Genomic DNA, 57,671 nt, shown 5'->3' with positions numbered 1-57,671 from the left:
TGGCGCCCATAATAAAGGTTTGGGCTAGGTTTGGCATTAAAATAAAACGATGCTTCTGCTCGGTTATTAGTATCAACCGTTAAGTACCATTTTCCATCTTGTTTCTTTTTAGATACGCCAACAAATTTACCTGCAAATTCACTGCTAGGCTCACCGTTATCTAACGGAGGATGAAAGCGAATTAGGTAGTAACCCACATCTGTGGCACTGCGACCGATGATATTTCGCTCAATGACTCTAAAGTCCACTTCAATTTTGGCATTTTTGTGCTTAATTTTGCCAAAAAAGGTTTCGTACAAAGCAACGATTTTATCGCGGCCGATAGTGATCTCTTCGCCTTGGTTTTCAGGAATGTAACAAGCATCTTCTGAATAAATAGATTTCATTCTATTGGCGTCTAAATCATTAAAAGCCTGACTAAACTGATTATATACCGCATTGAGAGCTTCATTATCATCTGCAACAGCGACTTGTAGTGCGCTGAAATAGAGCAAACTGAATAATGTAAACGCGGTTGAAACTTTTTTAAGCATGTAATAGGAGACACTAAGAATATAATGATTAACACTATAATAGATGGCTTGGGTGAACTAAAGTATTAGATCTTTACAAGATGTGTTACCGCATGTTTTAGGTAAGTACGTTTAGGGAGCTTAAGCTGTGATAACGTTTAAAAGTGGCACTAAGTGGAGACATTATGGGTGATGATGAAATGAGCCTTTTTCTAGAGGAAATGGCTGGCGTACAACCACTTAAGAGTAACACCACAACAACGGTTAGTGAAAAAGCGGTTTCTACAGAGGCGCAAGATGCTCGTAGAAAGCAACTGCAAATGAGCGAGCAATTGGCGCGGCTTACGTTAGAGCCACATCTTGTTACGGCAAGTGAGCCCGATGCGATGGTAGAGTTTAAGCGTGATGGGGTGCAAGATGAGGTTTTCCATCGTTTAAGTTTAGGCGGCTATCCGTGTAAATTTGAAGTTGACTTACATATGCTTAAACCTCAACAGGCTAGAGAAGCGTTGTACCAGCAGATCCAGATTGGCCGCGAGCGTGGTGAGCGCAATATAATGGTTATTCATGGCAAAGGTGTTAAAAGTAAGCCTTTCCCCGCATTGATGAAATCCTTTGTTATTAATTGGCTTGAACAGATAGACGAAGTGTTGGCATTTCATTCTGCGCAGCGAAGACACGGTGGCACTGGCGCGCTCTATGTGATGTTGGCAAAGTCAGAGCAAAAGCGTATCGAAGCCAAAGAGACCAACCATAAAGGCGTAAATGTTCGCTAATGTTTATTGTTAACTAAAAAAGCCATTTTACTTTAATAGTAAAACGGCTTTTTAGTATGGAGTCTTACTGATATCAATGGCCATTAAGTATCGAGTGAGCTTCGCTGTAAATCAACCTAGCTGATCAGCTGCTAATAAGGCTAGCTATTAATATACACTCAAGATTATTACCAACCACACTGACGGTTAGCTACGCTGTTTTGCTCATCTAACCAAGTTTGCAGTGGTGCAAAGTAATCAAGTACTGCTTTGGCATCCATCTCTTTAGTGCCCGTAACTGCAGCTAACGCTTCAGGCCATGGCTGGCTTTGACCCATTTCTAACATGGTATTGAGCTTAGCGCCGGCTTCTTTATTACCATAGATACTACATCTATGCACAGGCCCCGTATCGCCAGCGATCTCACATAACGATTTGTGGAACTGGAACTGCAGGATGTGTGCTAAGAAATAACGGGTATAAGGAACATTGCCCGGTACGTGATATTTAGCCCCTGGATCAAAATCGGCTTCGCTACGTGCGATTGGCGCCTTAACCCCTTGGTATTGCTCTCGCAGTTCCCACCATGCTTGGTTATATTGTTCAGGAGTAATTTCACCGCTAAATACTTTCCAGCGCCATTGGTCAATCATTAAACCAAATGGCATAAAGGCCACCTTGTCTAACGCTTGTTTTAGTAATAAACCAATATCTTTTGAAGCATCGGGTACTTCATCCAACAGGCCTATTTGTTTTAAATAGTTAGGTGTAATTGAAAGTGCAACTGTGTCACCAATTGCCTCATGAAAACCGTCGTTAGCACTGTTTTTAAAGATAAAAGGCTGATTTTTGTAGGCGCGTTGATAAAAATTGTGCCCCAATTCGTGATGAATAACGGTAAAGTCCTCTGCCGTTTTTTGAATACACATTTTAATACGAATATCGTCGAGGTTATCGAGATCCCAAGCTGATGCGTGGCAAACTACATCTCTATCTTCAGGCTGGACAAACAAAGAGCGCTGCCAAAAAGTGTCTGGTAATGGCTCAAACCCTAGTGAGGTAAAGAAGCTTTCTGCTTGCTCTACCATCTTAATTTCATCGTAATTATGTTTAGCTAAAAGCTCTGTTACATCATATCCTGGATCGGCATCTTGCGGTGCAACTTGATTATAGATATTGCCCCAGCTCTGGGCCCACATATTACCCAGTAAGTGGGCAGGAATAGGCCCATCTGCCGGTGCAACCTCGTCACCGTATTGTTCATTTAGTTCGCCACGAACATAGCAATGAAGTGAGTCATACAATGGCTTAACCTGGCCCCATAAGCGATCGAGTTCAGTTGAAAACTCATCGGTTTTCATATCGTAGTTGCTGCGCCAAAGTTCAGATAAATTGGCATAGCCAAGATCTTTAGCGCCTTCATTAGCTAGCACTACTTCTCTTTCAAATAGCGGCCGCATAGGTTTAGCTATTGCACGCCAACCTTGCCAAACCTCAAGTAATTCATCAGGATTTTTTGAATTAGCCATAATCGCTGAAAGCTCAGGCTGAGTTAGACAGCGGCCATCTTCAAAACAGTACTTACCTTTACCGTATAAACCGTTTAATTCAGAAGTGATCCCTGCAAGTTCAGCATTTTTAGCGGGATCTAAAGGAGCGGGTAATACGATAGAGCTGCGTAGAATGTTTAGTTTACGCTTATCTGTTTTACTAAGTCTAAGGTCAGCGTATTGTGCTGATTGAGTGGCTAGTTCAACCGATTTAGCGGTGTATTTCTCTGCCACACTGGCTGAAAGTGCAGCAGTATCTTCAGTTATAAAATTGCTGTAAATCCATTCAGAACGATTAATTTCAATTGATAGCTCAGCCATCGTTGATTCAGCATCTTGAATAAACTGTTTAGCTTCCGCAGTTTTATCTACTTTTACACTACTCGTTTCAGCTTCTGTTTTATTACAGGCTGAGGTACTTAGCGCTATGGCAATCAGTGCCGAAAGTTTTGACACAGTGGCCACCTTGGCGAGGCTGTTATTCATTCTTTAATCCCTTTGTTGTTTTTGTGTTGCTTATTTTACTTACTTTGTTACTAATTCATAGTTTTGCTGTAGGCTGCTCTCTCTGCTTTTGCGTTTAGCTAGTAAGGTGTTTGTTTACGGATAATCGGTAACAAGCATGTTCTGTGTGAAGAATTTTCAGATAACGGATACGTTAATTTCAGGTCGTTTGAAGGAAATTTGATAGGAGGCGGATCGCTAATTGATAGCAAGCCAATTTTACTCTAGCGAAAAATATTGTTTTAATTGCGGATATTAGGCAAGGCAACTTCAATAATGGATATTAAGTAAGGCTACATAGGGAATAAGGGAGCAATATTAGTAATGCGTGAGTGTTTAAGAAGTAAAATGATAGAGGTTTGTACTAAGAAGATTAGCCAAAAAGGGGATAATGTAGGCGTTTCATTTTATGCGTTTTTTGCTAACAAAAATGATAATCCACAATTACTAATGGAAGCGGCAACATGGTGGATTGAAACTCATCAACTCGATCATTTCGAAAAGGCTCACAAGATCATAACTATGGTTAAACAAGGGTTATAAAATTCTTTATCAAACTGCTGCAACCTTTGATAGTTAATGACAAAACTAGAGCGCCACTAAAGAGAATAACTATGCGTAAAAGCAAAGTGATGATGTTGACCTTACTAATCGTTTCTAACCTGTTCTGGTTTCTGAACTACTTCCATACCAAAGTTGACCATGCTGTAACGCTTACTTATCACAACGCTAGTTACGAAACGATCACTAAAATGCTCGAGCAGGCGCTAATAGTCGCTAATAAGAACCTGATAGGTGAGCCTTTGGCAACGGCCGAAAATACGTTAGTCGAAGACGTTTACGGTTTGAAACCATTTAAGAAAGAAGGTTGTTTGTATGCTGGTGGCTTGTGTTTAAAGCTTGATGAAACTGAAACGGTAATTTCAGTTTCAATGGAGTCGCTCTAACCCTATAAATGAGTTCATTTCTGCTAGGTAACATTTGAGTCTTTTGCTTAGCGTTTTGCAAAAGATTGTGCATGGGTCAATGCCAAAGCTTGTTAATTGCTTTGTCGAAGATCTGCTAGGTGTTCAATCACAAACAAAATCTTTCTTGTTGTTATTCCGAGTGAGTCTAATTAGTTATCTCATAAGTCAGTTTATTCTTATATAAAAGGTATTTAATTTGACAAGCACAAAGCGAATGTTTAATTTAAACGAGTGTTTAAAATAGATATAAAGGCAACGGAATGGCAAATCGCTCCGATACAAAAACAAGAATACTGGACGCTGCGGAAAAATTATTTGCAGAAAGAGGCTTTTCAGAAACCTCACTAAGACTAATTACAAGTAAAGCTGAAGTGAACCTTGCTTCTGTAAACTACCATTTTGGCTCGAAAAAAGAGCTGATTAGAGCGGTGTTAGCCCGTTACCTTGATGTATTTATGCCTGCTGCTGCAAATGCAATAGTGGCAGTTAGACAAGAAAATGCAGATGCTTCATTAGATGCCATTTTTTCTACCTTGGTTGCTCCTTTGCTGGATCTAAATCAACTACGCGCTGAAGGCACAACAACCTTTTTGCAGTTATTAGGTCGCGGTTATATCGAAAGCCAAGGTCATCTTCGCTGGTTTATTACCACTCACTATGGTGAATATTTAGGTTTGTTCGTTAATGCTGTGGCAGAAAGTGCGCCACATATTCCACCTGCTGAAATGTTTTGGCGATTACACTTTACCTTAGGTACGGTTGTATTCACCATGGCATCAGCTGATGCACTCACAGAGATTGCAGAAGCTGATTTTGGCGAGCACAATGATATTGAAGCGGTTATTAGGAAAGTAATTCCGTATTTATCTGCGGGCGTGTCAGTCCCACTTACTAAGGATGTAATCTAAAAATTATGGCTACGACATTATTGATACTGTTGCTTATCGCAATAGTCGTTGTATTCAGTGTTAAAAATATCAGGATGCAGTTAATCACGCGTCCTGTTTTTAGTTTTTTTAAAAAGGTATTACCACCACTATCGAACACTGAAAAAGAGGCGATGGAAGCGGGTGATGTTTGGTGGGAAGCTGAACTATTTAAAGGTAAGCCAAACTGGCAAGTACTGCATAGTTATGGCAAGCCGACTCTCACTTCTGAAGAGCAAGACTTTATTGATAATCAAGTCATGACTGCATTAACAATGATTGACGACTACGACATTGTTAATGAAAGAAAAGATTTACCACCAGAGCTATGGGAATACTTTAAGAAAGAAGGCTTTTTTGCGCTTATCATTCCGAAAAAGTATGGCGGTAAAGCATTTTCTGCTTACGCAAACTCGACTATTGTCAGCAAAATCGCCAGTCGCAGCGTTAGCGCTGCAGTGACAGTTATGGTGCCTAACTCTTTAGGCCCAGGTGAATTACTGACTCACTATGGTACTACAGAGCAAAAAGATCATTGGCTGCCATTACTTGCCGATGGACGAGCGGTGCCTTGTTTTGCGTTAACTGGCCCTGAAGCCGGCAGTGATGCAGGCGCGATCCCTGATACCGGTGTTGTGTGCCGTCAGGAATTTAATGGTGAAGAAACCCTTGGACTAAAGCTTAACTGGAATAAGCGTTATATCACGCTTGCACCAGTCGCAGATGTACTTGGTCTTGCGTTTCAAATGTCAGATCCCGATGGGCTACTAGGTGATATAAAAGATATTGGCATTACCTGCGCCTTAATCCCAACTGATCACCAAGGGGTTAAAATTGGCCGTCGTCATAACCCGCTAAATCTAGCGTTCATGAATGGTACAACTCAAGGTGAAGATGTGTTTATTCCACTTGATTGGATCATTGGGGGCCCACAATATGCTGGCCGCGGCTGGCGTATGTTAGTTGAATGCTTATCTGCAGGTCGCGGGATCTCGTTGCCTGCGTTGTCAACAGCATCAGGCCATATGGCCACAAAAACAACAACCGCTTACAGTGTGGTTCGCCAGCAATTTGGCTTGCCAATCGGCCAGTTTGAAGGTGTGCAAGAGGCGCTTGCTCGTGTTATCGCCAATACTTATCAGCTAGAGGCTGCAAGACGTTTAACTACCACAGGTATTGACTTAAAAGTTAAGCCATCAGTAGTGACAGCTATCGCCAAGTACCATATGACAGAGCTTGGTCGCAAAGTAGTTGACGATGCGATGGATATTCAGTCGGGTAAAGGTATTCAGCTGGGGCCTAAAAACTATCTTGGTCATGGTTATATGGCGCTACCCATTTCAATTACTGTTGAAGGCGCAAACATCCTTACTCGAAGTCTGATGATTTTTGGTCAAGGTGCAACTCGTTGTCATCCATACGTTTTGGCTGAAATGGAAGCTGCGGCAATGGAAGATACCGCAGCGGCAATTGAACGCTTTGATGCGTTGCTGTTAGGCCATATCGGATACGCCACTCGAAATGCTTTTAGTGCATTTGGTAATGCATTAACCGGGAGCCGCTTTAGCCAATCGCCAGTCAGTGGTGAAACAAAGCAATATTATAAAGATATGACACGCCTTTCTGCAGGCCTTGCCTTTATGACTGACGTTTCTATGCTTATTTTAGGTGGCGACTTAAAGCGAAAAGAGATGCTGAGCGCGCGTTTAGGCGATGTATTAAGCCAACTATACCTAGGCTCTGCAACCCTAAAGCTATTTGAAGATAATGGTCGTCAGTTTGATGATTTACCAGCGGTGCGCCATGCCATGGCAACTCGATTACATTTAGCAGCTAAAGCGTTAGATGAAGCAATCCGTAACTTCCCTAATCGCGGCGTAGCTTTATTACTGCGGGTATTAATCTTCCCGTTTGGTAATCGCTTTAAAGATGCTACTGACAAGCAGTCTATTGATTTAGTTGAAGCAATGAGTAAGCCATCACCCGCTCGTGATAGATTGACTCACCTGTGTCCAGACTTTGCCGACGACACCAGTGGCATTGCCGATGTTGAAAATGCATTTATTGCTAAACATGCCTGCAAAGGGCTTTATCAAAAGCTTAAACAAGCACAAAAAGAGGGGACACTCGCTAAGTTGCCTCCTTTAGCCTTGTTTGATGCGGCGCTTGAGATTGCGGTTATTACCACAGAGGAACATCAACAATTGGTTGCTGCAGATGCGCTAAGACTTGCTGCGATTAATGTCGATGATTTTGAGAAGCTTTAATATCGTCTAAAGTAAAGACGACTCAATAAATATAAAAAAGGTACGCAATTGCGTACCTTTTTTATCAATGCTTTTTGTCAAACGCTTACTGCAGACAAGCTGTCATTGCTTAGCCAACTACAACCACTTTACTGGTGTTTGTGCCGCCAACAGTTTCCATAGCATCGCCTTTTGTCATCATCGCCATATCACCTTTTTGTAGGTAACCTGCTTGAGATAAAGTCTCTAATGCTTTTTGAGCTACGGCTTCTGGAGCGTGAGCGGTAGAGTCGAAGTATACAGGCTTAACACCACGGTATAGTGCCATTTTTGCCAATGTAGACTCATGACGAGACAGTGCAAAAATAGGTAGGGCAGAGCTAATACGAGACATCAATTGCGGTGTCGCGCCTGACTCTGTTAAAGCGATAATTGCTTTAATGCCTTCTAAATGGTTTGCTGCGTACATAGTCGACAGTGCAACAGTTTCTTCAATCGTTGTAAACTGCTGATCAAGTCTGTGCTTGGACACTTGCACACTTGGGTGAGATTCAGCGCCAAGGCAAACTTCTGCCATTGCTTTTACGGTTTCTTCAGGGAAGTCACCGGCAGCGGTTTCTGCACTTAGCATCACAGCATCAGTACCGTCTAAAACTGCGTTTGCAACGTCCATCACTTCTGCGCGAGTTGGCATTGGGCTAGAGATCATTGACTCCATCATTTGAGTCGCTGTGATCACAGGCTTATTCAATTGGCGTGAGCGGCTAATTAGGCGCTTTTGTACTGCAACAAGGGCTGGGTCGCCAATTTCAACACCTAAGTCGCCACGGGCAACCATTACAGCGTCAGATGCAATAATCACATCATCCATTGCTTCGTCAGTTGCTACTGCTTCTGCACGTTCTACTTTAGAAACGATCAGTGCGTTACTACCAGCTTGACGGGCTAAATCACGAGCGTAGTTAAGATCTGCGCCACTTCTTGGGAAAGATACAGCCAAGTAGTCAACACCAATCTGTGCAGCAGTGATAATGTCGGCTTTGTCTTTTTCAGTCAGCGCTGCAGCAGATAATCCGCCGCCTTGTTTGTTGATACCTTTATTGTTTGATAAAGGACCTGCAACCGTTACTGTGGTGTGAACTTTGTTACCGTCAACGCTTTCAACTCGTAATTGCACACGACCGTCATCTAGCATCAAGATATCACCAAGACTGACGTCTTGTGGCAATTCTTTATAGTCGATACCAACTTGAGTTTCATCGCCTTCGCCTTTGGCTAGATCAGCATCAAGGGTATACGCTTGTCCAAGCGTTAACATGACCTTTTTGTTGTCTTTGAAAGTTGAAATACGGATTTTAGGGCCTTGTAGATCGCCTAAAACAGCTACATGTAGACCAAGCTCTTTTGCAATTGCTCTAGTGTCGTCTGCGCGTTTTTTATGATCTTCTGGTGCACCGTGAGAGAAGTTTAAACGAACAACGTTAGCACCGGCTGCGATAATGCGGCGTAAGTTGTCATCACGGTCAGTGGCTGGACCCAAAGTTGTTACAATTTTGGTTCTGCGGAACATGAGATACTCCGTTAAGTTTTAAAAAATTCTAACCCTATATTATCAGACAATAACCAATTATGTAGTAAAATTACGAATAAATTGTTCTGTCTCAAGTTTTTAATTTTGTGACGTATTCCCACATTATTCGTTAAAAGGGCAATTTGGTGAGCGCCAAATTGCCGCAAATGAAGCAGAAAGTCAGTTACATAATTGGATCTTTGTCGATTCTAGACTCTTTCAGCACTTCTTTAACACGCTTGAGGTTTTCACGGAAACGCGGACCGCGTCTTAACGTAAATCCTGTGGCGAGCACATCAATTATAACTAATTGTGCTAAACGTGATGCCATTGGTAAATACATATCAGTATCTTCTGGCACTTCCATTGTTACAGGAAGTGTACACACTGTTGAAAGTGGTGAGTTTCGCGCGGTAATACCAATGACTGCAGCACCATTTTCACGAGCCAGTTTAGCTATATCAATCAGTGACTTTGTGCGGCCAGTGTGGGAGATAAGCACCACAACATCACCTTCGTTACTATTGATACAACTCATGCGCTGCATAAGAACATCGTCGAAACTGATGACAGGAACATTAAAGCGGAAAAATTTATTTTGCGCGTCGTGAGCAACAGAGGCTGAAGCACCAAGACCAAAGAATGAGATTTTTTTAGCTTGGGTCAATATATCAACCGCTTTGTTTACTGCCGCAGTGTCGATACTTTGCCTAGCGGTATCAAGTGATGCCATAGAAGATTCAAAGATCTTAGTGGTATAAGAATCTGGGCTATCATCTTCTTCAACGTGGCGGCTTACATAAGGCGTACCATTGGCTAGGCTTTGTGCCAAGTGAAGTTTAAAGTCAGGGAAGCCCTTTGTATCTAGACGACGACAAAAGCGGTTTACGGTAGGCTCACTCACATCAGCCATCTTAGCTAAGGTGGCAATACTTGAGTGAATGGCTGTCTGAGGCGAAGATAAAATAACTTCTGCAACTTTGCGTTCAGACTTACTAAAATGGGTAAGGCTTTTTTGCACCTTTTCGAGGGTATTCATATGCGTACGTCCACTCAGTATTAATGTAGATTATTATATTTTGATCACAGCTTTTTTGTTGTCGTCAAAGGCCTATTATTTCCGCAGCGTTGACGCCAACATTAATTTATAATGACAACAGGTACAAACACGATAAATTTTAGTAATTTTATCACAAAAGCATATCAGATTATGGCGTAACATAGCTAATACGCTAACTTGAAGTTTATTATAAAATTTAGATGCAATTACTAAATTGTGTTGTTATATTACAACAAATGTGTGAATTCTCGTCAAAAATGATGAGGCACAGTGTCAAAAGGAGATTTTGAAGCTATGGGCATAACAACACCAGAAGCCAAAGCTTGTGATTTTGTTCTATTTGGGACTAAAGGGGACCTTGCGAAACGTAAGTTACTACCTTCTTTATACCAACTTGATAAAGCAAATTTACTGAATGTCGATACGAAAATCCTCGGCGTTGCAAAAGATGACTTTAGCCAAGAAGAATATCGCGAGTTGGTTACCACCGCATTAGAGACATTTGTAAAAGATGGCCTCTGCGAAGAGACCAAGAATCGCTTCTTGGACCGTTGCCATTATATTGGCACCAACTTCACTGTTTCTGATGGCTATCAAGCGTTCCATGATATTTTAGAGCCAGAAAAGCGGGTTATGGTGAGTTACTTCGCTACTCCGCCAGCTATTTTTGGTGACATTTGTCGTTGCCTGCATGAACAAAATCTTATCTATCCTGACTCTCGTGTCGTTCTCGAAAAGCCAATCGGCTCTGATCTCGCTACTTCTCGCATTATTAACGACCAAGTTTCTGCTTACTTCGAAGAAAATCAAGTCTACCGAATCGACCATTATTTAGGTAAAGAGACGGTTCAAAATCTTCTAGCTCTGCGTTTTGCCAACTCTTTATTTGCATCTAAGTGGGATAACCGCACCATTGATCACGTGCAGCTAACTGTTGCTGAAGAAGTTGGTATTGAAGGCCGTTGGGGTTACTTCGATAAAGCCGGTCAGATGCGCGATATGATCCAAAACCACTTGTTACAAGTTTTGACATTGGTTGCAATGGATCCACCGGTAAACTTAGATGCTGACAATATTCGTGATGAAAAAGTAAAAGTCCTTAAATCACTGCGTCCTATTAACGCTGACAATATTTACGAGAACACTGTTCGTGGTCAATACAGCTCAGGTTTCTTAAAAGGTGCGCCTGTTCCTGGTTACCTAGAAGAAGAGGGCGCAAACGTTCAGTCGAATGCTGAAACTTTTGTTGCACTGCGTGTTGATATCGATAACTGGCGTTGGGCTGGTGTACCTTTCTACTTGCGTAGTGGTAAGCGCATGCCGTTTAAGAGCTCTGAAATTGTGGTGTACTTTAAAAACCCACCGCACAACCTTTACAGCTCAAACTACCGTAACCTGCCACCAAACAAGTTGACTATTCGCCTGCAGCCTCATGAAGGTGTTGAGATCCAGATGCTAAATAAAGTACCTGGTTTGGGTGAAAAGCAACGCTTGCAAACCACGAAACTGGATTTAAGTTTCTCAGAGACGTTTAAAAATGAACGTATTGCAGATGCTTATGAACGTCTACTGCTTGAAGCAATGTTAGGTAACCAAGCATTGTTTGTACGCCGTGACGAAGTTGAGCAAGCTTGGAGCTGGGTCGATGGCATCATTCAAGCATGGGAAGAAACTGACGAAAAACCAAAACCTTATCCTGCAGGTACTTGGGGCCCAGTTGCTTCAGTAGCGCTAATCACTAAAGACGGTCGTTCTTGGGACGAGTAGGGGAAAGCATGATTAAAGAAACGGTTTTTAAATCATTCGATAATAAAGATGCACTTGAAGCTCAACTTGCTGAACGTATCGCTAACCAACTACAAGAAGCGGTTGATGCGCGTGGTAAGGCAAGCCTGATCGTTTCCGGTGGCTCGACGCCACTGAAGCTATTTGAATTGTTAAGCAAGAAAGCGATTGATTGGAGTGATGTGTATATCACTCTTGCTGATGAGCGTTGGGTGAGCGCTGAACATAGCGACTCAAATGAGCGTTTAGTTAGAAACAATTTACTGAAAAATCGAGCTGCAAGCGCAAAGTTTCGTGGCTTGAAAAATATGTATTCTACACCACAAGAAGGTTGCGACATGGCAATCGAGCAACTTGGTAGTTTTCCAAAGCCGTTTGATGTTGTGGTATTGGGTATGGGGAACGACGGTCATACATGTTCTTGGTTCCCTTGCGCAGAAGCTGCGGAACTTGAGCATGCGTTTACAACCAGCGATCTATGTGCATCTGTTCAACCAGGTAATGCACCACATGCTCGGATCACGCTTTCTAAATCTGCGATTTTAGCAAGTCGTCAAATCTATTTACATATCGTTGGTGAGCAGAAGTTAGATGTTTACCGACAAGCACTAGCAAACGAAGACAGCCGTGAAATGCCTATCCGTGCAGTATTGGATCAGCGCAAAACACCTGTTGATGTTTACTGGAGCGCTTAAGGAGTAATTATGCACAGCGTTGTACAATCTGTTACAGACAGAATTATTGAACGAAGCAAAGATTCTCGCGCTAAATACCTAGCGGCGCTCGATGATGCTAAAAATAAAGGTGTTCACCGTAGCGCACTAAGTTGCGGTAACTTAGCCCATGGCTTTGCCGCTTGTAACCCAAGCGATAAGAATGCGATTAAGCAATTAACCAAAGCAAACATAGGTATTATTACATCGTTTAACGACATGTTATCTGCTCACCAGCCATATGGTGAATACCCAGATATGTTAAAGCAAGCGTGTAATGAAATCGGCAGTGTTGCTCAGGTCGCGGGTGGCGTTCCTGCTATGTGTGATGGTGTGACTCAAGGTCAGCCAGGCATGGAACTTAGCTTATTGAGCCGTGAAGTGATTGCAATGGGCACTGCGGTTGGTTTATCGCACAATATGTTTGACGGCGCATTGCTGTTAGGTATTTGCGACAAAATCGTACCGGGCCTACTCATTGGCGCGTTAAGCTTTGGTCATTTACCTATGTTATTTGTGCCTGCTGGCCCAATGAAATCAGGTATACCAAACAAAGAAAAAGCCCGTATTCGTCAGCAATATGCACAAGGTGAAGTCGATAGAGCAGCGTTGTTAGATGCTGAATCTAAGTCTTACCACAGTGCTGGTACCTGTACTTTCTATGGCACAGCAAACAGTAACCAATTAATGCTTGAGGTTATGGGGCTGCAGTTACCGGGTTCTTCTTTTGTAAACCCTGACGACCCATTACGCGATGTATTGAGCAAAACCGCTGCTAAGCAGGTTTGTCGCTTAACTGAAATGGGCACTCAGTACACACCAATTGGCCAAATCGTGTCTGAAAAATCAGTTGTTAACGGCATCGTTGCGTTACTAGCAACAGGTGGTTCAACTAACCTAACTATGCATATTGTTGCTGCTGCTCGCGCGGCAGGCATTATTGTTAACTGGGATGATTTCTCTGAGCTTTCAGATGCTGTACCACTTCTTGCACGCGTATACCCTAACGGTCACGCTGATATTAACCATTTCCACGCAGCTGGTGGTATGGCGTTCTTAATCAAAGAATTGCTAGATGGTGGGTTACTGCATGAAGATGTTGATACGGTGGCAGGCTTTGGTCTTAAGCGTTATACCCAAGAGCCGCAGATCCGTAATGGTGAACTAACTTGGGTTGACGGTCCGCAAACAAGTTTAGATCCTGAAGTGCTGACAGCCCTTGATAAGCCATTCCAAAACAATGGTGGCTTAAAATTACTTAAAGGTAATTTAGGTCGCGCGGTGATTAAAGTCTCTGCAGTGCAAGAGCAGCATCGCATTGTAGAAGCGCCAGCGGTTGTTATTGATGATCAAAATAAACTTGAAGCAATCTTTAAAGCCGGTGAGCTAGATAAAGACTGTGTTGTAGTCGTCAAAGGTCAAGGCCCTAAAGCGGTTGGTATGCCAGAGCTGCATAAACTAACGCCGATTTTGGGTACTTTGCAGGATCGCGGTTTTAGAGTTGCACTGCTAACAGATGGGCGTATGTCTGGCGCATCAGGTAAGGTACCTGCAGCCATTCACTTAACCCCTGAAGCCCTTGATGGTGGTTTAATCGCCAAGATCCACAATGGCGACCTTGTTCGTGTAAACGCTACAACAGGTGAATTATCACTACTTGTAGATGAAGCAGAGTTAAATGCACGTGTTGCTGAAAAAGTAGACCTGCACAAAACTAGCTACGGCATGGGTAGAGAGTTGTTTGGCGCTCTACGTTCAAGCCTAAGCAGCCCAGAAACGGGCGCTCGTAGCACAAGTGCTATCGATGAAATTTATTAATCTTTAAGGAAGAGTAACGCAATGCTTGAGAATAACTGGTCATTACAACCACAAGATATTTTTAAACGCAGCCCTATTGTTCCTGTAATGGTGATCAATAAAATCGAACATGCTGTACCATTGGCTAAAGCACTGGTTGCTGGCGGTATTTCAGTACTAGAAGTGACACTTCGTACCGATTGTGCCTTAGAAGCTATTACGAAGATTGCTCAAGAAGTACCTGAAGCTTTAGTTGGCGCAGGCACTATCTTGAACAAAGCACAGCTAGAGCAAGCAGTTAATGCTGGCGCACAGTTTGTGATCACGCCTGGCGCTACAACTGAGTTGTTAGAAGCTGCGATGGCGGGCAATACTCCGCTAATTCCTGGTGTGGCAAGTATTTCTGAAGTAATGAAAGGCATGGCGCTCGGTTACACCAACTTCAAGTTTTTCCCTGCTGAAGCATCTGGTGGCGTGAATGCGCTTAAAGCATTCTCTGGCCCATTAGCTGATATTCGTTTTTGCCCAACAGGTGGTATTACACCAAGTAGCTATAAAGATTATTTAGCACTTAAGAATGTTGATTGCATCGGTGGCAGCTGGATCGCACCAACAGATGCAATGGAGCAGGGCGACTGGGAACGCATTACAGCATTATGTAAAGAAGCGATTGGCGCACTAAAATAAGTGCTTAAATAAGTATTTTGGTATAAAAACTTAAGTTTAAGCCAATAACTTGTTAATAATCGAGTTCGCTACATTTTAGCTGGTAATTGCTTTTATTTAAAAGCAACCCAGTGCAAAGCAAAATTTAAATCCGAATGCCGTTGGTATTCGGATTTTTTATATCTAGCGAATACTAAACTTTTTCTAATATTGAGCCTTTATAATGCTGATAGTTAGCCAGCTTTGACTTTTAAAGCGCTATTTCTGATTTTATAAGTTGAGCATAGCTCCCGCTGCACTTTTTCTTTTAGCGAGCTTAATAGTGACTGCCCACAACAAATAAATCCTCAAACCTCAATGTTTGCCTCTTGCTCCTAAGCTTCAAGCTTTTTATCTACTCGGGTCTTTTATGGATTACCTCTATAGGGCAGTTTTGAGTCAGGCGTGAGCTCCTTAGACAAAAGCACTTGTTAAACTCTTCAAATTAATTGATTGGTTTAACCATTATTTATATGTCGCTTAGCTAAAATTAGCCAAAAAATACCGCTCATAATGAGCGGTATTGATTTCAAATCTTATAAGGTTGGTCTGATATAAATAGACGCCCTTTAAAGGTTTGCTTAACCTTCGAAGTTTGCGTTAACAAATTCCCAGTTAACCAGTTCCCAGAAGTGAGCTAGGTAGTCAGGGCGAACGTTACGGTAATCGATGTAGTATGCATGTTCCCATACGTCTACAGTCATGATTGGTGTAACACCTTCGTCAGTTAGTGGTGTTGCTGCATTGCTAGTGTTAACAATTGCTACAGTACCGTCGGCATTCTTTACTAGCCATGTCCAAGCGCTACCAAAGTTGTTCACTGCAGAATCAGTGAACTGTGCTTTAAATGCTTCAAATGAACCGAAAGCTGCATTGATTGCATCAGCAACTGGACCTGTAGCTTCACCGCCACCATTTGGAGATAGGCAGTTCCAGTAGAAAGTGTGGTTCCAGATTTGAGCTGCGTTATTAAAGATACCACCAGTAGAGGTTTTAATGATCTCTTCTAGGCTCTTTTGCTCAAGGTCAGTACCTTCAACTAAACCGTTAAGCTTAACAACGTAAGTGTTGTGGTGCTTACCGTAGTGGTAGTTAATGGTCTCTTCTGAGATATGTGGCTCAAGTGCGTTCTTTGCGTATGGTAATGCTGGTAATTCAAAAGCCATTAGTTTTCTCCGTAAACTTCTAGTTTGTTATTTTGTGCGTTCTTGCTCACTGCGGAACATTTTACCTAATAAACTTGTGAAGTGTATCATTGTTTCTTGCAATTGAGCGATTAACTTAATCGTTTATTTCTATTATACCAATTGCATTAATAATCTGTTCATTCAGCGGGAATTCAAAGCACTGAAGGCAAGTCGGGAACTTGAAGCTAATAGTTATTCTATATCGAGAGTTTCTGGCGCAGCATGCAGTGCTTTGAAGCCCACCCAGAGGGAAGCGCTCAAGCATTCCACTTCTGCTTTGCATGGTCTCACAAGGGAATAACCATTCTGTCGTCCATGCGCCTTGAATTGAAAAGCTTGAGCGCTTCTGAATTGATTAAATTACTAATGCTATTGGTATTGATATTATCCCTGTAAAAAGTAGGTTTTTGTTCTGCTGAATACTGGCGTACAATGAACCTCTGTAATGAAGTTTTAATCAGGAAAGAAAAATGGAAACAGTAGAAAAGATCAAGCAGCAAATTGCCGAAAATCCAATTATCGTATATATGAAGGGTTCACCAAAGTTACCAAGCTGCGGTTTTTCTTCTCAAGTTGCTCAAATCATGATTAATTGCGAAGAGCAATTTGCATTTGTTGACATCCTCCAGCATCCAGATATCCGCGCTGAACTACCAAAATACGCTAACTGGCCGACTTTCCCACAGCTTTGGGTTGAAGGTGAGCTAATTGGCGGTTGTGATATTTTGACCGAAATGTACCAAAAAGGTGAGCTGCAAACTCTTATCAAAGAAACTGCAGCTAAATACAAAACAGAAGACGACCAAGCATAAGCTTAAGTGTTAGCTGTAAAAAAGCCCCTAATGGCGTCAACCATTAGGGGCTTTTTGTTGGGCTATGATTTAGTGCTTAATATCGACTCTCTATAAACAGAATTGTTAATATTAAGCGCTTTGTTACAGCGCCTAAATAAAGCATGAAGAATTAAGACGGTGGATTTAATTCATCGCTAACAATTTTTGCATGTGATGCAGCGTTGTCTGGCAAAATTAAATTCATTGCAATGGCTACGATACCACAAAGGCTAATACCGGTTAGGCTGAAAGAACCGATGCCAAACGCCATACCGCCAATACCAAATACTAAGGTTACACCCACAATACTCAAGTTACGTGGCTCATTCATATCCACGTGATTTTTGATCAATGAGTTCAAACCTACCGCAGCAATTGAACCGAATAGTAGGCACATAATACCGCCCATGACAGGGACTGGAATGGTTTGTAATAGTGCACCAAGCTTGCCAACAAACGAGAATAGAATGGCGGTAATAGCGGTCCAAGTCATCACTGCTGGGTTAAAGTTTTTAGTTAGCGTTACAGCGCCTGTTACTTCTGAGTACGTTGTATTTGGTGGTCCACCAAATGCAGATGCTGCGATTGTTGCTACACCATCACCGGTCAGAGTGCGGTGCAGACCTGGCTTTTTAAGGTAGTCTTTACCCGTTACGTTAGAAATTGCCAGAATATCGCCAATGTGTTCAACTGCAGGGGCAATAGCTACTGGGATCATAAATAAAATAGCTTGCCAGTTAAATTCAGGAGCAACGAAGTTTGGTAAAGCAATCCAAGCCGCTTCTCTTACTGGAGTAAAGTCCACAATACCAAAAGCTAAACTCAAGCTATAACCGACACTGATACCAGCAAGGATTGGCATAAGTTTTAGCAGGCCTTTAGCAAATATGGCGACAGCAATGGTAGTAAAGAGTGATGCTAGAGAGATGATTAATGCCGTATTTTGTTCAACAAGCGCGATACTACCATCAGCTGTTTTACCAATGGCCATGTTTACAGCAACAGGGGCTAAGCCTAAACCAATAACAATAATTACCGGACCAACAACAACTGGTGGTAATAAGCGTTTAATAAAGCCACCACCTTTGACTTTGATGATAGCGCCTAGAATTACGTAGACCAAACCCGCAGCCATAAGGCCACCCATGGTTGATGGGATCCCCCAAGTTTGTACGCCGTACATAATAGGGGCGATGAATGCAAAAGAAGATGCGAGGAAGATAGGGATTTGACGCTTGGTGACCAACTGGAACAATAATGTACCAATACCAGCAGTAAATAGTGCAACGTTTGTATCTAAGCCTGTTAGCAAGGGCATTAATACCAATGAGCCAAAGGCGACGAACAGCATTTGCGCTCCTTGCAAAGGCATGGTCAGATTTTTCATTTTTTCTCTCTTATTTTAAGTAAACCTATCAATATTAACTGGTATTTTTAAACTTGGCTGTGAACTAGTGCAAATAACTTGTCCAAGCTATTAATCTGAACTAGCGGTTTTACCAATAATTATTGGCAGAATATGTGGTACAATTTTATTAACTGAGCCGTCTATGAAAAGAAAACATGTTGAAACTCATATTACGTATTTGTGTTATTTTTTGCTCTCTTAACGGCTTCACGGCAACTGCTTTAGCAGCAGAAGTGAAGCAATTGGATGAAGGCATTGTACCGATAGAATCGCGTTCAACAACGCTAAGAGCCCAAGGAATTAAACAGGCTTTTGAAAACGTTATCCTGAAAAACTCTGGCACTCAAAGTGCGTTGATTAATGAGCGAATTAAGCAGCAGTTAGGTAGTGCTAGTTCGTTAATGACTCAATATGGTTATTTTGAAGAAGATGGCGAACTATTTCTTAAGGTCAATTTTGATCATAAACGCATCATTGCATTACTGCGTGAAGCGGGGTTACCGGTTTGGGGCAAACAACGACCATTGACTATTGTGTGGTTGGTTGCTGGTGAAAATGGTGAACGAGAAATTTTAAATGACGCGTCAGATACCGTCAGCCGGACAACTTTCAATCAAGAATCAGATGCTAAAGGTGTCCCTTTACTGTTCCCACTAATGGACTTAGATGATGCCATGCGTGTTGGCGTCAATGATATTCGCGGCCGCTTTGCAGATAACGTTGCCAGTGCATCACTAAGATACCAAGCAAACTATTCACTTCTAGCAACGATTGAACAGCAAGGAGCAGTGTATCGTTATCAAATGGATCTTTATCCAAGAGAAAAAGCGCCACAAGCACTACAGATGACATCATTAGTAAGCCAAAGCGGTGAAGCACCTTCGATGGAAGAGGCCGTAAAGGCGATAGTCGCTGCAACGAGTGAATATTATGTCGGTCAATACGCTGTTGCTGACTCAGGTCAAAAAAATAGCACTACTATTATGTTTACTGATGTCGCTGAAATGCAGCAATTGGTATCGATAGAGCGCTACTTAAGTCAGTTAAGTGCGATAAAATCTGCGCGGGTTGCGAACATTCGAGGGCAAAGTGTTGAGTTCAATATAGACCTATTTGGTGATGAGGCTGATCTTCACAGACTCATGGCGTTGGATCCAAGAATTGATGTAATAAACTCGCTAAGTGAACAAAATAGCAATTATTCGTCTTTTGACCCGGTAGAACAGCCTCAGAAAGAGACCCAGATCTATTATTGGAAAGGTCAATAACTCCCATTCAAGTGGCACACATGCTAACATGTGTGCCTTAAATAGAAATGTTGCGCCCTGTGAGAAGTCCCTGAGTGAAGTTAAACTCTCCATTACAATTATCACTACCAGTTCATCTGCCTGATGATGAAACCTTTAATAGTTATTATCCTGCTGCAGGTAATGATGAACTGATTAAAAGCTTACAAGATTGTGCGGAAGGCCAGTCTGATGGTGCCGTTTTTTTATGGGGGCCAGAGAAGTCCGGTCGAACCCACCTAATGCATGCAGCTTGTGCCCATGCTAATGATCTTGGTCGTAGCAGTTTTTATATTCCATTAGGGATCCATGCCAGTATTTCTACCGCGCTTTTAGAAGGTTTAGAAAAACTTGACCTAGTGTGTATCGACGATGTTGATGCGATTGCCGGCCATCCTTTATGGGAAGAAGCAATATTTGATCTTTATAATCGCATTTCAGAGCAAAAAACCTGTTCATTAATCGTGAGCGCGAGTGTTTCACCAAGTGATAGTGGTTTTTCTTTGCCTGATTTAGTATCGCGGATGCAATGGGGGCTTAATTACCAATTGCAGCCGATGGCTGATGAAGAGAAGCTAGCGGCATTGCAACGTCGTGCTGCGATGAGAGGCTTACAGTTACCTGAAGATGTTGGTCGCTTTTTATTAAATCGTTTAGCGCGCGACCTAAGAACATTGTTTGATGTGTTAGATAGGCTGGATAAAGCTTCTATGGTGCATCAGAGAAAACTGACGATCCCATTTATTAAAGAGATGCTACGACTCTAAAATCAGACTTTATACAGGTTTTAAAGCACTGCTCTTTATAGGGCTTTAACTTAAAATCTTCTAGCGGAGTCTTAGTTTTATCTCGTTAATTTCAAAACAAAAGCCCGGTATTTTTACCGGGCTTTTTTGTGGCTAATCATTGCATAAAAACACTAATTAATCGGCTTGATATGCCTGTCACCGCTAAAACGTAGTGGAGGCGCAATCACAGTTGTAGTTGCTGAAGTCCTCGCCTGTGGACTGTTTAAACGTGCATTTGTGGCCGCTGAAATTGCAAGGTTGTTTGACCAAGATTGACCTTGAGTCATTTGAATTGGCTCAGGTAGGTTACTGACAATCGCGCTGCCATTTAGCTCAGGCATCATTTGGTTAATGACAAAAGCAGCACGGTTTTCTAGTTTAGCATCACCAATCCGACCGCGTTGACCCCAATCAACAATTATTGAGCTGGCAGTTGGACTCTCTGGCTTATCGGTAATACCAACATCACGTTGAATGGCGTATCTATGGCTCATCATCGCTTCTTCAAACAGCATTGCTGCGTCTTCTCTTCTTGTTGAGTAGGCATAATAATCGCTAGCTCTATCAGGAGAGAAGAAATTTGTTATATCAGCAGGAAGGTAGTTTTCTTGGGTGGCGGTAGCTGATTCACCTCTAAAGCTCACTTCTGCAAGAGCTGTCATCTCTTGGCTGTTGAGTGGATAGAAGTTGACGAGTTGATCCGAGATCAACGCTGAGTCATTACTTCTGCGCTGGTAATCATCGAGCAGAGTAGGGCCCGTTAGGCTGCTATGTACACTTCTTGGGAAGAAGTCATTAGCATGAGCTAGCTCGTGATATAGCAAAGAAGCAAGATCGGGGAGCATTTGTTGAGCGCTGCGGTCGACTCTAACGCTTCGAGGTGTTGTATACGATGTATAGTCGTTATCTTTAACATAGCGCCAAGGCATTAAAAATTGCAGATCATTGCCAAAGCCACTGCGATAATCAGGGGCTTCATTAATTGTATCTCGCTCTTCTGCAAGCAACCAAAGATCAGTTGGGTCTAAGTAAATCGCTCCTGTAACGACCCAATAAAATGAGGGTCTTACATCATAACTAATTACGATAGCTGAAACTGATTGCAACAGCGTTGCAAAGTCACTATTTGGATCTAAATTCTCTAGAACATATTCGAAGTTCTCGCCCATCCACTGATGCGACACTAGCAGGCGGTCTAAAATAGCTTGCTTGTTGTTAACACCCGAGCCTTGTCCAATCAAAGGTAAGGTGTCAATGCTACAGCTTTGCTGTAACTGGTTCGAATAGACACACTGTTCGATAGCATCAGCATAAGGAGAGTTTTGGTTATAGGCGAATGTGTTAGCTACCCGCTCTTCAAAGTAAGGTGAGGTGATAGACGGCTCTTTTGTGATAAGCACTAACACATCGTCACTTACACTCGCGCCATTTTGGTTTGCCGTTGCTCGTAAAATACTAATGGTGTCTGCAGTGACACTAGGCGCTGTATATAGTGCTTGCTCTGAGGCGCTAACATCTGCGTCGACATCAGGACCAGCGGCCACGCACCAAGTGATATCCGATAAGCTACTATTTGCATCAATTCTAAAGCTAACAGAATTACCATCGGTTACTTGGTGATCGACTCGAGTTGCAATAGCGTTTGAACTTGCAGTAACAACGGTTATCTCAATAGATTCTGTGTAGCTAACGCCATTATTGCTGGCAGTGACTTCAAATGAATAGCTGCCGCTTTGTTTTGGAGTAAAAGCCAAAACAGGGCTTTTAACACTTTTTAAAATTAATGCGTCGCCAGCGGTTTGCGACCAGTTAAAGCGGTAGTCGCTTACATTGCCACTATCGATTGTGGCAACAATGGCGCCTGGCTGAAGGCTTGAGTATTGGCTTTCAAGATTAAAAGAAACCACTGAGTCTGTTGAGACAAGATTAAGCTCAGTTGGATCTGTACAGCGTGCAAGTCCAGTTGTAGGTACTGGGGGCGTAACGACAGTGCCGCTTGAATCATCGTTGTTACTACTGCCACCACATGCTGAAAGCATCAACATACTTAATAGTGCCCAGCTTAAGGATTGCTTCATAGTTTTATCCTTTATTTTTATTGTATTCGGTGCAAATTTATTGCGTATATTGAATATAGCACGGAGCTTGAAACGTAAAAAGTATGTTAACCAATAGAGGCTGGTGTTAACTGGTTTGATAATCTACTACGCTAGACTCAGATTTGGATTCTGTAGCGCTGTTTGGATTATTAAAAGCAATTGGAGTTAATAGAAAAGGCGAAATTAAGGAAGTTGTATGAGATTTTTAGTTATCAGGTCAAAGTAACAGAGCCCAGTGTTGGACTCTGTTTATAATGATTAGCTGGCTTAATTATTTCTTCTTTTTCAGTCCAAGACCCAGTTCGCGTCCGCGGATCCGAGCATAAAATGGAAAGCCAATTAATAAACAACCGATAAGCAGGGTTTCTATAACAGCAAACAGTGTGTCTGTTTCTGTAACATACACTAAGGTTAGTGCGTGCAGCATATAAAGGCATAAAATAAAACTGGCCCACGCATAAGTATATGGCTTACCAGTTAAAATACCTTTTAGTGGTAATAGCAGTGGCACTATCCATAATAGGCTAAACAACATGCTGTATTCGCCGGTTAACCCTTGCTGAACAAACCATGCCCCTAACATCATGACCAATGCCACGTATCCTGCACGGCAAAGTTTAAATAGGGTATCTGAGCTCATTTTATGCTCCGTTAGATAATCGTCAGTACGTTTTCTGGCGGGCGACCAATTACAGCCTTATTATTTGCCAGTACGATTGGGCGTTCGATTAATTTAGGCGTAGCAATCATTGCCTGAATAAGATCTGCGGTTGATAATGTATCGTTGTTTAAGCCTTGTTCTTTATACTCGGCTTCTTTGACGCGCATCACCTCTCGAGGTGCAACATTCAGCTTCGTGAGGATCTCTTCAAGTTCTACTGCCGATACTGGCGTCTTTAAATATTCAACAATTTCTATGTTGCAATTGTGCTCTTCTAATAAAGCTAAAGTCTGACGGCTTTTTGAGCAGCGCGAGTTGTGATAAATTTTAACGTTAGTCATTGTCATATTCTTGTTATTAAACCTTGGCGCTATGATACTGTATTTTGTGACCATAGTCACAATGAAACCACAACAGTTAAACTCTTGTTATTGCAATTGCTCTAGGGCTCGATCTGCCTGTCTAAATTGTCTAATTCTTGCCTCTATTCGAGCCAATTGTAGCGCGTCACCTTTTGACTCTCGATAAGCAAAATTGAGTTGGTCAATTGCTGTTTTGTAATCGGCAATAAGCGCTAATGACTCAGCTTTTACAAAATGCTGCATCGCCTTGTTACCACTCTTTTTATAGGCTTCAGTAAGTAGCAAGTATGCAAGTTGATCTTGCTTGTCGAGGAAAATTAAATCTTCTAGTAGCGGGATTGCTTTATCTATCTGGTTATCTTCCAGATAGATATTGGCTAAATTGGTATTCACCACAGGAGACGTCGGTTTTAGCTGCTTTTGTGCTTTTAAAAGAGCGATAGCCTCGTTATTGGCGCCACGTTGATTAAGCAAATCTGTTTTAGTGTCGATATAAAATAGGTTATTTGGGCTTTTAGCCAATAGTTCGTCAATGATAGCTTCTGATTCTTTGAACTTCTTTAACCTAAACAAAGCTAATGCTTTGCCATATTCAGCGGCACTTTTGAAGGTATAACGATTGTGTTTTAGCTGCTGATTAAAGATAGATAATGCCGCTTGTTCACTATAGCCCGAGAACCTGACTTGGATCCGTGCCTTGGCTAGTTGAAAGTCAAGATTATCCGGTACATACCTGAAAGGGTATCGCTCAGCTCGCACACGTGCTTCTGAAATTCGTGATTCTGGCAATGGGTGAGTCAGCAACATTTGTGGGGGTTTAGTGGTAAATCGGTAGCGAGTGGCTAACTTACCAAAAAAGTCTGCTGCACCATTAGGATCAAAACCAGCGTCGACCATGATTTGCATACCAATACGGTCAGCTTCTTTTTCGTGTAAGCGGGTGTAGTTAATTTTAGATTGCGTCGCTAGTGCTTGGGTCGTTGCAAGGGCTGCCATACCCGCCTGAGGAGAAGCGATAGTCAGTAATATTGCGCCTAAAAGACCTGCAATGGTTGCTGGAGAACTTTTCTCTTGAGCTTCAATTGAGCGAGCTAAATGGCGTTGAGTGACGTGGGTGATTTCGTGACCAATAACAGATGCGAGTTCGCTTTCGGTATCAGCATTTAAAAATAAGCCCGTATGAACACCTACATGGCCACCAAAAAATGCGAATGCGTTGATTTCATCATTACGCAGTAAAAAGAAGTAAAAAGGCGTTTTTACTCCGGTTGCATGGGCAACTAATTTGTTGCCTAGCTCTGTTAGGTACTGATTTAAAACCGGATCATTAACCATTGGCGCAGAACCGCGGATCACTCGCATATATGCGTCACCGAACTCGGTTTCTTTTTCTAAGCTAAAAGTATTAACGGCTGCTGTACCTAAATCAGGCAAGTCATTATTGGCGTAGCCCATTGGAGAGCTAGTGCATAAGATAAATGACAGGGCACCTGCAATAACGGATTTCGATAATGTTAATTTACTCAAGCGGATCCTTAATTTGGGCTATGCTTCTATTATCACTCGGTCACAGAACTTGCTTGTGGAATGCGTGGCCTTTAGGATAATAGCCTTAGATTGTTTATAGCAAGTTCATTATGATTATTATTGATTTAACATCTTATCGCTGCCCGTTACCGCTTGTGAAAGTGAAAATGGCGTTAAAGCAGCTTTCAACGGGTGATAGTGTGCATGTTTTATTATCCGACCCTGGCTCTAGGCAAGATGTTCCCCGTTATTTAAAAAAAATCGGCGTATGTCACTCCATCGGTGAAGATACAGACACAGTATTATCTTTAACGGTCACTAAATAGAAAATAATTTAAGCAATTTTACATAGGAAAAATATCATTATAACGATGACTGCAAAGGACTATAATAGGTCGTCAAACTAGGGAGTATGAATGTTATCTGTTTTAAGTCGTTGGTATAAAGAGCGTTTTAGTGATCCACAAGCTGTTACTTTAGTCCTTATCCTTGCAGGTCTTGCGCTTGCAATCTACTTTGCGGGTGGTTTATTAGCCCCATTATTAATCGCCCTCGTTCTGGCATTTTTACTTGAGTGGCCCGTGGCCCAAATGGCACGGATTGGCATCAACCGAACCACAGCTGCATCACTCGTATTAGTCCTGTTTATAGGCTTGATGTTATTAATTACCTTTGGTTTAGTTCCTAGTATCTGGAAACAAGGTGTGAGCCTTATTGCTGATCTTCCTAGTATGATAGACAAAGGCTTAATCACTGCTCAAAGTTACATTAATCAGTATCCACAGTTCGTTAATCCCGGTCAGCTTGATATCATGGTTGAAGAGATTAAAAAGATGCTCGATACCCAGCATTTACTTGATATTGGTAAGCAGCTACTCGGGTATTCAGCTTCTGTATTAGTGGTGATGGTGTACGCAATTTTGATCCCGTTGTTGGTGTTTTTCTTTTTAAAAGATAAAGACGAGCTTATTAAAGGCAGTAAGCGATTTTTTCCAACTAACCGTGATTTAGCGCGTAAAGTGTGGAACGAAATGCACCAACAGATCTTTAACTATATTCGCGGTAAGGTGATTGAGATCGTGATAATTGGCGTTGTCAGTTATATCTTTTTTGCGTTTATGGATCTGCGTTATGCAGCATTGCTTGGGGTTTTAACCGGCTTATCGGTGCTAATTCCTTATGTTGGTGCAACCTTGGTCACTCTGCCAATTGCACTGGTAGCATTTTTTCAGTGGGGTGTGAGTCCTGAGTTTGGCTACTTGATGGTGGGTTACGGTGTTATTCAGGCGCTTGATGGCAATGTATTAGTGCCGATTTTATTTTCTGATGCGGTTGATTTACATCCGGTATTTATTATTGCTGCGGTATTAATTTTCGGTGGTTTATGGGGAGTTTGGGGAGTATTTTTTGCCATCCCATTAGCCTCATTGGTTAAGGCGGTAATTAACGCTTGGCCAGTCCCTGAGGCCGAGTCCACTGCGAAAGTTAAAAACGCTGAAGCTACTTCAAAGCTTGAAAAAGAAGCATCTTAATAGTTAAGTAGGTGATGTACTGTAAACCTAAAAAGCAGCATTTATGCTGCTTTTTTAATGGCGCGTTTTTACCTGATTAGCCTAGCCTTGTGCTCTTTAGTAGAGATTGTCGAATTACCCTTATACTTTCAAACTCAAACTCAAACTCATTAGGGGATGATTAACGCATTTTGCGCACTTGCCGCTAACGAGCGATAGATAACACTGGTTTGCTTAGCTTTAATATTCCAGTGCTGCCAATATAAAGGCACTTGCATTCTTTTGTTCGGAAATACTTCGACGAGTTCGCCAGAGTCCAAAAGGGATTGGGCTTGTAAGTGACCAACTAGTCCGTAGCCCATGCCCATTTTAATCGCTTCTAAAAAGCTTTCAGAGGAGGGGATCTTATGTTCGCGCCAACTTTTATCTGTGATCCCAAAATAAAAGCTTAAAAATTTATCGTGTAGTTTATCTTTAGTTGAAAACACAACCGCTGGGGCGAGGGCAATGTCTTCGATGGTTGAGTTGGCTTCAAAGTACTGTTCTATAAAAGCCGGCGTTGCGACACACAGATACTCCATATGACCAAGAAACTCACTGCTGCAACCTGTTAGCGCGAGGTGTGAGGTTGTCACGCAGCCCACAGCTTCACCATTTTTGAGTAGATTGTGGGTATAAGCCTCATCATCAATGATCAACTCTAGAAGCCATTTATGATGTTTAAACACTTCGACTAAAGCGGGTAAAAACCAAGTTGCTAAGCTATCGGCATTGACGGCTATTTTTACAATTGTCGGGAGTGATGGATCATCAACATCCATCTCTGAGCGTAATTCGCTTTCGAGTAATTGCACCTGTGCATAATGGCGCAATAGCCTTTTACCTGTTTCTGTCGGCCGCACTGGATTTGCGCGAATGAGTAGCGACTGGCCGACTTTATCTTCTAGCTGTTTTATTCGCTGTGATACAGCAGATTGGCTGATAAAAAGGTGTTGTGCAGCTTTATCAAAACCACCTTGTGCAACAACAATCGAAAGCGCTTTTAAGTGGGCGTAGTCGAACATAATGACCTTACATGGTTTGAGTTTTAGCAAATACTTTACAGTATAAGTATTTTTAATAGGTTATTAAATTTATTAGTTGTACTTATTTTTGCTCGGGGATTATTCTTCGCCCTATTGATTTAGACGATTTTTGAGGCAGTAATGCAAACAGCATTTATACAAGGTATGGGAATAGGCGGCAGCCTAATCATGGCAGTAGGCGCACAGAACGCTTTTGTTTTAAAACAAGGGCTTAAACGTTCACATTCATTACCTATTGCAGCAATTTGCTCTTTTATTGATGCGGTTATGATTACTGCGGGTGTTGCAGGTTTAGGACATTTAATTTTGGCATTTCCTTTAATCAAGGATCTTGCGAGTTTTGGCGGGGCAATCTTTTTATTGTTTTATGGTTATAGCGCGCTAAAGTCTTCATTTAACGATAACCGACTTGATAGCGATGATGCACAAGTGGCTGATAGTCTGCAAAAAGCGGTATTGACCACCTTAGCGATTAGTTTACTGAACCCCCATTTGTATCTTGATACTGTGGTATTACTTGGCAGTATTAGCGTGCAATTTGAGGGTACAGAGAAGCAGTGGTTTGGTGCGGGCGCTGTGTTAGCCTCTTTTGTGTGGTTTTTTAGTTTAAGTTTAGGTGCTAAATACTTAAGCCCGATCTTTAAAAAGCCAAAAGCTTGGTGTTATTTAGACCGTTTTATTTGTATCACTATGTGGTCGATAGCTGCTGCACTGATGTATCCGTACATTGTGTAACGTGTAAATTAGCTATAGCTAGATCTAAAAAGGAGCCTAAAGGCTCCTTTTTGTCGGTTTTAAATAATCACTGAAGTAGTGGTTTGTTAGTTGCTAGCTATTTTGTAAATGAGCTAATACGACTTCGTGATGATCTTTGGTTTTAAACTTATTAAATACGTGAGTGATATTACCATCTTGGCCAACTAAAAAGCTAAGTCGGTGAATTCCATCATATATCTTACCCATGAATTTCTTTTCACCCCAAACGCCGAAAGCGTCTGCAATAGCATGATCTTCATCGCTTAAAAGCGAAAAGTTGAGCGATTGCTTATCAGAAAACTTTGCGAGTTTAGCAACAGGATCTGGACTTAAGCCAAGAACTGTTACCGATAACTCATTAAGAGGCTCTTTACTATCCCTTAAACCACAGGCTTGCACTGTGCAGCCTGGTGTGGATGCTTTAGGGTAGAAATAGACAAGTACCGGACCTTTTTTTAGTTCTGTTTCTAGGCTAATGGTTTCGTCAAATTGATTTTGTAGAGTAAATAGCGGCGCTTTATCGCCCACTGTTAAGGTATTCATATATTCTCGATTCCTTTTATTTAGCTTTCTACACCTTGCATACGTTCAATTGTGCATTCAAGTACTAATTCATCTGCAAGTGCAAGTACACCCACTTCTAATTTATCTACATCAACTTTTTCAGGCACATTAATAGTTAAGTTAATGTTTTGTGTAGGATTACCTGATTCATCTTCTTCAGCGTGAGATTTTACCGCAGCAATATCAAGTGAGCGCTCTGCCATAAACTGGGTAATTTTGCCCATGGTGCCACGTTGGTCGCGACCACTAAAGCTGATGTCTAAACGAGAAATGTAGTTCTGAGGCGTATGCTTAGATGTACGCTTCATTACCGTTAGTAATTCAAGCTCAACACTTAAACTCGGTAACGAGGTTTCCATTTTAGTGATTGATGGCCATGAACCCGCAAGCATCATGATTAAGGTAAATTCATTACCAAATAGTGCCATGCGACTATCTACGATATCGCAATCACACTCACTCGCGAGTCGTGCAAACTTACTCACAATACCTGGGCGGTCGGCCCCCATTGCAGTAACGACTAAGTGATTGGACATTCAGTACCCCATATTATTATTTTTTAGACTAAAAAAGCGCCAATTGAAAAGCGCGTTTTATTTGTGGTAGCTAATGCTATCACAAGTTAATCCGTTTGCGATCTCTGTCATTGTGATCAGGCCACTAATTTAATATGTTTCAACTTGATGACGATTATGCTTAAGTCTTGCGTTCTAGTGCTTGTTTTTAGTGGATTGCATCAGTACCATAGCCAGTCCTGAACCCTTGGGGAATACACATGATATACGGAAGCATCGTTGCCTTAATCACGCCAATGAATAGTGATGGCACAGTAGATTATAAGAGTCTTGAAAGTTTAGTTGAGTACCATATCGCCCAAGGTACTGACGCCATAGTTGCCGTTGGCACAACTGGTGAGTCAGCAACACTCCCCCCAAAAGAACACATTGCGGTAGTTGAGCACACGGTAAAATTTGCCGCTGGCCGTATTCCAGTTATTGGTGGCAATGGCGCAAATGCAACAGCTGAAGCGATTGAGTTAACTAAAGCGCTTTCAAAAACGGGTGTAGCAGCAATGCTTGGCGTAACGCCTTATTATAATAAGCCAACACCAAAAGGCTTAATTGCTCATTACACTGCCGTTGCGCAAAGCACAGACATTGCACAAATTTTATATAACGTACCTGGCCGCACAGCGGTTGATATGTTACCTGAAACCGTAGCTCAGCTGGTGGGTGTTGGTAACATCATCGGCGTTAAGGAAGCGACAGGCGATTTGTCACGCGTAAAAGAGTTACGTCGTCTTTGCGGCGATGACTTTATGCTTTATAGCGGTGATGACGCAACTGCCAGAGAGTTTTTAACTTTAGGTGGTAATGGCGTAATTTCTGTAGCGAACAACATAGTTCCTGCACAATTTAAAGCAATGTGCGCCGCAGCATTAGCTGGTAATTTACCTGCTGCTTTAGAAGCTGAAGAATCGATTAAAGATTTATTTTCAGTACTATTTTGCGAAGCGAATCCAATACCTGTAAAGTGGGCTGCTCACCGCATGGGACTCATCAGTCAAAATGAAATTCGTTTACCTTTGACTGAACTTTCTAGTGAGTTTCATGGTCTGTTGCTAGAAGCGATGAAAAATGCCCGAATAGAGGTTCAATAATAAATGCTAAAGCAAATATCTCCTTTAATTTTAGTTGTTGCAGTATCTGCTTGCAGCACGCCAACTGAAAGAAAGTTAGCAAACGATATAGATCAAAACTATCAAGACTTAACTGTAGCGCCTAAATTGATTATCCCTGAAGGCTTGAATCAACCTACCTACAGTAAAGAATATGATATCCCTGAAGTTGGCGCTAAAGTTGATCAAAACTTAGTGGGTAACAGACTTGATATTCGTCCACCATTACAGGTTTTACCTATGGCGGAAGGTACCCGAGTTGAAGAGGGCAGCGAGAATATTAAAGTTGTGGTTGAGTCAATTGACAATGATATCTCACTAAAGCAAGAATTATTCGACGTGTTAAAAGAGTACTTTGCTAAGAAATCGATTCCACTGCGCAGTGAAGATTTTGACAAAGGTACACTTGAAACAGATTGGATTGAAAGCGACGAAGTCATCGAGTCTAGTCTTTGGGGCAGCGATAAAGTTTACAAGTTAAAGCAACGTTACTTGTATACCGTAGATGTGCGTCCACATGGCCGTAGCGGTAACTTAACTATCGATTTAATCGAACATGAAGAAAGCTATGATGGCGACCTTCAAGAAGTACTGTTAAGTGGTGAAGATAAGCGTCGTTACACCATTGATAGACTCAATGATTCAATCAGTTATATCAGTATTGAACGTGCCAAAGCACTTAAAGCTAAGCGTTTAAAAGAAAGCTTAGGTATTGATGTTAATCTAGTGAATGAAGCTGAAGAGCAAGCTTACTGGTTAGCTGATGCTAAGTTTAAGCGTACTTGGGATCGTTTACGTATCGTTCTTCCTGAAATGGGCTTTGAGATCGTTGATATGGACAGCAATAAAAGTTTGCTTTATATCAATGTGACTGATGATTCTGGTTTCTGGAGCTCGTTGTGGAGTGAAAAAGAGCTGCCAATCGAAGCGGGATCTTACCGCATTGAACTTAAAGATGCTGCAGGCGATAAAACAGAAATCCATCTGTTAAACGCTGAAAACGAGCCACTTTCTAATGAAGTTGTTACCGCAGTTTATGAAGGTTTCTCTGAGCTGATGCAAGAAGACCGCAAGGTTCGCTAAATTAGCCCGCTAAGTTAGCACGTTAAAGTTAGCCTGTTAAATTAGCTCGAAAGTGTTATCCCCTAGCGATAACAACGAGTCTACACGCTAAAAAACACTTATCTATGTAAGTGATATTTAAAAGGAGCCTAAGGGCTCCTTTTTTGTGCATAAAAATCAAGCTCTTTGATGGTTTGCTAGACCTTGATACAAAATGTCGCTAAATCCACAAAAGCTGTTACTTGTTGGCTTAGTTTACATGTTTGCCATGAGACCTTACGCGAAACAATTCCTAGCTGATGTTAACCAACTGCTTTAATTGACTTTTAATTGATGTGTGACATTGGCTACTGTACTAGCCGTGTTTGCCTAAGGCTGCTAAATATGACGTGGTTACATTTAACAGTGTGTGACTGAATTGTGTCATTTGTAAGAAAAGGTAAAACGTATTGAAGCAAAGTTATGTCTAGGTAAACTAACGATAATTGAAAGTAGTTTATGAAGGCATCATGAAAAAAATAATAATAATTGTCTTAATCCTTTTAGTTGGCGCGGGATATTTCTATACCCAGCAAGCGCCAGTCAAACAAGCCAAGAAATCACGACCGACGCCTAACGTTGTGGTCACTAAAGCATCAATGGAACCAATACGTGATGAAGTTGAAGCGCTTGGTACGAGTAAAGCGAATGAGTCCATAACTGTCACAGCTAAAGTGACTGAGGTTGTGACTCAAGTTAATTTTAGTGACGGAGATTTGGTAGATAAGGGTCGCTTGCTGGTACAACTCCAAGACAGTGAGCAACGTGCTCGAGTTACAGTTGCTAAGGTTAAAGTTAAAGACCATCAACGCGAGCTTGAACGGATCAGAACGCTGGTCACTAGCCAAACAATTGCGGAGCTTGAGCGCGACCGTCTACAAACATTGATTGATACTGCAAAAGCCGAGTTAGCGCAGGCTGAATCGGCATTACGAGATCGCCGAATCACAGCACCTTTTAGTGGCGCACTAGGGTTAAGACAGGTGAGCACTGGCGCACTGGTATCACCGGGTAACGCAATTACTACGCTCGATGATATATCGGTTATTAAATTAGACTTTTCAGTACCAGAGCGTTTCTTACAGTCGCTTGCATTAGGCAAAAAAGTTGAGGCGACTGCCGTTGCTTTTGATGGTGAAGTATTTGAGGGGAAAGTGATGTCTATTGATAGCCGCATTAACCCAAAAACTCGCGCAGTTATTGTGAGAGCAGAAATACCTAATCCAAAACAGCGTTTGCTCCCTGGTATGTTAATGAAAGTAAAATTGATTAAAACCAGTCGTGACGCACTTATTCTTCCTGAATCAGCCATTATTCCAATTCAAGATAGACATTATGTGTATTGGGTTAATGATGAGGGCGTTATTGAGCAAAAACAGGTAGAACTTGGCCTTCGAAAGCGTGGTTGGGTTGAGATTATTGATGGTGTCGCGCTTGACGAGCAAATTGTTATTCGTGGGCTATTGAAAGTGAGACCAGGCGATAAAGTTAAAGTGACTTTTAGTGAGCGCTTTAGTTTTCTTAAGCAGGCAAGCGTGGAGCCTGTAGTATGATTTTAACTGATCTTTCGGTTAAGCGACCGGTATTCGCTTCGGTTATCAGTATCTTATTAATTGTCTTTGGTTTAGTCGCGTTTGAAAAGCTGCCATTAAGAGAATATCCCAATATTGATCCGCCTGTGGTATCGATTCAAACTAATTACCGCGGCGCGAGTGCTGCTGTGGTTGAAAGCCGAATTACCCAATTAGTTGAAGATAGAATTAGTGGTGTAGAAGGCATTAAACACATCAGCTCATCAAGCAGTGACGGCCGCTCTAATGTGACATTAGAATTTGATGTAGGCCGCGATATTGAAGCTGCCGCAAATGATGTACGTGATCGCGTTTCAGGCCTATTGAACAACCTGCCAGAGGAAGCTGATCCGCCAGAGGTGCAAAAAGCCAATGGTGGTGATGAAGTGATTATGTGGCTGAATTTGGTGTCTGATCAGATGACAACGTTGCAGCTTACTGATTACGCGAGACGTTATTTAATCGACCGATTCTCGGTTATTGACGGCGTTGCCAATATGCGTCTTGGCGGCGGTAAAGTGTACGCCATGCGAGTATGGATCGACAGACAAGCTTTAGCTGCTCGCAATTTGACTGTGGCGGATATTGAGTCGGCACTGCGCTCAGAAAACGTTGAGCTCCCCGCTGGTAGTGTTGAATCAAAAGAGCGTCATTTTACCGTACGTTTAGAGCGTAGTTTTAAAACCTCTGATGACTTTGCCAATTTGGTGTTAGCTGAAGGTGACGACGGTTACCTGATTAAATTAGGTGACGTTGCCAAAGTAGAAATCGGATCAGAAGAGGAGCGAATTACCTTTAGAGGTAACCGTGAATCTATGATTGGTTTAGGTGTATCTAAGCAATCAACCGCTAATACACTGGATGTTGCGCGTGCTGCTAATAAGCTCGTTGATCAAATCAATCCAACGCTTCCAGCAGGGATGGAGATTAAACGCTCTTACGACAGCTCAGTGTTTATTGAAGCGTCTGTAAAAGAGGTTTATCAGACGCTATTTATTGCCATGTTTTTGGTTATTGTGGTCATTTACCTGTTTTTAGGCAGCGTGCGAGCGATGCTTATCCCAGCATTAACGGTCCCAGTGTCTTTAATGGCGACTTTCATCGTATTGTTTGCCCTTGGGTACACCATTAACTTACTTACGCTTTTGGCGATGATCTTAGCGATTGGTATGGTGGTAGATGATGCGATTGTTGTGCTTGAAAACATTCACAGACGCATAGAAGAGGGCGACTCTCCGTTAAAGGCTGCGTATTTGGGCTCACAAGAAGTGGCTTTTGCGGTTGTCGCTACAACGTTAGTCTTGGTGGCTGTGTTTATGCCAATCACTTTTTTAGAGGGTGATTTAGGTAAATTATTTAAAGAGTTTGCTGTTGCGATGAGTGCGGCGGTTATCTTCTCTAGCGTCGTGGCATTAACACTTAGCCCCATGATGTGCTCGAAAGTGTTGAAACCTTCGTCACAAGATCCTTGGTTAGTGCGTAAAATCGATGCGGGTATGGATAAACTTTCAGATGCCTATCGAAGCACATTAAAAAAGGCGATGCGTCACCCATATTTGGTTTCATCACTTATTTTAATTGCCTTGGTTAGCAGTGCGTTTTTAGCCAAAGAGGTACCACAAGAATTTGCTCCGCGGGAAGACCGTGGCTCTATGTTCTTGATTGTGAATGGTCCACAAGGTGCCAGTTTTGAATACATCGAATCTTACATGGATGAGATTGAAAACCGCTTAATGCCACTAGTCGAAGCCGGCGAAATCAAACGTTTGCTTATTCGTGCGCCGCGTGGATTTGGTCGTAGTGCAAACTTTTCTAATGGTATGGCAATTATCGTATTAGAGGATTGGGCGGTTAGACGCAGCGCATTTGAAATTATTGGTGATATTCGCGGCAGGTTGTCGGATCTCGCTGGTGTGCGAGCATTCCCTGTTATGCGCCAAGCCTTTGGCCGCGGAGTCGGTAAACCAGTGCAGTTTGTACTGGGTGGTCCAAGTTACGAAGAGCTCGCTAGGTGGCGTGACATCATTATCGAAAAAGCCAAAGAGAATCCGAATCTGGTTGGTGTAGATCATGACTATAACGAGACTAAACCACAGTTAAGAGTGGTTATCGATAAAGACAGAGCATCGGATCTTGGGGTGTCGATTTCCCATATTGGCCGTACGCTAGAGTCGATGTTAGGTTCCCGTTTAGTCACAACCTTTATGCGTGACGGTGAAGAGTATGATGTGATTATTGAAGGTAATCGCGATAATCAAAACACCGCCAGCGATTTAGAAAACATATATGTGCGCTCTGACAGAAGCAAAGAGCTTATTCCGTTATCGAATCTAGTACATGTGGAAGAGTTTGCTGATGCCAGCCAGCTTAACCGCTATAACCGGATGCGGGCGATTACTATTGAGGCTAATCTAGCCGATGGTTATAGCCTAGGTGAGGCGCTTGATTATTTGAATGATCTCACTCATGAATATCTACCAGCAGAAGCGATTGTGAGCTATAAAGGCCAATCGTTGGATTATCAAGATTCTGGTAACTCAATGTACTTTGTATTTATTCTTGCTCTTGGCATTGTGTTCTTAGTATTAGCGGCGCAGTTTGAAAGCTATATTCACCCTATGGTGATAATGCTCACTGTACCACTGGCTACCTTAGGTGCGCTTATCGGCTTATGGGCTACGGGGCAAACCCTTAATATTTATAGTCAAATAGGGATTATCATGCTGGTGGGCTTAGCGGCTAAAAACGGTATTCTTATCGTTGAGTTTGCTAATCAGTTGCGAGATAAAGGGTTAGCATTCCAAGACGCGATTATCCAAGCAGCTAGTCAACGCTTAAGACCTATTTTAATGACGGGGATCACGACTGCAGCTGGCGCGATACCTTTAGTTCTAGCTGAAGGGGCAGGCGCTGAAACTCGCTTTGTAATTGGTGTGGTTGTATTGTCGGGGATCACCTTAGCAACTTTCTTTACTTTGTTTGTTATTCCTGTCGCGTATTCACTGATGGCTAAAAATTCAGGCTCGCCAGAAATGATTGCAAAGCAGCTTGAAAAAGAGCTTGCTGAGTAATGAGTTAGTTTGGCAAGCGAATTTAAACTAATGAAAAGGCGCCTAAGGCGCCTTTTTTGTGGTTATGTACTGAGTTTATCGTTTGCTAAACGAGTCTTAGATTAAACCAGTCGTACTTCTGGCTCGATTAAAACTCTACACAGATTAACTTGGTTTACAGACGACTATTTATCTTTATGGCTAAGCTCAGCTGTTTGAGATTCAGTTTGCTTACTTTGCTCATCAACTTTGTCTGTGGTCTTGCTCTGCTTATCGTGATCTTTACCAAAGTGGGTCATTTTGTGTTTGGCGCTGTACTTTAGCACAGCAAGGTTACTCGCTATTACACCAAGTACTAATAAAATAAGCAGTCCAACTTCAAGATCTGACATAACCTAATCGCCTCTTTATTTAATCTACTGCTAATCTCGCCTCACAGATGCGAATATCTTCAGGTGTATCCACTTCTGGAAAATCAAAAGCACTAATAGCGACTTTAATTTTATAACCGTATTCAAGCGCGCGAAGTTGTTCTAACTTTTCTAACTCTTCTAAACGGCCTAATGGTAACTTAGCGAATGTTTGAATGAATTTACGTGTATAAGCGTAGATCCCAATGTGTTTGTAAACTGGATATTCGCTAGTGTCACGGCCAAAAGGAATACGAGCGCGTGAAAAGTACAAGGCATTGTGATTATTATCGAACACCATTTTTACATGGTTAGGATCGTTCAGCTGAACTTCATCTTTGATCTCAACCCCTAAGGTTGCCATATCAAATTCGCCGGGATGACGTTCACATAGGCCTACAAGTTGTTCAATGACAATCGGGTCAATAAGTGGTTGATCGCCTTGCAAGTTAATCACTAGATCGTCATCAGCTAAGCCTAGAATGGTAATTGCTTCATCGATACGGTCGGTACCTGATGCGGCATTTTCACCTGTCATAACCACTTTACCGCCAAAGCCTTCTACTGCGTCTTTAATGCGCACATCATCAGTCGCAACATAGATGTCTTTGATGCCTTTTGCTAACGCTGCACGTTCATACACATGCTGGATCATAGGCTTGCCATTAATAGGTGCCAATGGTTTACCAGGAAAACGGCTAGAGCCATAACGGGCAGGGATTAACAAGGTTACATTCATTCAATTTACCTATTTAATATTTAAAGGCTTCGACATCAAAGCCATATATGCATTGTACGTGCTTAAATCTCAGAACTTTTACTGGTGACTTATTGTTACAAGCCAGAGCAAAATTATTCTAAAGCGAGCATGGATATGCTTATCCTTTTGCCTCGTTTAGATTAAAAATGATTATAAACTGGATACTGGAGTGGTTGTTGTTTTTTTTATGCTGTTATAGCAAACAATATAAGCACCATTTTACAAAATCGACAAAAGCTGCTCTTTGTTGATGCCTATTAGCATAAAAATGTAGTCGCACATGGCTAATCTGGGCATATCTAGTCTGCAAGCTTAGGTGTTGAACCCCTTTATAGCGCGATTACCATTATTGCCGCAATCCGTCTTGAATTAGTTTGTCAAAAATCGTTCTGAGTTGATCAAATTCTTATACTGATTGGTATTAGTAGCTATAACAGTCGTTTTGGCAAAGTAGATACAAAAAAGCTAACTCAGCAGACTACTGAATTAGCTTTAAATAAACGATAGATGCGGTTTAGCAACCTGTTAAAGCGCTACTTTTTAGCTGTTTCGTTATTGACCGTGACATCTAAATCTGAAAGTAAACCGTTTTCTACGCTGTAGATCCAACCGTGGACGGCTAGCTCTTGACCTCTATCCCATGCGTCTTGAACAATGCTCGAACTGGTTACGTTAGCCACTTGTTCCATCACGTTTAATTCACAGAGACGGTCGAAGCGTTCATCTTCGTCCATACTGTCAAGATCTGCTCTATGGATCCGATAAATATCGCGAATATGACCTAACCAATTGTCGATTAGACCTAATTTTTCTGTGCCCATTGAAGCTTTAATTCCGCCGCAGCCATAGTGACCAACAACCATAATGTGCTTCACTTTCAAAACTTCTACAGCATATTGCAATACAGATAAGCAATTAAGGTCAGTGTGAATAACCATATTGGCAATGTTTCGGTGTACAAAAACTTCACCTGGCATTAGATCGATAATTTGATTCGACGGAACGCGACTATCAGAACAGCCAATCCATAGATATTCAGGACTTTGCTGTTTTGCGAGTTCTTCGAAAAATTTAGGATCTTCTTCTAAAATTCTACCAGCCCAGCGGCGGTTGTTATCAAAAAGTGGTTTTAATAGTTTCATTCTGCTCTTATCTATTCGGTCAGTTAAGAAAAACTTTTAGCAAGCGCAGTCTAACACTTTTGCTTTAGCTTGCTGGTCTACTCAGTAATATAGACAAGTTGTCTTAAATATTTGTTAATTCTGTTGCAAATAGGTTTGAATTGTATTGTCTGAATAAACTTGTCGTAACCTAATTCTAGCTAAGCTCTGGTATCGCTGCGTAACGAAGCTATTTCATACAGTTAGTGTTTCAGCTTAATATTTCAACTTACTTATTCAAATTACTTATTCCGTTTTGCAACTGCATAGTGTGTCAGTGGTGAATGGCTCTGAACGAGCCATTGTCTTGTTTCAAATTAACCAATATTGTTTGATAAAAATTGAGTTAGCTGATTGTTGACAAAATCGGCTTGCTCCAAACTCGAGATATGACCGCATTCAGGAATATGCACATATTGACTGCCGCTAATAGCATCGTGCATTAAATAGCCTTCAAGTACGCTACGGGCCTTATCTTCAACGCCGGTCATGATTAAACAAGGTAGGGTAAATTGTTCTACATCGTCCATTGTATCTCGACGCCCAAAAATCATTCTACCCATCTGGTAGATTGAATCTATTTTGTCGGTGCTGGTTTGTTGTAGTTGTAGCTTAAAGCTGGCAACCAGCTCAGCATTGGGTTGGTTTGCAAAGAACAACGGCGATATTGCTTGAATAATCTTGTCTGAAATCGCTTGTTCTGCTTTGATGACATCAAGCATTGCGTAATACTTATCACGAGTAATTTCGGGCTCATAACCAATAAAACTGCCTAACATTGCTAGGCTTTTTACTCGAGAAGGGGCTTTAAGAGTAAGTTCTGCTCCCCACATTGCACCAACAGAAAGACCGATAATAGAAAACTCGTCAACCTTAAGGTTATCCATCAGCGTCAGCATATTCGCTGCAACATCTCTCAAATTGCGGCAGTTAGCAGGCACGTTACCTGACATACCATGCCCCCAAAGATCTGGAACGATACAACGGTAGTTTTGACTTAAGAGGGCGATTTGGGGCGCCCACATTTTACTATCCCATAAGTAGCTATGGCCCATGAGTAACACTGGACCTTGTCCGATATCAAGGTAACTTAGCGTACTGCCATCGATTTCAATTTGGTGTCTGTGTTGGCTAAAAGATTGGCTAGTGGTGCTCATGTGTAGTGTTTTCTCTAAATATAAATACGATTAATGTGTAAATTAATAAATTTTAGGTGTTTAACTTGCTGGCGATGGTGCAACTCGGTAAACATATTCAGCGATAAGCGCATCAAGTTGCGGCAGGATATACTCTTTCAAATTCACGCTAGAAGATGCTAAAACGCGTTTTAATGCAGTTGAGTCAAAGCTTTGAGTGTATTTATCTGCAACAGGATAATAGCTCAGATGCCAAGCTTCAGGGCTGACGCCGCTTAAACCTGCTTGAAAGGGTAAATAAAAACCAAACTCTTGTGCGTGTTTATCCAGCCATCGGCTGAGCTTGTAACAAGGTCCACCTTGCTGATATTCAGCCGAAATTAACTGTAAATCTTGCTTGGTTATCATATTGCCATCAAAAATATCGATATCTGTGCCCCAGTGATGGCGAGACATACCGGGAATGGCTGACCAAATAAGGATATGTTCGATCAATTCGTTTGGAGTTAACAGAGTGATATCGACGGCTACAGAGTCTCGGTTTAGCACAGGACGCTTACCGTTGACTTTATTATTCCAAATGAATTGTTGTCTATCGAAGTCACGAAAGGCCGAACAGATCTGTAAATCTATATTGTCGGCTTTAGCGGCTTGTTGCATAAGCAAAAATGCTGCCGCTGTTTGGCGCTCTAAACGATGGCTTAAACAATCAACAAAATGTTGATTATCTAAGCCATATAAAACACTTTGATTTATTTGCAAAGTAAGTGTTCCAAAATCGCTTCGTAGCAGTCGGTAAGCAATTCAAGGTCGGCAACTTTAACGCACTCGTTCACTTTATGAATCGTCGCATTAACAGGGCCGAGCTCAATGACCTGAGCGCCAGTTGGGGCAATAAAGCGTCCATCTGATGTACCGCCGGAGGTTTGTGGATCGGTATCTAAACCTGTCACTTGCTTAATAGCTGCTTTGGTTGCTTCTAACAACGGGCCATCGCCGGTTAAGAAAGGCAAGCCATTAAATACCCAGTCAATTTCATAATCTAAGCCGTGAGCATCAAGAATGTTTAGCACCCGCTTAATTAAAATCTCTGCTGTCACCTCAGTTGAATATCTGAAGTTAAACATGACTTCTAGCGCACCAGGAATAACATTTGATGCGCCGGTGCCGCCATTGATGTTAGCGATTTGAAAACTGGTTGGTGGGAAAAACTCATTGCCATTATCCCACTTCATCTTGGCGAGCTCATCCAGTGCTGGTGCAGCTCGATGAATAGGGTTATCGGCAAGGTGAGGGTAGGCAACATGGCCTTGGATCCCTTTAACGGTCAGATTACCCGTTAAGCTTCCTCGACGGCCATTCTTAACAATGTCGCCCAGTTTATGAGTCGAAGAGGGTTCACCGACCAATGACCAAGTAATTTTTTCATTACGCGCTTCTAGGGTATCAATAACCCGAGTGGTACCATTAATAAATGGTCCCTCTTCATCGCTGGTGATTAGAAAAGCAATAGAACCTTGATGATTAGGGTGTTTTGCTACAAATCGCTCAGTGGCCACCAGCATTGCTGCTAATGAGCCTTTCATATCAGCTGCGCCGCGCCCATACAGATATCCGTCAATAACCACAGGATCAAAAGGTGGTGTATGCCAGCGATTAAGATCGCCTACTGGCACAACATCGGTGTGGCCGGCAAAGCAAAATAGCGGTGCGTCTGTGCCTTTGCGTGCCCACATGTTGGTGGTATCTTCAAACACCATCGACTCGATAGTAAAGCCTGCTTTAGCTAGACGCTCGGCCATTAATGTTTGGCAACCTTCATCTAAAGGCGTAACTGATTGCCTAGAGATAAGATCTTTAGCTAATGCAAGAACGGCAGAATCCTCTACACCGCTCATAGGTTAAACCACGTACGGTAGTCAGCTTCTTTAAAGCCAACTTGAACTTGATCGTTAGTAACCAAAACAGGGCGTTTGATTAACGTTGGGTACAAAGCCATAAGGGCAATGGCTTTTTTCTCGTTTAGATCGCTTTTTTCGGTTTCAGTTAAGTTTCTAAAGCTGGTACTGCGCTTGTTAAAAAGGCTTTCCCAACCAACCGCTTCAACCCATTGCTCAATTTGCTCTGCTGCGAGTCCGTCTTCACGAAAGTCATGAAAAGTGACCTCCAATTGATTTGCTTCTAGCCACTTACGCGCTTTACGCACTGTATCGCAATTCTTAATTCCGAAAAGTATCAAAAGGGTACTCCGATCTATTTTTATAAGTTGCAGGCATTGTGGCATTGCTTGTGATTCTGCTCAAGGGTGAATTGCTGCTAAATAGCAATCTTGAACGTTATTCAAGGCTTTTTAAGTTGGACGAATTTAAATGTTGATTTTTGTTTGCGGGAATGAAAAAGAGCCTAATGACTATATAGGCTCTTTTAATAAAACTTTAGCTTGAGGCTTAAAGCTTTACTGTAAAAATAACGTCTTTGCCCGCTTCAAGTTGGCCCTGCTTTTTGTCAATTTCTTGAATATCTTCCATGTTGGCAATTAACACTGGCGTTAACAAGCTGTCGGTATGTTGCTTTAAATAACCGAGGTCAAATTCAAGAATAGGGTCACCCATTTTGACTTCTTGGCCTTCTTCTGCAAGACGTTTAAAACCGTTGCCTCTTAGCTCTACAGTGCCGATGCCGAAGTGAACGAAGATCTCTAAGCCTTCGTTTGACTCAATACTAAATGCATGGTTAGTTTCGAAAATTTTGCCAATTCGGCCATCAATAGGCGCTTTGATTAGCTGACCTTTAGGCTCTATCGCTAAACCATCTCCGACTATTTTTTCTGAAAAGACCGGATCGGGGACTTTTTCTATTGCGACTACTTTACCCGAAACCGGTGCGTATACGTTTATCACACCCGATATTTCGGTTTGTCCTGAGATAAGGCGTCTTATACGGCTCAAAAATCCCATTAATTGCCCCTTTGGCGTTTTATTGTTCTAAATGAAAGTGGCGCTGATTAAATCATCTATATCGTTAAGCGACATTGAAGATCTATAACTTTAATCTATGCCGTTAATGTAACGCGCTAATTCATCAATTCTTGTCAATTTTAATGCGTGTTCCGCCTGGGATAAACAAGTTTGATAATTAATATTACGTAATGCAGATTTAACCTCTAATAAAGCACTTAGGTTGACACTTAACTCATCAATGCCCATGCCGACTAACAAAGGAGCAACCTTAGGATCACTTGCTAACTCACCGCATAGGGATACTCTGATATTTCTTTGGTGAGCGACATCAATCGTCTGCTGGATCAGCATTAAAACTGCAGGGCTGAGTGATGGATATTGCCGTGTTAGCAGTGGGTTAGTCCGGTCTGCTGCCATAGTGTATTGGGTTAAATCATTGGTACCAATACTTATAAAGTCCAGTAAAGGTAACATAGCTTTTAAGTTAAGCACTGCTGCTGGGGTTTCAACTACTATGCCATAACTGAGTTCACCAAAGCCTTTTTCTTCTTCAATCAGTTGCGCTTTACATTGCTCAATGTACTCAAATAAAGAATCTAGCTCTTCGATCTGATTTATCATTGGAAACATCAGCCTAATCGGTCCATGATTGGCTGCGCGAAGAATAGCTTTTATTTGTGTTTTGAATAGCTCTGGATTGCTCAAACTGTAGCGGATCCCGCGTAAACCAAGTGCAGGGTTATCTTCAACTATTGTGGCTAAGCAAGGTAACTCTTTGTCTGCGCCTACATCTAAGGTACGTATGGTGAAGGTTTTACCCGCCATTAAATGTAATGCATCGCAGTAAAATTGATATTGGGTCTTTTCATCTGGCAATGTGTTGGTATTCATCAACATGAATTCAGTTCTAAAAAGGCCTATTCCTTCTGCGCCCACATCGGCTAAATGGCTGATATCATTAAGGCTACCGACGTTAGCCAACAGGCCTACCTTTTTGCCGTCGAGTGTTTTGGCTGGTAAGTCTTTCAACATCAGCAGCTGTTGTTTACGAGATTCATCTTGTTGCTTAAGCGCTAACAATTGTTTAATTGTTGCAGAGTTAGGCGCTATTACTACTTCACCATCAACGCCATTAAGCACAACATCCGTACCATTAGCGATATTGGCCTGTTCATATTGGCAACTCAAAAGTGCAGGGAGCCCAGCTCCACGGGCTAGAATCGCTGTATGACTGGTCACGCCTCCGGTATGTAATACTAACCCCGAAATATGGTCTAAAGGCAGCATTGCAAATTCTGCAGGGGTCAAATCAGCGGCAAAAATAATAGTATCTTGGTCAAGCTGACTTAAGTTGAAATGCTGAGCGCCATTAAGACGAGCGATAAGGCGCCTGCTTAGACAAAGCACATCTTCAGCGCGATTGGCAAGATAAGGATCGTCTAACGCTGCAAGTTCATCGGCTTGGTGGCCAAAAATACGTTCAATGGCAACGGCTGCGCTTACTTGCAATTTACTAATCGTCGAATCAATTTCTGCTACTAAGTCTTCATCATCTAAAATCAGCAGGTCTGCTTCTATTAACGCTGCATGGGCTGAATCAGCCTCGAGCTTGAGTAAGCTTTGTTGTAGATATTGTTTTTGGGTATCAAATGCATGATGTAGGCGCTGAGATTCTTGTGGAATTTGGCTAGAAGGAATAAGACGGTAATCAATTTTTTCATGATGAAAATTTAAGTGTAACGCCTTACCAAAAGCGATCCCCGATGAAACTACAATTCCAGTAACCGACATAACGCGCCCTTTAACTAAGTGTAATGAGTAACTCAGAGACTTCTTGCACAGCTTGTTGTGCTTGCTCTCCGTCAGCGATGACTTTTACCGAGACACCTTGATATAAGCCCAAGGTTTGCAACTTAAACAAACTTTTTGCACTGGCTTGTTTGCCATCGCACTCAACAAAAATATCACAGGCAAACGATTTTGCCTTTTTTACCACAAGGGCTGCAGGGCGAGTGTGAATCCCGTGCTCAGCTGTAATGGTGACTACTTTTTCGTACATTATGCGTAGACTCTTAAGTTTATAAACCAAACTCGTACAATATTTATTGTGGTACCGCGACCGTATTAATCACTAATTTATGGATATTGTCACTAATAATCAATGATTTGGTAATTTTTCTTTTTTAGTGCTTTGGTTGTTGCTACCAAGGTATTGGACTTGACTAAAATATAGTCGGTATCGAAGGTGGAAATAGCGAAAATACTAATGTCTACATCGGCTAGCGTGCCGGAAACGTTTGCCAATATACCTGTCATCGAAAAGCCTAAGGGGCCTAACACTTCTAAGCAGCGCCAATCATCTTCTTGCTCTAAGCTATCAAGCTTGAGATCTGATGGCACAACCACTGAAACTTCATCTTTGGTTTTACCGATAAAATACATCGGCTGCTGAAATACGTCCGCAGGAATAACGGTATCTGGTGTGAAACTATGAATGGTATAAAGCGCTGGATGAATTGCTAAGGTCATGCGAGCCATAGGTATTACTCACTCTTTCAAGATCCCTTGAGTGTTTCAGCTTATCATAATTTACATAAAGCGCGAGGAGTAAAAACTCCTCGCGTGGTGAGCTGGTATAAAAAGGTTATGGTTAGGTCTAACTCGTCAATACATACTCAATTTTGTGGTCAGCGATAACAACATTCGTTGTTTGAGCTTTTAGTCGACTTTAAATTGTCCAAGAGTTTGTGCGCTGTCTTGACTGATTTTTTGTAGTGAAACCGCAGCGTTATGATTACTTTCATTAGCCTTGACCGACACTTCTGTCAATTCGGTAATTTTACATACGTTGCGATTAATCTCTTCGGTTACGATAGATTGTTCTTCAGTTGCACTGGCTAGTTGGGTGTTCATATCACTGATATGGGCTATTAACTGCAAAATATCGCCTAAAGAGTCACTCACCTCTGTAGCTTGTGATTGTACTTCTTGAGATTGACTTTGATTTTGCTCGTTACTCGTGACAACTTGGTTCACACCAGACTGAATATCTTTAATGATATTTTGGATCTCATTAGTGGAGTCTTGAGTGCGATTAGCAAGGGCGCGAACTTCATCTGCGACCACTGCAAAACCTCTGCCATGGGCACCAGCACGTGCAGCTTCAATCGCGGCGTTAAGCGCTAATAAGTTGGTTTGTTCGGCGATGCCGCGAATAACATCTAAGATACTGCCAATCTGCGAGGATGACTTGCCTAATGCATGGGTAACTTGTTGTGCATTTTTAAGTTCGGTTGCCAGTAGTTCGGTATTACCTAGCGTAGCATTCATCATCTGCATGCTTTGCTCTGCTTGGCTTTTAACACTATTCGCTGCATCTGCTGCTTGATTGGTATTGTTAGCCATTTCGTGAGTTGTCGAGAGCATTTGATTAATGGCTGTGGCGACACTGGCTGTTTCACGGTGCAAGTGTTCAACACTGACATTTGACTCTTCTGCTGCATTGAGTAGTCGCAGGGCATCATTATCTAAGCTTTGGCCAATAGGTTTAAGCTCTGCCACCATATCGCGAATTTTTATCACAAACAGATTGAAAGCTTTAGCAAGATCGGCCACTTCATCCTTGCCTTTAGTCGGCAGTTTTTGGGTTAAATCACCTTCGCCTTGAGCGATATCGCGCATGGCGGCAATCGCTTCTTTTAGAGGTGCAGTAATTGACACATTTAGCACTAAAAAGAACAAGAAAATTGGGATAGAGATCATCAGCATAATGACCAAATAATCAAATGCCATAGAGTACATCACATCATGGATATCACTCATATAACTGCCGGTGACTATAGTCCAGCCCCAAGGTTGGTAGTAACGAGCTTCAACTAGTTTGGTTTCTAACTGGCCACTGCTTGGGTTAGGAAAATTTATTTCTGCTGTTGCGATTTGTTGCTGTTTAGCCAGGTTGACTAAGCTATTAAAGTTAACTGGATCTTGGGAGCGAAACACTTGCTCGCCATTTTGGTTAATCACATTTTGATCTGCGCCATGGGCAAGAATGTTCTGCTGTTCGTCTAAAACGATAAAGTAACCGTCGTTACCGAAATGAATCGAGTTGAATAGATGTTTAGCTGCACTTTGGGCGTCAGCAATTGAGGTTTTATTGTCTGTTACTAGTTGCTTATTCGCATCTAAAAGACTAATTGCAGTATTGATTTGGGCATCATTTTGTAGCCATTTTTGGCTAACCAAATTTGTGTATTGTTCGTTAATAGAGAAGCTTGCAAAACAAACGGTACCGATTGCAGCTAGCATCAACATTAATATCAACCGCTGTAAAATCGTAAATTGTCTTAGTAAAGCAATCATATTGTTGTCATTTTGTTTACGAATACATGCTGTTAACTTACCCTTTTTGCTAGGGCAAATGAATAAGGCAGTTAATGTTTATTTTTAATATGTTAACTGCATCCAAAAACTTAAAAATCGAGATAAATAAGGGCTTAGACTAATATTCTGCTGCTTTCACTTAAGGGCCACTTTTATAAAAATTTAGATCTATAACTCAATACTTTGCAGGATAAAATCCCGAAATCTGACTTTATATAAGAATGATGACGGCTTTTACTATGTTTTGTTAAGTGACTGAGGCAATATAATGCGGATTATCAATAAAAGGTTGTTTTTATGCAAAGCACTGTTTCTGTTTCGACTGACGATATCTTATTAAAGTTATGCCATTCTGTTGCTCATGTCTTATCAAGCACGACTCATAGTCAAATTTCTCATGCCGGCATGGTGCAATCGATAACGAAAACTTGTTTGAAACCAGATCTAGGCTGTTTCTCAATTTTTGATGGTGGCTTCTCTGGGCTGGTGGTGATTAATTTTTCAGCACCCGCCGCAATGGAAATTTACCGCGAATATATGCTTAACATGGCGATGCCTGAGTCTGAATTAGCTATCTCACACACCTCTGATGATGTCGGTAATGTGATGGGAGAATTGATGAATCAAATTCTTGGTGATTTCATTAATAAAATCAGTAAAGAATTACAAACTAGCATTAGTCAAAGTCAGCCTAAGATGTTGACTATCAATAAAGAGTTAACTATTTCGATTGATACCAATTTAGATGATGGTATTGCACGTCGAGTATCATTTAAAACCCAAAATAACCATGTGTTTTATTTAGAATTTGCTATGGATAAAACTGAGTTTATTAAGTTGAGCGAGTTTGAAGCAGACGATGAGTTTGATTTAGATGAGCTCCTTGCTGAGCACGGACAAATTTTGGCATCTGCAGGCAAAGAATCAAAGAAAGAAAAGCTCGCAGTCACGGATCCCAGCACTGCTGATGATTTATTGGATGAGCTAGGTTTATAAATTAATAACCGCAGTTTTAACTTTAAAGCTGCGGTTATGCATGACTTAAAACACGGTTAGCTTTGTTTACGCAAAAACTGAAAAACGTTCGCTTTGCTTTGTTTTGCTATCGATTGCAATAAACTAAAGTCTGGGTTAAATAATTGAAAATCTTGCTGCAGATCTTCAAGCATGGCCAACCAAAGGTCAGCTGTCATTTCACTATCGGCTAAAGCGCGGTGAAACACACCATCATGTTGAATATTCTTGTAACTAATTAAACTACCAAGCTTATGGTTTGGCGCGTCTTGATACAGCCGACGTGCAATCAACATAGAACAGGCAAATTTACCTGAATAATGACGGTTAATTTGGCGTAATTCGGCATCCAAAAAACGTTGGTCAAATGATGCGTTATGGGCAACCAGATTGTAATCACCAATAAAGTCTGCAAACTCACTCATTACTGTTTCGCATGACTGAGCATCTAGCAACATCTCATTACTTATCCCTGTGTAGTTTTCAATAAAGCTACTCACCCGGAATCCCGGATTCATAAGCTGTTGAAACCTATCAATCACTTTGCCATCTTTTAGCATGACGGCACCAATTTCAATGGCTCTATCACCTTGGGTTGGTGATAAACCTGTGGTTTCAAAGTCGAGTACAATTACCGTGTCTGCTGGGCGTGATAGTGTTGAGTGAGTAATTTGAGTCAATTTTTTGGGTCTATAGTGTATTTGTCCGATATTGTATTGATCCACCTATAACAGTCAATCAAATTACCTTGCCTATAGTGTTTCCTCCTAATTGCTGCACACAATAAGCATGTTTCATGATCTCACCGAGATTTTTTTTATCATTTGTTTGCTAGGATCGCGCCAAATTTTAGTGAGTTAATAACATGCAATTAGATATCAATGGCTTAACGCCTGAGCAGTTTCTTAATGAATACTGGCAAAAAAAACCATTAGTGATCCGTCAAGGATTTAAAAACTTTCAAGACTTGTTAACACCCGATGAAATGGCTGGGCTTGCTTGTGAAGAGATGGTTGAGTCACGCAGAGTGTACCGCGATGAAGGCGACTGGCAGGCAGAGTTTGGTCCATTTGAATCTTACGATCACCTTGGCGAAAACGACTGGACATTAATTGTTCAAGCGTTAAACAATTGGGTTCCAGAAGCGGAAGATCTGCTTAAGTGCTTTGACTTTATTCCACGCTGGCGTTTAGATGACGTAATGGTCAGCTACGCTGTACCAGGTGGTGGAGTAGGGCCGCACATAGACCTTTATGATGTGTTTATTTGCCAAGGTTCTGGTCGTCGTCGCTGGCGCGTTGGGGATTTAGGTCCACACAAAGAGTTTGCTGCGCACCCAGCGCTATTGCATACCGAAGCTTTTGAGCCAATTATCGATGTTGAATTACTGCCGGGTGATATTTTATATCTACCGCCAGGGTTCCCACATGATGGCGTCACGCTTGAACCGTCAATGAGTTTTTCTGTGGGTTACCGTACAGCATCGACTAAAGATATGGTCAGTGCACTTGCCGATCACCTGATTGATAAAGACTTAGGTGCAAGTCAAATCAACGATCCTGATCGCCCACTTAGCCACAACTCTGGTTTAGTCAGCGAACAAGATTTAGCTCGATTAAAGCAGCAGTTAGTGGATACGCTAGATGACGAACTTGTTAGCGAATTTAGTGGACGCTATCTAACCCAATCTAAATGCGAATTGGATTTGCCTGAGGTTGCTCTAGACTTCCAAGCTGAAGATATTGCTGAAATTATTAGCGAACAGCCTCTAATGCGTTTAGGCGGCCTGCGTTGTTTATACTTTGCAAATAGCCTTGATTCTGGCGTGATGTATATCAATGGTGAACAAGCCAAATTTAGCCAAGGTAAAGCTAGCCAAGGTAAAACGACCTTGATCCAAGCCTTATGTGATCAGCAAACATTATCCCAAGCTGATTTAGCCGATTGGTTTGACGACCAAGAGGTTATGGATACTATCACTGCGTGGGTTAATGCGGGCTATTGGTATTTTGAAGAGGTTGAATAACACCGTTTTATCGAATAGATAAAGCGAGTGTTACTAAAGCTCAGCTACTTACGTAGGCTGAGCTTTTTTATTGATTAAAATCGATATTGCCAAAGTGCACCAAAGGTACTGAAATCGTTTCCGAACTCGGTTATCACGCCGGTACTGGCATTTAACTTAATGCTATTTTTTTGATTTATCGGAAAAGAGTAGGTTAAGCCAAGCCGAGAGTTTTGCTGTTCATCAAGAGAGTTAATGGTATTTTTACTGGTTTCACCGCCAAAAAATAAATTAGCATTTAATGAAAGCCAATGCCCTCGATTAAGGTTATAAATAAGATGGCCTTGCACTGTATATAACGGGTCTTGTTGTAAGTTGGTATCAACCAAATATTGTTTGTTGTCGGTGTAAAACCTAACCGACGCCATTACGTCGTAATACCAATTACCTAACCGATGAGATAAGCCAATACCCGGCCTAAACACCCATCTGTTACTGCCTGAGTTTAACAGTTTCTCTTTATCGTAACTGCCTAAAGGCAGGGTTATCTGCAAACTGGTGCCCACCACGAGCCCTTGCTTCCAGCTAGCAAAATCTTTTGCTTGTAAGGCGGGCGCGCCAAGAAAATTCCAAGTTAGCCGCATTGTTGGGTCGCCATAGCCGCAGCGATCGGCACTGACTTTTTCGCCGTTAAGTTCGGCATCTCCTTGATAACAAACTCGACTTGCAGCGATATCAAATTTAGATGAGTTGCCCATTAAATCAAAAGTATGGGCATAGCCTATAACGCCCGCATCAATATTGAGGTTTGCATTACTGATCGGCGCGGTTGGAGCAGGTGATAAATCCCCTTCAGAATGAACTATCCCAGCAGCAAGAAAGTGCATACCAATAGGAATGTTAGTGTAGCTGCGTGGTTCGAGTTCTTGCGCCATACAATAATGGCTGAGTAACAAACTGGCAGTGGTAGCGATGACTTTATTTACGCGTTTTTTCGCTGTCGACAGCGCTTTTTGGCCGTTGTTGAAACCCAGCTTTTTAGCACAGTAATAAATGTTTGCTTTATGGTATGGAGGAGCACTATTTAAAATGTGTAACGCCATCTAAAATCCCCCAATTATGACTACCAAGACATTTACGCTTATGTGTTTACTTTAAGTTAACAATATTTTGTTTAAACTCAAGAATTAAGTACCTATTTAAGTAGAATAATCTAAGGCTTAGTGAGATTATTTTGTTAAGCTGTCAGCTATATGTAACAGCAGGCTTAGGTTTAGTGGTAGCAATAACTGAAATTAGATTGTTAATTATGCAAGCGTTGAACAATACGCATCAAAATGCGATTGCAGCAGCTAAAAGAGCGCATGAAACAGCAACGAGTAAAGAGAGTGTCGCCAAAAGTAAGTACGAAACATTTGGTTTAGAAGCGTCATATCTAGCACACGGGCAATCTGTGAGAGTCGCTCAATGTAAAGATGACATTGATGCTTTTGAGGCGATGTTTACAACTATGGCTTCGTTACCCACAAAAGCAGACAAAGTGGCTTTAGGGCGTTTTATCGAGTTGGTAGATAACAATGATAAAAGTTACTTCTATTTTATGGGTCCTAGCGCTGGTGGGCTGAAAGTTGAATATAATCAGTATTTTTTTATGGTTGTCACTCCAGCATCTCCGCTTGGAAAAGCGATGATGAACAGGCAATTAGGTGAAGAGTTCGTGCTTAATGTAATGCAGCAACAAACAGAATTTGAAATCGTGTCTATCAATTAATGTAGCTATAAATTAGCGCTGGTATGTGGGTATATCAGCAATATCAATAATATCAGTCATTATGACTTTCAAGAGGCAAGTATGACAAAAACAGCCGCAGTGGCTAAAGCTAGCATGTTGATAATCGGTACGGCTTTATTGGCAGGGTGTAATATCGCCAATCATGGTTCTTTTGTTAGCCAAACCTACCAAGATAAAAGTGTTACTGAAGAATTAGTAAGGTTAGGGCCCGTATTAGGCCAGAGCTGTCAGGTGCAGTTTTTATATGTCTTACCCGTTGGCGACAGTGTGTCTTCTCCTAAAGCGATTGCGGCGGCAAAAAGCGTCATAGCAGGCACTAAGATTTTGACTGATGTAACCATAGATGACGGATTAACATTTGGTATCGGTTACTCTGAGCAGTGCATTAATGTTGAAAGTATCGCCTATGGCGTTGCCCAAACTGAATAAGCCGCCATCTTGTTTATTCAACGCTTTTACATCAATGCTTTACGTTGCTATATTTGACGTGAATTAATAAAGAGTAGGGATTTATCCGAGACGCAGGATAATAAGCTGTTAGCTTAAAGGAGCACGCAAATATGGATATAATTGCAATCATCGTTTTCGTTATGTGTGCGACATTTATTTTTCCTGTCTTGTTTGGTTTGTTCGAACTGAAAACCTCCGAGCTCAAAGCAATTATCGAAGTTGAGGACAGTAAGATAACGATCCGTAAGTTTGCTGTGGAACGGTTCTTTAGTTTAAAAGGCACTACGGTATGTGCTGCTAGTATTGTCCGTATTCAGTTTGCGACAGACCAAATCAGAGGAACGTGTGTAACGCTTTTTAATAAATCTGATGGAGCTTTGGACTTTTGGGTTCCAGAGCACTTAATGAAAGGCGTTAAAAGTGAACTTGTGAGTGTTTGTCCGTATGCACAACTCGTTGAAGTTTAAGCTAACAAGCGCTTCAAACGGAACACTAACTGTTGGTTGTTTCGCTACCGCTCACAATTATAGCCAATATTTGTTGTCCGCTTAAGCGGGCGTTAGCAATATTGCAGGAGGCATAGTTGGTTAGATATCAATTTAAAAAGTATTACTATATTCGCCCATTAAGTGAACCACTAATTTGTCTTCTTTTATGTATTTCATTTTGGTTTTTTAGAGATAGCATTCCTGATCATCTCTGGGGAAAAACTATTTTTATTATAGGAGGTATACCGTTCCTATTTATTTGGTTAGCTGATCGTATTTATAAGGTAATTAAGCACCCAAAATTATTTATATTTGATTTAACTTCAAACAGTTTAATTATTGATGATGCTGATTACTCCTTTGATGATTTAAAGTACTTTTACATCTCAGAAAAAGATGATGTTTTTAAGATGGAGTTTGAGTTTCCTAGCCCTAAAAAATTTGAAGCGGGATATAAGCTTAAAACACTTGGAATGTATAAAATTGACTCTTCATTACAGGAGTTTAATGATTCAATAGAAAACATTAAACACATAAAGACTTTTTCACCAGATTGAAAATATTGCTAACAAGGCCATTTTCCGCTTATTGCGGCGTTATAACTCTCTATCACGGATGAAGAAATGAACATCGAAGTAACAACCTCACCTAGTAAACAAGATCTTGAAACTATCAGTAAAGGTATTCAGTCCTATAACCAAAAGTACATTTCAGACGATGTGGTTTTTGAACCTGATACTAAATTTGCTGCTTTCGCTAAAGATGAAAATGGAAAAGTTGTAGGAGGCGTAAGAGCAGTTGCTTTCTGGAATTATTGCATCCTCGAGTTGTTATGGTTATCTGACAAAACGAGGGGGCAAGGCGTTGGCAGTAAATTAATGGATGCAGCCGAAAACTTTGCCAAAGAAAAGGGCTTTGGATATATGCGTACAGAAACGCTGAGTTTTCAAGCAAAACCATTTTATGAAAAGCGTGGATACAAAGTTTTTGGTGAATTGCCTGATTACCCCAAAGGTCATGTAACATACTGTTTAGTAAAAGAGTTATAACAAGCTGTGTTAGTTGGACAAAATACCGTTGAGTTTGTTCGCTTCCAGTTTGATTTTACCCAGTTATATTTAGCCCCTAACAGGACTTTAAGGCTCTAAAATTATGAATATCGTGCCAGTAACTGAAACCGATTGGGATTCGTTAAAAAATATTAGACTAGAGTCACTTCTTGATGCTCCCGATGCATTTGGGCTTACCTATCAGGAAGCAAAAATGATTTCTGACGAAAAGTGGAAGTCAATCGCTTCGGAAGTCAATGGGGTAAAATTTTTACTTGCTCGCTGTAATGGACAAGATGTTGGATTAGTCGGTGGTGTTCACACTGAAGGACAATACGAGCTTGTTTCCATGTGGGTAATGCCCGAGAAAAGAAATGGTGGTATTGGCGTAAGCTTAGTCAAGGAGTTGCTCGGCCATGCAAAATCACAAGATTTTACTTCTGTAGTTTTGCATGTATCTATAAGAAATGGAGCAGCATATAGTCTGTATTCAAAGCTCGGGTTTAGAGCATTAAAAGAAGCGGATGGTAGTTTAGGCGGAGAGTTAAAGAAAATGGTTTGGCACTCTGCCTCCGAGCTCTAGCCGAGATAAAGGGGTCGTAGCAAATTAGAGACATTGCGGTATTTGGTGTCACCTAAGCCCCTAACGATAGACCTGATACGCTAACTGATTTCTGCACCAAAGTTGGTTAGCCTTGGAATGAAGGCTGATTACATTTATTTTTGTGCTTGTTGCTACGGGGGAGCTGGTTTGAGCTTGTAGCTGAGCCGCTATCAATCGCCTGCAGCGGGCGCATGTGCAGACACTTCTGAAGCTCACCGCTAGTACGTCCGTGTAGGCTTAACGAAAACATCCATGTTTTCGACGGCTTCAGCCGTATCTGCACTAGGTTAGCCAAGCATAATTCTGGTGATTCGGAGTAATGGCTATAAGGCTAGTTCATTATCCATATCTATTGCTTATTCGCTCCGACCCCTTTATGCACAGCCAACCATTACTGGATGAGTTACATCGTTGGTTGGAAAAATCTCAACAGCATGCGCCCCCAAAAAGCAGTCTAGGGAAAGCAATCAGCTATAGCCTAAATCAATGGCCCAAGCTCAACCGCTATCTTGAAGATGGGCGGCTCAACATTGATAATAATCGTGCAGAGCGAGCCATAAAGCCGTTTGTAATAGGGCGAAAAAACTGGTTATTTGCCAATACAGCGACTGGTGCGAACGCCAGTGCCACGCTGTACAGCATGATAGAAACCGCCAAGGCTAATGGGCTAACGCCCTTTAACTATTTGATGTACTGCCTGGAACAATTGTCACTCAAACCCGAGAGCATAGATCACTTGCTACCTTGGAATGTAATACTAGACTAGGTGCAGTTCCCCGGACGGATACGATTTAAATATGAATCCATCAGCGTTCGCGACGCATCAGGTACTTAAATTTCAGACAACAAAAAAGCACTACACAGAACCGGTTCACAAACTGCCTAGGATTAAAATACATCTACCTAATCATTTGCGACCTGCTCCAAGCAGCGCCTTAAAAGTCTTTCTTCACCCCCCCTTGTTGGGCAGACCTGAATAATAACAGCGAATCCAGAATCACCAAATGAAATAAAGTTAATGAAACTACTGTGCCGTAAATGGGATTACAATTAGCAAATTACAGGGATAAAAAAGCCCCCAAGGTTTAACCCTCGGAGGCTCGTTTTTTATAGTGAAGCTAACAAAGCTAAGTTAAAAGCAGCGATACACAAGAATACGCATAACCCAATCACCGAACCAATAGCGGCAATAAGAAACCCCAAGATATTACCTATCATTTTAAATCACTCGGTCTGTTCGGCACTAAGTCCAGATACTCACCACAATATGTAATCAATAACCGCTTTGCCGTTTCCTCAGTGGTTTCATTATCAGCTTTGAAAGCATAGACCAGACCAGAACCTTCGCCACGCCCAAACATAAACCAATCGCGTTCTTTGACCTTTGAGCCAATCGCCTTTCTTAAAGCTATGTGATAATGATGGTTCCAATTATGAATAGCGGAAGCCTCCCAGCATAACCCCAAAGCTTTATCCTCTCCACTATCAGCAACAGCACCAAAGGCAACCAAACTAGCAGCAAGAATAATTTTCTTTATCATAGCTCGTACACTCTGTGGCTAACCATAGTAATAACGCCTTTCAATCCCAGCTTAGCAAGACCGTTAGCAATGTAATTCTTGTTGCGTCCATTACCTAACAGCTCCAATAACTTATTAGTTGGTAACTTGAATTGCTGTTGTTCCGCTGCAACTATCTTAATAGCTTCCATCAATTCGCTTAGCTTATCACTTAACTTAACTGTTGTTGGTCTAGCAGCTGCAACAGCATCACCAAGTTCATTTAATGTTATGCCATCGGCTTTCATCAGTAATTTAATCTCAGCTATTTTATCAAGCCTCGCCTGATAGTTCTCAATCTCGCCTTGTCGCTCTTGTTTTACTTCATCGATAGTAGATACCACATTAAGAAATACATTTAGGTCTAATTTCTTCAGCGCACATCCTTGTCTATTAAAATCTAAATCATTACTAAAGGTTTTCAATACTTCATTCCACTTAACTTCGCTACCTTGCTCTAATAACAGTTGGCGGTTTAACTTACGTTCTTGCGTTTGCGTCATGCTCATTTAGATTCTAACTCTATTAATTGTTGTTGCTGTAAAGCAGCGATATGATAACCGCTGCCCTTTTATAAAACTGTTAGCTTGATTAAATTTATTACTTACCCATTTCAGCTTGAATCATCAACCAATTGGCCTTGGTTACTCGCACTGTCTGAATGGCCACACCCTCAGCATTCAACTCTGAAACAAAGTAATGACCGCTTGATGTTCTTAAGAACCCGCGCACCTTACCCGTGTGAATATCAGTTTTCTGGATATGTGGGGTCAGAGTAAACTTTATTTGATTGCCATATTTTTTCTTATCCCACGACCTAGCTTTAAACAGCTTTCTCTAACTAATTTCTGTCCAAAAGCTAGCTAGGGCTTTAGGCGCAACGCTAAACATTAAAGAGTGTGCTGTTCCAACTTGGTGTAGATACAGCTGAGGCCTTTGATGGCATGGATGCCATCGTAGAGCTTACAGGGACGTACTCGCAGCGTGTCTCAGAAGTGTCTGCACATGCGCTGGCTGCAGGCCATTGGAACCAATTTTACTGTTAGTTATCCTCAGGCAAAAATACGTATCGATTCTTTGAGGGCTATATAATCAAACGAAGTTTGATTGATTTGGCTTTAATGCACCAGAGAAGCACGCTCCGACAAACTTCTGCCCAGAAATGAACTTGTAACACCCGAGAAAACTCATTCGGAGAGATGATGATTCAGATGTCGGTACGGCATGGACGGCTTTATAGCATCCCACTGAAGTAACGACATCTGATATCTTACTGTGCGAACCTTAGCCTTTCTTGGTCTCCTCTGTGTCCTTCTACCAGCGGTGTTTTTCAAGGTAGTTGGCAC

57 protein-coding genes and 1 pseudogene (1 of these 58 only partly in view) are annotated in these 57,671 nt (G+C 41.7%); 29 read left to right on the top strand and 29 right to left on the bottom strand.

All coding sequences use genetic code 11. The annotated features are described in order from the left end of the window. Positions 1-533 carry the 5' portion of an SgcJ/EcaC family oxidoreductase gene (locus MSG37_RS16680; protein ID WP_248471787.1) on the bottom strand. Its footprint begins 58 nt before the window's first position, so 533 of the gene's 591 nt are visible here — the first part of the coding sequence; it begins with the start codon at positions 531-533; the stop codon falls past the left edge of the window. 164 nt (positions 534-697) lie between these two features. Between MSG37_RS16680 and smrA the strand changes: the two genes are divergently transcribed. Continuing rightward, complete coding sequence (gene smrA / locus MSG37_RS16675) at positions 698-1,288, top strand: DNA endonuclease SmrA (RefSeq protein WP_248471786.1); 591 nt, start codon at positions 698-700, stop codon at positions 1,286-1,288. 167 nt (positions 1,289-1,455) lie between these two features. On the opposite strand, the gene MSG37_RS16670 is transcribed toward smrA, so the two are convergent. Beyond that, the gene (locus MSG37_RS16670; RefSeq protein ID WP_248471785.1) at positions 1,456-3,303 is read right to left on the bottom strand and encodes a M2 family metallopeptidase; all 1,848 of its coding nucleotides are present in this window, start codon (positions 3,301-3,303) and stop codon (positions 1,456-1,458) included. A gap of 342 nt (positions 3,304-3,645) precedes the next feature. Between MSG37_RS16670 and MSG37_RS16665 the strand changes: the two genes are divergently transcribed. The 4 genes from MSG37_RS16665 (at position 3,646) to MSG37_RS16650 (ending at position 7,482) form a co-directional block, all read left to right on the top strand. Beyond that, positions 3,646-3,864, top strand: coding sequence for a DUF6500 family protein (locus tag MSG37_RS16665; protein WP_248471784.1), 219 nt, complete (start codon positions 3,646-3,648; stop codon positions 3,862-3,864). 71 nt (positions 3,865-3,935) lie between these two features. Continuing rightward, positions 3,936-4,268: a hypothetical protein gene (locus MSG37_RS16660; RefSeq protein WP_248471783.1), complete on the top strand. Its 333-nt coding sequence runs from the start codon at positions 3,936-3,938 to the stop codon at positions 4,266-4,268. 281 nt (positions 4,269-4,549) lie between these two features. Further along, positions 4,550-5,197, top strand: a complete 648-nt coding sequence (locus MSG37_RS16655) for a TetR/AcrR family transcriptional regulator (RefSeq protein ID WP_248471782.1) — start codon at positions 4,550-4,552, stop codon at positions 5,195-5,197. 5 nt (positions 5,198-5,202) lie between these two features. Further along, positions 5,203-7,482, top strand: coding sequence for an acyl-CoA dehydrogenase (locus MSG37_RS16650; protein WP_248471781.1), 2,280 nt, complete (start codon positions 5,203-5,205; stop codon positions 7,480-7,482). 109 nt (positions 7,483-7,591) lie between these two features. Here MSG37_RS16650 and pyk read toward each other — a convergent pair whose 3' ends face one another. Together pyk and MSG37_RS16640 are read right to left on the bottom strand one after the other, a co-directional pair. Further along, complete coding sequence (pyk, locus tag MSG37_RS16645) at positions 7,592-9,031, bottom strand: pyruvate kinase (RefSeq protein ID WP_248471780.1); 1,440 nt, start codon at positions 9,029-9,031, stop codon at positions 7,592-7,594. 184 nt (positions 9,032-9,215) lie between these two features. Further along, positions 9,216-10,070 (bottom strand): MurR/RpiR family transcriptional regulator, encoded by an 855-nt coding sequence (locus MSG37_RS16640; protein ID WP_248471779.1) that lies wholly within the window; start codon positions 10,068-10,070, stop codon positions 9,216-9,218. Positions 10,071-10,385: 315 nt separating this feature from the next. Here MSG37_RS16640 and zwf point away from each other — a divergent pair, with 315 nt between their 5' ends. The 4 genes from zwf to MSG37_RS16620 are packed head-to-tail and all read left to right on the top strand — an operon-like array spanning position 10,386 to position 15,073. Then, positions 10,386-11,858 carry a glucose-6-phosphate dehydrogenase gene (gene zwf / locus MSG37_RS16635; RefSeq protein WP_248471792.1) on the top strand — a complete coding sequence of 491 codons (1,473 nt, stop codon included), beginning with the start codon at positions 10,386-10,388 and terminating at the stop codon, positions 11,856-11,858. 8 nt (positions 11,859-11,866) lie between these two features. After that, complete coding sequence (gene pgl / locus MSG37_RS16630; RefSeq protein ID WP_248471778.1) at positions 11,867-12,571, top strand: 6-phosphogluconolactonase; 705 nt, start codon at positions 11,867-11,869, stop codon at positions 12,569-12,571. 9 nt (positions 12,572-12,580) lie between these two features. After that, positions 12,581-14,407 carry a phosphogluconate dehydratase gene (edd, locus tag MSG37_RS16625; protein ID WP_248471777.1) on the top strand — a complete coding sequence of 609 codons (1,827 nt, stop codon included), beginning with the start codon at positions 12,581-12,583 and terminating at the stop codon, positions 14,405-14,407. A gap of 21 nt (positions 14,408-14,428) precedes the next feature. Next, positions 14,429-15,073 (top strand): bifunctional 4-hydroxy-2-oxoglutarate aldolase/2-dehydro-3-deoxy-phosphogluconate aldolase, encoded by a 645-nt coding sequence (locus tag MSG37_RS16620; protein WP_248471776.1) that lies wholly within the window; start codon positions 14,429-14,431, stop codon positions 15,071-15,073. Positions 15,074-15,672: 599 nt separating this feature from the next. On the opposite strand, the gene sodB is transcribed toward MSG37_RS16620, so the two are convergent. Continuing rightward, positions 15,673-16,257, bottom strand: coding sequence for a superoxide dismutase [Fe] (gene sodB, locus MSG37_RS16615; RefSeq protein WP_248471775.1), 585 nt, complete (start codon positions 16,255-16,257; stop codon positions 15,673-15,675). Positions 16,258-16,748: 491 nt separating this feature from the next. Between sodB and MSG37_RS16610 the strand changes: the two genes are divergently transcribed. Beyond that, positions 16,749-17,090, top strand: coding sequence for a Grx4 family monothiol glutaredoxin (locus MSG37_RS16610; protein ID WP_028768836.1), 342 nt, complete (start codon positions 16,749-16,751; stop codon positions 17,088-17,090). A gap of 151 nt (positions 17,091-17,241) precedes the next feature. Here the strand turns inward: MSG37_RS16610 and MSG37_RS16605 are convergent, their stop codons facing one another. Continuing rightward, the gene (locus MSG37_RS16605) at positions 17,242-18,498 is read right to left on the bottom strand and encodes a uracil-xanthine permease family protein (protein WP_248471774.1); all 1,257 of its coding nucleotides are present in this window, start codon (positions 18,496-18,498) and stop codon (positions 17,242-17,244) included. A 176-nt stretch (positions 18,499-18,674) separates the two neighbouring features. Between MSG37_RS16605 and MSG37_RS16600 the strand changes: the two genes are divergently transcribed. Beyond that, positions 18,675-19,787, top strand: a complete 1,113-nt coding sequence (locus tag MSG37_RS16600) for a DUF2066 domain-containing protein (RefSeq protein WP_248471773.1) — start codon at positions 18,675-18,677, stop codon at positions 19,785-19,787. Positions 19,788-19,861: 74 nt separating this feature from the next. After that, the gene (gene hda, locus MSG37_RS16595; RefSeq protein ID WP_248471772.1) at positions 19,862-20,572 is read left to right on the top strand and encodes a DnaA inactivator Hda; all 711 of its coding nucleotides are present in this window, start codon (positions 19,862-19,864) and stop codon (positions 20,570-20,572) included. A 152-nt stretch (positions 20,573-20,724) separates the two neighbouring features. Here the strand turns inward: hda and MSG37_RS16590 are convergent, their stop codons facing one another. From MSG37_RS16590 to MSG37_RS16575, 4 genes are all read right to left on the bottom strand, one after another. Then, positions 20,725-22,671 (bottom strand): hypothetical protein, encoded by a 1,947-nt coding sequence (locus MSG37_RS16590; protein WP_248471771.1) that lies wholly within the window; start codon positions 22,669-22,671, stop codon positions 20,725-20,727. Positions 22,672-22,963: 292 nt separating this feature from the next. Further along, positions 22,964-23,332, bottom strand: coding sequence for a DUF2069 domain-containing protein (locus tag MSG37_RS16585; RefSeq protein ID WP_248471770.1), 369 nt, complete (start codon positions 23,330-23,332; stop codon positions 22,964-22,966). 11 nt (positions 23,333-23,343) lie between these two features. Next, positions 23,344-23,694 (bottom strand): arsenate reductase (glutaredoxin), encoded by a 351-nt coding sequence (arsC, locus tag MSG37_RS16580; protein ID WP_248471769.1) that lies wholly within the window; start codon positions 23,692-23,694, stop codon positions 23,344-23,346. An 87-nt stretch (positions 23,695-23,781) separates the two neighbouring features. Then, on the bottom strand, positions 23,782-25,242 hold the full coding sequence (locus MSG37_RS16575; RefSeq protein ID WP_248471768.1) for a M48 family metalloprotease: 1,461 nt from the start codon (positions 25,240-25,242) through the stop codon (positions 23,782-23,784). 110 nt (positions 25,243-25,352) lie between these two features. Here MSG37_RS16575 and MSG37_RS16570 point away from each other — a divergent pair, with 110 nt between their 5' ends. Beyond that, complete coding sequence (locus MSG37_RS16570; protein ID WP_248471767.1) at positions 25,353-25,568, top strand: sulfurtransferase TusA family protein; 216 nt, start codon at positions 25,353-25,355, stop codon at positions 25,566-25,568. A gap of 90 nt (positions 25,569-25,658) precedes the next feature. Further along, positions 25,659-26,774 (top strand): AI-2E family transporter, encoded by a 1,116-nt coding sequence (locus tag MSG37_RS16565; RefSeq protein ID WP_248471766.1) that lies wholly within the window; start codon positions 25,659-25,661, stop codon positions 26,772-26,774. Between the two features lie 149 nt (positions 26,775-26,923). On the opposite strand, the gene MSG37_RS16560 is transcribed toward MSG37_RS16565, so the two are convergent. Beyond that, positions 26,924-27,817, bottom strand: coding sequence for a LysR family transcriptional regulator ArgP (locus MSG37_RS16560; RefSeq protein WP_248471765.1), 894 nt, complete (start codon positions 27,815-27,817; stop codon positions 26,924-26,926). A gap of 141 nt (positions 27,818-27,958) precedes the next feature. On the opposite strand from MSG37_RS16560, the gene MSG37_RS16555 reads away from it, so the two are divergent. Beyond that, on the top strand, positions 27,959-28,573 hold the full coding sequence (locus tag MSG37_RS16555) for a LysE/ArgO family amino acid transporter (protein ID WP_248471764.1): 615 nt from the start codon (positions 27,959-27,961) through the stop codon (positions 28,571-28,573). Between the two features lie 93 nt (positions 28,574-28,666). Here MSG37_RS16555 and bcp read toward each other — a convergent pair whose 3' ends face one another. Both bcp and MSG37_RS16545 read right to left on the bottom strand, forming a co-directional pair. Further along, positions 28,667-29,137: a thioredoxin-dependent thiol peroxidase gene (gene bcp, locus MSG37_RS16550; protein ID WP_248471763.1), complete on the bottom strand. Its 471-nt coding sequence runs from the start codon at positions 29,135-29,137 to the stop codon at positions 28,667-28,669. Positions 29,138-29,157: 20 nt separating this feature from the next. Further along, the gene (locus MSG37_RS16545; RefSeq protein WP_248471762.1) at positions 29,158-29,694 is read right to left on the bottom strand and encodes an ACT domain-containing protein; all 537 of its coding nucleotides are present in this window, start codon (positions 29,692-29,694) and stop codon (positions 29,158-29,160) included. Positions 29,695-29,933: 239 nt separating this feature from the next. Here MSG37_RS16545 and dapA point away from each other — a divergent pair, with 239 nt between their 5' ends. The 4 genes from dapA (at position 29,934) to MSG37_RS16525 (ending at position 36,579) form a co-directional block, all read left to right on the top strand. Continuing rightward, on the top strand, positions 29,934-30,818 hold the full coding sequence (gene dapA, locus MSG37_RS16540; protein WP_248471761.1) for a 4-hydroxy-tetrahydrodipicolinate synthase: 885 nt from the start codon (positions 29,934-29,936) through the stop codon (positions 30,816-30,818). A 3-nt stretch (positions 30,819-30,821) separates the two neighbouring features. Continuing rightward, positions 30,822-31,919 carry an outer membrane protein assembly factor BamC gene (bamC, locus tag MSG37_RS16535; protein ID WP_248471760.1) on the top strand — a complete coding sequence of 366 codons (1,098 nt, stop codon included), beginning with the start codon at positions 30,822-30,824 and terminating at the stop codon, positions 31,917-31,919. Positions 31,920-32,407: 488 nt separating this feature from the next. Then, positions 32,408-33,490 carry an efflux RND transporter periplasmic adaptor subunit gene (locus tag MSG37_RS16530; protein WP_248471759.1) on the top strand — a complete coding sequence of 361 codons (1,083 nt, stop codon included), beginning with the start codon at positions 32,408-32,410 and terminating at the stop codon, positions 33,488-33,490. Continuing rightward, entirely contained in the window at positions 33,487-36,579 is a 3,093-nt protein-coding gene (locus MSG37_RS16525; RefSeq protein WP_248471758.1) for an efflux RND transporter permease subunit, read from the top strand. Before MSG37_RS16530 ends, MSG37_RS16525 begins: the two co-directional genes overlap by 4 nt. Before the next feature lie 164 nt (positions 36,580-36,743). Here the strand turns inward: MSG37_RS16525 and MSG37_RS16520 are convergent, their stop codons facing one another. From MSG37_RS16520 to MSG37_RS16465, 12 genes are all read right to left on the bottom strand, one after another. Beyond that, positions 36,744-36,950: a DUF2897 family protein gene (locus MSG37_RS16520; protein ID WP_248471757.1), complete on the bottom strand. Its 207-nt coding sequence runs from the start codon at positions 36,948-36,950 to the stop codon at positions 36,744-36,746. Positions 36,951-36,969: 19 nt separating this feature from the next. Next, positions 36,970-37,707, bottom strand: coding sequence for a 3-deoxy-manno-octulosonate cytidylyltransferase (kdsB, locus tag MSG37_RS16515; protein ID WP_248471756.1), 738 nt, complete (start codon positions 37,705-37,707; stop codon positions 36,970-36,972). Between the two features lie 554 nt (positions 37,708-38,261). After that, positions 38,262-38,870 (bottom strand): carbonate dehydratase, encoded by a 609-nt coding sequence (gene can, locus MSG37_RS16510; RefSeq protein ID WP_248471755.1) that lies wholly within the window; start codon positions 38,868-38,870, stop codon positions 38,262-38,264. Between the two features lie 335 nt (positions 38,871-39,205). Beyond that, complete coding sequence (locus MSG37_RS16505) at positions 39,206-40,045, bottom strand: alpha/beta hydrolase (protein WP_248471754.1); 840 nt, start codon at positions 40,043-40,045, stop codon at positions 39,206-39,208. 60 nt (positions 40,046-40,105) lie between these two features. Next, positions 40,106-40,786, bottom strand: a complete 681-nt coding sequence (locus MSG37_RS16500; protein ID WP_248471753.1) for a M15 family metallopeptidase — start codon at positions 40,784-40,786, stop codon at positions 40,106-40,108. Next, complete coding sequence (gene dapE / locus MSG37_RS16495; RefSeq protein WP_248471752.1) at positions 40,777-41,922, bottom strand: succinyl-diaminopimelate desuccinylase; 1,146 nt, start codon at positions 41,920-41,922, stop codon at positions 40,777-40,779. Before dapE ends, MSG37_RS16500 begins: the two co-directional genes overlap by 10 nt. Further along, on the bottom strand, positions 41,919-42,308 hold the full coding sequence (locus tag MSG37_RS16490) for an ArsC family reductase (RefSeq protein WP_248471751.1): 390 nt from the start codon (positions 42,306-42,308) through the stop codon (positions 41,919-41,921). Before MSG37_RS16490 ends, dapE begins: the two co-directional genes overlap by 4 nt. Positions 42,309-42,471: 163 nt before the next feature. Then, entirely contained in the window at positions 42,472-42,981 is a 510-nt protein-coding gene (gene crr, locus MSG37_RS16485) for a PTS glucose transporter subunit IIA (RefSeq protein WP_248471750.1), read from the bottom strand. A gap of 90 nt (positions 42,982-43,071) precedes the next feature. Then, complete coding sequence (gene ptsP, locus MSG37_RS16480; RefSeq protein ID WP_248471749.1) at positions 43,072-44,775, bottom strand: phosphoenolpyruvate--protein phosphotransferase; 1,704 nt, start codon at positions 44,773-44,775, stop codon at positions 43,072-43,074. Positions 44,776-44,785: 10 nt separating this feature from the next. Then, entirely contained in the window at positions 44,786-45,043 is a 258-nt protein-coding gene (locus tag MSG37_RS16475) for an HPr family phosphocarrier protein (RefSeq protein WP_248471748.1), read from the bottom strand. A gap of 92 nt (positions 45,044-45,135) precedes the next feature. After that, positions 45,136-45,522, bottom strand: coding sequence for an ACT domain-containing protein (locus tag MSG37_RS16470; protein WP_248471747.1), 387 nt, complete (start codon positions 45,520-45,522; stop codon positions 45,136-45,138). 180 nt (positions 45,523-45,702) lie between these two features. Further along, the gene (locus MSG37_RS16465; protein WP_248471746.1) at positions 45,703-47,343 is read right to left on the bottom strand and encodes a methyl-accepting chemotaxis protein; all 1,641 of its coding nucleotides are present in this window, start codon (positions 47,341-47,343) and stop codon (positions 45,703-45,705) included. Positions 47,344-47,661: 318 nt separating this feature from the next. On the opposite strand from MSG37_RS16465, the gene MSG37_RS16460 reads away from it, so the two are divergent. Then, entirely contained in the window at positions 47,662-48,360 is a 699-nt protein-coding gene (locus MSG37_RS16460; protein ID WP_248471745.1) for a DUF3334 family protein, read from the top strand. 56 nt (positions 48,361-48,416) lie between these two features. Here the strand turns inward: MSG37_RS16460 and MSG37_RS16455 are convergent, their stop codons facing one another. Beyond that, complete coding sequence (locus tag MSG37_RS16455; protein ID WP_248471744.1) at positions 48,417-49,058, bottom strand: 3'-5' exonuclease; 642 nt, start codon at positions 49,056-49,058, stop codon at positions 48,417-48,419. A gap of 185 nt (positions 49,059-49,243) precedes the next feature. On the opposite strand from MSG37_RS16455, the gene MSG37_RS16450 reads away from it, so the two are divergent. Then, the gene (locus MSG37_RS16450; RefSeq protein ID WP_248471743.1) at positions 49,244-50,404 is read left to right on the top strand and encodes a cupin domain-containing protein; all 1,161 of its coding nucleotides are present in this window, start codon (positions 49,244-49,246) and stop codon (positions 50,402-50,404) included. Between the two features lie 74 nt (positions 50,405-50,478). Here MSG37_RS16450 and MSG37_RS16445 read toward each other — a convergent pair whose 3' ends face one another. Next, positions 50,479-51,486 (bottom strand): transporter, encoded by a 1,008-nt coding sequence (locus MSG37_RS16445; protein WP_248471742.1) that lies wholly within the window; start codon positions 51,484-51,486, stop codon positions 50,479-50,481. Between the two features lie 173 nt (positions 51,487-51,659). Between MSG37_RS16445 and MSG37_RS16440 the strand changes: the two genes are divergently transcribed. From MSG37_RS16440 to MSG37_RS16410, 7 genes and pseudogenes are all read left to right on the top strand, one after another. Continuing rightward, positions 51,660-52,154: a GreA/GreB family elongation factor gene (locus tag MSG37_RS16440; protein ID WP_248471741.1), complete on the top strand. Its 495-nt coding sequence runs from the start codon at positions 51,660-51,662 to the stop codon at positions 52,152-52,154. 81 nt (positions 52,155-52,235) lie between these two features. Beyond that, positions 52,236-52,604 (top strand): hypothetical protein, encoded by a 369-nt coding sequence (locus MSG37_RS16435; protein ID WP_248471740.1) that lies wholly within the window; start codon positions 52,236-52,238, stop codon positions 52,602-52,604. Between the two features lie 131 nt (positions 52,605-52,735). After that, positions 52,736-53,092, top strand: coding sequence for a hypothetical protein (locus MSG37_RS16430; RefSeq protein WP_248471739.1), 357 nt, complete (start codon positions 52,736-52,738; stop codon positions 53,090-53,092). A gap of 116 nt (positions 53,093-53,208) precedes the next feature. Continuing rightward, on the top strand, positions 53,209-53,670 hold the full coding sequence (locus MSG37_RS16425; protein ID WP_248471738.1) for a hypothetical protein: 462 nt from the start codon (positions 53,209-53,211) through the stop codon (positions 53,668-53,670). Positions 53,671-53,736: 66 nt separating this feature from the next. Then, a complete protein-coding gene (locus MSG37_RS16420; RefSeq protein ID WP_248471737.1) occupies positions 53,737-54,162 on the top strand; it encodes a GNAT family N-acetyltransferase in 426 nt (141 codons plus the stop codon). Between the two features lie 103 nt (positions 54,163-54,265). Next, complete coding sequence (locus MSG37_RS16415) at positions 54,266-54,745, top strand: GNAT family N-acetyltransferase (RefSeq protein ID WP_248471736.1); 480 nt, start codon at positions 54,266-54,268, stop codon at positions 54,743-54,745. A gap of 403 nt (positions 54,746-55,148) precedes the next feature. After that, positions 55,149-55,532, top strand: a pseudogene (locus MSG37_RS16410) (transposase); the annotation flags it as partial. Between the two features lie 448 nt (positions 55,533-55,980). On the opposite strand, the gene MSG37_RS16405 reads toward MSG37_RS16410, so the two are convergent. Both MSG37_RS16405 and MSG37_RS16400 read right to left on the bottom strand, forming a co-directional pair. Continuing rightward, positions 55,981-56,307 carry a hypothetical protein gene (locus tag MSG37_RS16405; RefSeq protein WP_248471735.1) on the bottom strand — a complete coding sequence of 109 codons (327 nt, stop codon included), beginning with the start codon at positions 56,305-56,307 and terminating at the stop codon, positions 55,981-55,983. Then, positions 56,304-56,834, bottom strand: coding sequence for an H-NS histone family protein (locus MSG37_RS16400; protein WP_248471734.1), 531 nt, complete (start codon positions 56,832-56,834; stop codon positions 56,304-56,306). The genes MSG37_RS16405 and MSG37_RS16400 overlap by 4 nt, the downstream gene beginning before the upstream one ends. Before the next feature lie 78 nt (positions 56,835-56,912). Between MSG37_RS16400 and MSG37_RS16395 the strand changes: the two genes are divergently transcribed. Beyond that, positions 56,913-57,104: a hypothetical protein gene (locus MSG37_RS16395; RefSeq protein WP_248471733.1), complete on the top strand. Its 192-nt coding sequence runs from the start codon at positions 56,913-56,915 to the stop codon at positions 57,102-57,104. Positions 57,105-57,671 lie beyond the last annotated feature (567 nt).

This window comes from Shewanella sp. 1CM18E, from assembly GCF_023161665.1.
In the GTDB taxonomy this organism is placed as follows: domain Bacteria; phylum Pseudomonadota; class Gammaproteobacteria; order Enterobacterales; family Shewanellaceae; genus Shewanella.
The sequence above is the reverse complement of the archived record's forward strand: the minus strand, read 5'-3'. Positions and strand labels throughout refer to the sequence as shown.

What these genes read in the sequence shown, in the direction of transcription:
- MSG37_RS16475 (WP_248471748.1), bottom strand. Translation starts at nt 45,043, where the DNA reads ATGTACGAAAAAGTAGTCACCATTACAGCTGAGCACGGGATTCACACT.
- MSG37_RS16460 (WP_248471745.1), top strand. Translation starts at nt 47,662, where the DNA reads ATGCAAAGCACTGTTTCTGTTTCGACTGACGATATCTTATTAAAGTTA.
- ptsP (WP_248471749.1), bottom strand. Translation starts at nt 44,775, where the DNA reads ATGTCGGTTACTGGAATTGTAGTTTCATCGGGGATCGCTTTTGGTAAG.
- MSG37_RS16620 (WP_248471776.1), top strand. Translation starts at nt 14,429, where the DNA reads ATGCTTGAGAATAACTGGTCATTACAACCACAAGATATTTTTAAACGC.
- MSG37_RS16570 (WP_248471767.1), top strand. Translation starts at nt 25,353, where the DNA reads ATGATTATTATTGATTTAACATCTTATCGCTGCCCGTTACCGCTTGTG.
- MSG37_RS16430 (WP_248471739.1), top strand. Translation starts at nt 52,736, where the DNA reads ATGGATATAATTGCAATCATCGTTTTCGTTATGTGTGCGACATTTATT.
- MSG37_RS16650 (WP_248471781.1), top strand. Translation starts at nt 5,203, where the DNA reads ATGGCTACGACATTATTGATACTGTTGCTTATCGCAATAGTCGTTGTA.
- MSG37_RS16555 (WP_248471764.1), top strand. Translation starts at nt 27,959, where the DNA reads ATGCAAACAGCATTTATACAAGGTATGGGAATAGGCGGCAGCCTAATC.
- MSG37_RS16525 (WP_248471758.1), top strand. Translation starts at nt 33,487, where the DNA reads ATGATTTTAACTGATCTTTCGGTTAAGCGACCGGTATTCGCTTCGGTT.
- MSG37_RS16545 (WP_248471762.1), bottom strand. Translation starts at nt 29,694, where the DNA reads ATGTCCAATCACTTAGTCGTTACTGCAATGGGGGCCGACCGCCCAGGT.
- MSG37_RS16405 (WP_248471735.1), bottom strand. Translation starts at nt 56,307, where the DNA reads ATGATAAAGAAAATTATTCTTGCTGCTAGTTTGGTTGCCTTTGGTGCT.
- MSG37_RS16560 (WP_248471765.1), bottom strand. Translation starts at nt 27,817, where the DNA reads ATGTTCGACTACGCCCACTTAAAAGCGCTTTCGATTGTTGTTGCACAA.
- MSG37_RS16610 (WP_028768836.1), top strand. Translation starts at nt 16,749, where the DNA reads ATGGAAACAGTAGAAAAGATCAAGCAGCAAATTGCCGAAAATCCAATT.
- zwf (WP_248471792.1), top strand. Translation starts at nt 10,386, where the DNA reads ATGGGCATAACAACACCAGAAGCCAAAGCTTGTGATTTTGTTCTATTT.
- bcp (WP_248471763.1), bottom strand. Translation starts at nt 29,137, where the DNA reads ATGAATACCTTAACAGTGGGCGATAAAGCGCCGCTATTTACTCTACAA.
- MSG37_RS16605 (WP_248471774.1), bottom strand. Translation starts at nt 18,498, where the DNA reads ATGAAAAATCTGACCATGCCTTTGCAAGGAGCGCAAATGCTGTTCGTC.
- smrA (WP_248471786.1), top strand. Translation starts at nt 698, where the DNA reads ATGGGTGATGATGAAATGAGCCTTTTTCTAGAGGAAATGGCTGGCGTA.
- MSG37_RS16435 (WP_248471740.1), top strand. Translation starts at nt 52,236, where the DNA reads ATGACAAAAACAGCCGCAGTGGCTAAAGCTAGCATGTTGATAATCGGT.
- crr (WP_248471750.1), bottom strand. Translation starts at nt 42,981, where the DNA reads ATGGGATTTTTGAGCCGTATAAGACGCCTTATCTCAGGACAAACCGAA.
- MSG37_RS16640 (WP_248471779.1), bottom strand. Translation starts at nt 10,070, where the DNA reads ATGAATACCCTCGAAAAGGTGCAAAAAAGCCTTACCCATTTTAGTAAG.
- pyk (WP_248471780.1), bottom strand. Translation starts at nt 9,031, where the DNA reads ATGTTCCGCAGAACCAAAATTGTAACAACTTTGGGTCCAGCCACTGAC.
- pgl (WP_248471778.1), top strand. Translation starts at nt 11,867, where the DNA reads ATGATTAAAGAAACGGTTTTTAAATCATTCGATAATAAAGATGCACTT.
- sodB (WP_248471775.1), bottom strand. Translation starts at nt 16,257, where the DNA reads ATGGCTTTTGAATTACCAGCATTACCATACGCAAAGAACGCACTTGAG.
- kdsB (WP_248471756.1), bottom strand. Translation starts at nt 37,707, where the DNA reads ATGAATGTAACCTTGTTAATCCCTGCCCGTTATGGCTCTAGCCGTTTT.
- MSG37_RS16470 (WP_248471747.1), bottom strand. Translation starts at nt 45,522, where the DNA reads ATGGCTCGCATGACCTTAGCAATTCATCCAGCGCTTTATACCATTCAT.
- can (WP_248471755.1), bottom strand. Translation starts at nt 38,870, where the DNA reads ATGAAACTATTAAAACCACTTTTTGATAACAACCGCCGCTGGGCTGGT.
- MSG37_RS16520 (WP_248471757.1), bottom strand. Translation starts at nt 36,950, where the DNA reads ATGTCAGATCTTGAAGTTGGACTGCTTATTTTATTAGTACTTGGTGTA.
- MSG37_RS16445 (WP_248471742.1), bottom strand. Translation starts at nt 51,486, where the DNA reads ATGGCGTTACACATTTTAAATAGTGCTCCTCCATACCATAAAGCAAAC.
- arsC (WP_248471769.1), bottom strand. Translation starts at nt 23,694, where the DNA reads ATGACTAACGTTAAAATTTATCACAACTCGCGCTGCTCAAAAAGCCGT.
- dapE (WP_248471752.1), bottom strand. Translation starts at nt 41,922, where the DNA reads ATGAGCGGTGTAGAGGATTCTGCCGTTCTTGCATTAGCTAAAGATCTT.
- dapA (WP_248471761.1), top strand. Translation starts at nt 29,934, where the DNA reads ATGATATACGGAAGCATCGTTGCCTTAATCACGCCAATGAATAGTGAT.
- MSG37_RS16590 (WP_248471771.1), bottom strand. Translation starts at nt 22,671, where the DNA reads ATGAAGCAATCCTTAAGCTGGGCACTATTAAGTATGTTGATGCTTTCA.
- MSG37_RS16665 (WP_248471784.1), top strand. Translation starts at nt 3,646, where the DNA reads ATGCGTGAGTGTTTAAGAAGTAAAATGATAGAGGTTTGTACTAAGAAG.
- MSG37_RS16400 (WP_248471734.1), bottom strand. Translation starts at nt 56,834, where the DNA reads ATGAGCATGACGCAAACGCAAGAACGTAAGTTAAACCGCCAACTGTTA.
- MSG37_RS16565 (WP_248471766.1), top strand. Translation starts at nt 25,659, where the DNA reads ATGTTATCTGTTTTAAGTCGTTGGTATAAAGAGCGTTTTAGTGATCCA.
- MSG37_RS16530 (WP_248471759.1), top strand. Translation starts at nt 32,408, where the DNA reads ATGAAAAAAATAATAATAATTGTCTTAATCCTTTTAGTTGGCGCGGGA.
- bamC (WP_248471760.1), top strand. Translation starts at nt 30,822, where the DNA reads ATGCTAAAGCAAATATCTCCTTTAATTTTAGTTGTTGCAGTATCTGCT.
- MSG37_RS16420 (WP_248471737.1), top strand. Translation starts at nt 53,737, where the DNA reads ATGAACATCGAAGTAACAACCTCACCTAGTAAACAAGATCTTGAAACT.
- MSG37_RS16465 (WP_248471746.1), bottom strand. Translation starts at nt 47,343, where the DNA reads ATGATTGCTTTACTAAGACAATTTACGATTTTACAGCGGTTGATATTA.
- edd (WP_248471777.1), top strand. Translation starts at nt 12,581, where the DNA reads ATGCACAGCGTTGTACAATCTGTTACAGACAGAATTATTGAACGAAGC.
- MSG37_RS16600 (WP_248471773.1), top strand. Translation starts at nt 18,675, where the DNA reads ATGTTGAAACTCATATTACGTATTTGTGTTATTTTTTGCTCTCTTAAC.
- MSG37_RS16415 (WP_248471736.1), top strand. Translation starts at nt 54,266, where the DNA reads ATGAATATCGTGCCAGTAACTGAAACCGATTGGGATTCGTTAAAAAAT.
- MSG37_RS16585 (WP_248471770.1), bottom strand. Translation starts at nt 23,332, where the DNA reads ATGAGCTCAGATACCCTATTTAAACTTTGCCGTGCAGGATACGTGGCA.
- MSG37_RS16490 (WP_248471751.1), bottom strand. Translation starts at nt 42,308, where the DNA reads ATGCCACAATGCCTGCAACTTATAAAAATAGATCGGAGTACCCTTTTG.
- MSG37_RS16505 (WP_248471754.1), bottom strand. Translation starts at nt 40,045, where the DNA reads ATGAGCACCACTAGCCAATCTTTTAGCCAACACAGACACCAAATTGAA.
- MSG37_RS16660 (WP_248471783.1), top strand. Translation starts at nt 3,936, where the DNA reads ATGCGTAAAAGCAAAGTGATGATGTTGACCTTACTAATCGTTTCTAAC.
- MSG37_RS16670 (WP_248471785.1), bottom strand. Translation starts at nt 3,303, where the DNA reads ATGAATAACAGCCTCGCCAAGGTGGCCACTGTGTCAAAACTTTCGGCA.
- MSG37_RS16450 (WP_248471743.1), top strand. Translation starts at nt 49,244, where the DNA reads ATGCAATTAGATATCAATGGCTTAACGCCTGAGCAGTTTCTTAATGAA.
- MSG37_RS16655 (WP_248471782.1), top strand. Translation starts at nt 4,550, where the DNA reads ATGGCAAATCGCTCCGATACAAAAACAAGAATACTGGACGCTGCGGAA.